Annotated in this window: 52 protein-coding genes, 2 tRNA genes and 1 other RNA gene (1 of these 55 running past the window's edge); 48 read left to right on the plus strand and 7 right to left on the minus strand. The window is 46.8% G+C overall.

What is annotated here, in order from left to right; genetic code table 11:
* Positions 1 to 68 precede the first annotated feature (68 nt).
* The 25 genes from HP548_RS03045 (at position 69) to HP548_RS03165 (ending at position 28498) form a co-directional block, all read left to right on the plus strand.
* Positions 69 to 141, plus strand: a tRNA-Lys gene (locus HP548_RS03045).
* A 163-nt stretch (positions 142 to 304) separates the two neighbouring features.
* A complete protein-coding gene (locus tag HP548_RS03050) occupies positions 305 to 1501 on the plus strand; it encodes a PucR family transcriptional regulator (protein ID WP_076292012.1) in 1197 nt (398 codons plus the stop codon).
* 103 nt (positions 1502 to 1604) lie between these two features.
* Entirely contained in the window at positions 1605 to 2729 is a 1125-nt protein-coding gene (locus HP548_RS03055; protein ID WP_076292011.1) for an ABC transporter ATP-binding protein, read from the plus strand.
* A gap of 288 nt (positions 2730 to 3017) precedes the next feature.
* A complete protein-coding gene (gene hprK / locus HP548_RS03060) occupies positions 3018 to 3956 on the plus strand; it encodes an HPr(Ser) kinase/phosphatase (protein ID WP_076292010.1) in 939 nt (312 codons plus the stop codon).
* A gap of 126 nt (positions 3957 to 4082) precedes the next feature.
* Positions 4083 to 5120 carry a prolipoprotein diacylglyceryl transferase gene (lgt, locus tag HP548_RS03065; RefSeq protein ID WP_175380869.1) on the plus strand — a complete coding sequence of 346 codons (1038 nt, stop codon included), beginning with the start codon at positions 4083 to 4085 and terminating at the stop codon, positions 5118 to 5120.
* A 6-nt stretch (positions 5121 to 5126) separates the two neighbouring features.
* The gene (gene ppaX, locus HP548_RS03070) at positions 5127 to 5777 is read left to right on the plus strand and encodes a pyrophosphatase PpaX (protein WP_099859253.1); all 651 of its coding nucleotides are present in this window, start codon (positions 5127 to 5129) and stop codon (positions 5775 to 5777) included.
* Entirely contained in the window at positions 5774 to 6295 is a 522-nt protein-coding gene (locus tag HP548_RS03075; protein ID WP_175380870.1) for an acyltransferase, read from the plus strand. Before ppaX ends, HP548_RS03075 begins: the two co-directional genes overlap by 4 nt.
* Before the next feature lie 493 nt (positions 6296 to 6788).
* Positions 6789 to 7982, plus strand: a complete 1194-nt coding sequence (locus HP548_RS03080) for an ATP phosphoribosyltransferase regulatory subunit (protein WP_175380871.1) — start codon at positions 6789 to 6791, stop codon at positions 7980 to 7982.
* A 1-nt stretch (position 7983) separates the two neighbouring features.
* A complete protein-coding gene (gene hisG, locus HP548_RS03085; RefSeq protein ID WP_064641175.1) occupies positions 7984 to 8643 on the plus strand; it encodes an ATP phosphoribosyltransferase in 660 nt (219 codons plus the stop codon).
* Positions 8644 to 8750: 107 nt separating this feature from the next.
* Positions 8751 to 10055, plus strand: a complete 1305-nt coding sequence (gene hisD, locus HP548_RS03090; RefSeq protein WP_175380872.1) for a histidinol dehydrogenase — start codon at positions 8751 to 8753, stop codon at positions 10053 to 10055.
* Positions 10048 to 10677 carry an imidazoleglycerol-phosphate dehydratase HisB gene (gene hisB, locus HP548_RS03095; protein ID WP_063566514.1) on the plus strand — a complete coding sequence of 210 codons (630 nt, stop codon included), beginning with the start codon at positions 10048 to 10050 and terminating at the stop codon, positions 10675 to 10677. The genes hisD and hisB overlap by 8 nt, the downstream gene beginning before the upstream one ends.
* Before the next feature lie 3 nt (positions 10678 to 10680).
* The gene (gene hisH / locus HP548_RS03100; RefSeq protein WP_175380873.1) at positions 10681 to 11304 is read left to right on the plus strand and encodes an imidazole glycerol phosphate synthase subunit HisH; all 624 of its coding nucleotides are present in this window, start codon (positions 10681 to 10683) and stop codon (positions 11302 to 11304) included.
* 308 nt (positions 11305 to 11612) lie between these two features.
* A complete protein-coding gene (gene hisA, locus HP548_RS03105; protein ID WP_024634114.1) occupies positions 11613 to 12347 on the plus strand; it encodes a 1-(5-phosphoribosyl)-5-[(5-phosphoribosylamino)methylideneamino]imidazole-4-carboxamide isomerase in 735 nt (244 codons plus the stop codon).
* 67 nt (positions 12348 to 12414) lie between these two features.
* A complete protein-coding gene (gene hisF, locus HP548_RS03110) occupies positions 12415 to 13176 on the plus strand; it encodes an imidazole glycerol phosphate synthase subunit HisF (protein WP_175380874.1) in 762 nt (253 codons plus the stop codon).
* Positions 13169 to 13897 carry a bifunctional phosphoribosyl-AMP cyclohydrolase/phosphoribosyl-ATP diphosphatase HisIE gene (gene hisIE, locus HP548_RS03115; protein ID WP_076292002.1) on the plus strand — a complete coding sequence of 243 codons (729 nt, stop codon included), beginning with the start codon at positions 13169 to 13171 and terminating at the stop codon, positions 13895 to 13897. Before hisF ends, hisIE begins: the two co-directional genes overlap by 8 nt.
* An 11-nt stretch (positions 13898 to 13908) precedes the next feature.
* Positions 13909 to 14733: a histidinol-phosphatase HisJ gene (gene hisJ / locus HP548_RS03120; protein ID WP_076292001.1), complete on the plus strand. Its 825-nt coding sequence runs from the start codon at positions 13909 to 13911 to the stop codon at positions 14731 to 14733.
* Positions 14734 to 15003: 270 nt separating this feature from the next.
* Complete coding sequence (locus HP548_RS03125; protein WP_076292000.1) at positions 15004 to 15951, plus strand: ribose-phosphate diphosphokinase; 948 nt, start codon at positions 15004 to 15006, stop codon at positions 15949 to 15951.
* A gap of 291 nt (positions 15952 to 16242) precedes the next feature.
* On the plus strand, positions 16243 to 18495 hold the full coding sequence (locus HP548_RS03130) for a helix-turn-helix domain-containing protein (RefSeq protein WP_175380875.1): 2253 nt from the start codon (positions 16243 to 16245) through the stop codon (positions 18493 to 18495).
* A 335-nt stretch (positions 18496 to 18830) separates the two neighbouring features.
* Positions 18831 to 20432, plus strand: coding sequence for an extracellular solute-binding protein (locus tag HP548_RS03135; RefSeq protein ID WP_099859259.1), 1602 nt, complete (start codon positions 18831 to 18833; stop codon positions 20430 to 20432).
* A gap of 136 nt (positions 20433 to 20568) precedes the next feature.
* Positions 20569 to 21465, plus strand: a complete 897-nt coding sequence (locus tag HP548_RS03140; protein ID WP_076291997.1) for an ABC transporter permease — start codon at positions 20569 to 20571, stop codon at positions 21463 to 21465.
* Positions 21466 to 21527: 62 nt separating this feature from the next.
* A complete protein-coding gene (locus HP548_RS03145) occupies positions 21528 to 22400 on the plus strand; it encodes a carbohydrate ABC transporter permease (protein ID WP_175380876.1) in 873 nt (290 codons plus the stop codon).
* Between the two features lie 95 nt (positions 22401 to 22495).
* Positions 22496 to 24250, plus strand: coding sequence for a hypothetical protein (locus HP548_RS03150; protein ID WP_175380916.1), 1755 nt, complete (start codon positions 22496 to 22498; stop codon positions 24248 to 24250).
* A 192-nt stretch (positions 24251 to 24442) separates the two neighbouring features.
* The gene (locus HP548_RS03155; protein WP_076291995.1) at positions 24443 to 26176 is read left to right on the plus strand and encodes a tetratricopeptide repeat protein; all 1734 of its coding nucleotides are present in this window, start codon (positions 24443 to 24445) and stop codon (positions 26174 to 26176) included.
* Positions 26177 to 26346: 170 nt separating this feature from the next.
* Positions 26347 to 27306: a thioredoxin-disulfide reductase gene (gene trxB / locus HP548_RS03160; RefSeq protein ID WP_063566502.1), complete on the plus strand. Its 960-nt coding sequence runs from the start codon at positions 26347 to 26349 to the stop codon at positions 27304 to 27306.
* Between the two features lie 160 nt (positions 27307 to 27466).
* Entirely contained in the window at positions 27467 to 28498 is a 1032-nt protein-coding gene (locus HP548_RS03165) for an AI-2E family transporter (protein ID WP_076292022.1), read from the plus strand.
* A 178-nt stretch (positions 28499 to 28676) separates the two neighbouring features.
* Here the strand turns inward: HP548_RS03165 and HP548_RS03170 are convergent, their stop codons facing one another.
* From HP548_RS03170 to HP548_RS03185, 4 genes are read right to left on the minus strand one after another with little or no spacing between them, the layout of a single operon-like run.
* Positions 28677 to 29279 (minus strand): response regulator transcription factor, encoded by a 603-nt coding sequence (locus tag HP548_RS03170; protein WP_175380877.1) that lies wholly within the window; start codon positions 29277 to 29279, stop codon positions 28677 to 28679.
* Positions 29276 to 30409 carry a sensor histidine kinase gene (locus HP548_RS03175; protein WP_099859265.1) on the minus strand — a complete coding sequence of 378 codons (1134 nt, stop codon included), beginning with the start codon at positions 30407 to 30409 and terminating at the stop codon, positions 29276 to 29278. Before HP548_RS03175 ends, HP548_RS03170 begins: the two co-directional genes overlap by 4 nt.
* Positions 30410 to 30418: 9 nt before the next feature.
* A complete protein-coding gene (locus HP548_RS03180; protein WP_099859266.1) occupies positions 30419 to 31156 on the minus strand; it encodes an ABC transporter permease in 738 nt (245 codons plus the stop codon).
* 1 nt (position 31157) lies between these two features.
* Complete coding sequence (locus HP548_RS03185; RefSeq protein WP_099859267.1) at positions 31158 to 32111, minus strand: ABC transporter ATP-binding protein; 954 nt, start codon at positions 32109 to 32111, stop codon at positions 31158 to 31160.
* 362 nt (positions 32112 to 32473) lie between these two features.
* On the opposite strand from HP548_RS03185, the gene HP548_RS03190 reads away from it, so the two are divergent.
* The 7 genes from HP548_RS03190 to HP548_RS03220 all read left to right on the plus strand — a co-directional run bounded on the left by HP548_RS03190 (position 32474) and on the right by HP548_RS03220 (position 39209).
* Positions 32474 to 33424 (plus strand): ROK family glucokinase, encoded by a 951-nt coding sequence (locus HP548_RS03190; protein WP_063566497.1) that lies wholly within the window; start codon positions 32474 to 32476, stop codon positions 33422 to 33424.
* Between the two features lie 51 nt (positions 33425 to 33475).
* A complete protein-coding gene (rapZ, locus tag HP548_RS03195) occupies positions 33476 to 34375 on the plus strand; it encodes an RNase adapter RapZ (RefSeq protein ID WP_175380878.1) in 900 nt (299 codons plus the stop codon).
* A 13-nt stretch (positions 34376 to 34388) separates the two neighbouring features.
* Positions 34389 to 35375, plus strand: coding sequence for a gluconeogenesis factor YvcK family protein (locus HP548_RS03200; protein ID WP_053782950.1), 987 nt, complete (start codon positions 34389 to 34391; stop codon positions 35373 to 35375).
* Positions 35376 to 35381: 6 nt separating this feature from the next.
* The gene (gene whiA, locus HP548_RS03205; protein ID WP_076291990.1) at positions 35382 to 36320 is read left to right on the plus strand and encodes a DNA-binding protein WhiA; all 939 of its coding nucleotides are present in this window, start codon (positions 35382 to 35384) and stop codon (positions 36318 to 36320) included.
* Positions 36321 to 36574: 254 nt separating this feature from the next.
* Positions 36575 to 36844 carry an HPr family phosphocarrier protein gene (locus HP548_RS03210; RefSeq protein ID WP_017691248.1) on the plus strand — a complete coding sequence of 90 codons (270 nt, stop codon included), beginning with the start codon at positions 36575 to 36577 and terminating at the stop codon, positions 36842 to 36844.
* 147 nt (positions 36845 to 36991) lie between these two features.
* Positions 36992 to 37747 (plus strand): SIMPL domain-containing protein, encoded by a 756-nt coding sequence (locus HP548_RS03215; RefSeq protein ID WP_175380879.1) that lies wholly within the window; start codon positions 36992 to 36994, stop codon positions 37745 to 37747.
* A gap of 364 nt (positions 37748 to 38111) precedes the next feature.
* Positions 38112 to 39209 carry a PdaC/SigV domain-containing protein gene (locus HP548_RS03220; protein WP_175380880.1) on the plus strand — a complete coding sequence of 366 codons (1098 nt, stop codon included), beginning with the start codon at positions 38112 to 38114 and terminating at the stop codon, positions 39207 to 39209.
* A 191-nt stretch (positions 39210 to 39400) separates the two neighbouring features.
* Here the strand turns inward: HP548_RS03220 and clpP are convergent, their stop codons facing one another.
* Both clpP and HP548_RS03230 read right to left on the minus strand, forming a co-directional pair.
* Positions 39401 to 39997, minus strand: coding sequence for an ATP-dependent Clp endopeptidase proteolytic subunit ClpP (gene clpP / locus HP548_RS03225; RefSeq protein ID WP_072735760.1), 597 nt, complete (start codon positions 39995 to 39997; stop codon positions 39401 to 39403).
* Positions 39998 to 40176: 179 nt separating this feature from the next.
* Positions 40177 to 40251: transfer RNA gene (locus tag HP548_RS03230), tRNA-Arg, on the minus strand.
* Between the two features lie 483 nt (positions 40252 to 40734).
* On the opposite strand from HP548_RS03230, the gene HP548_RS03235 reads away from it, so the two are divergent.
* From HP548_RS03235 to HP548_RS03310, 15 genes are all read left to right on the plus strand, one after another.
* Positions 40735 to 41760 carry a sugar-binding transcriptional regulator gene (locus HP548_RS03235; RefSeq protein ID WP_076291987.1) on the plus strand — a complete coding sequence of 342 codons (1026 nt, stop codon included), beginning with the start codon at positions 40735 to 40737 and terminating at the stop codon, positions 41758 to 41760.
* A gap of 104 nt (positions 41761 to 41864) precedes the next feature.
* Positions 41865 to 42872, plus strand: coding sequence for a type I glyceraldehyde-3-phosphate dehydrogenase (gap, locus tag HP548_RS03240; RefSeq protein ID WP_056695277.1), 1008 nt, complete (start codon positions 41865 to 41867; stop codon positions 42870 to 42872).
* 149 nt (positions 42873 to 43021) lie between these two features.
* Entirely contained in the window at positions 43022 to 44203 is a 1182-nt protein-coding gene (locus HP548_RS03245; RefSeq protein ID WP_076291986.1) for a phosphoglycerate kinase, read from the plus strand.
* Positions 44204 to 44236: 33 nt separating this feature from the next.
* Positions 44237 to 44989, plus strand: a complete 753-nt coding sequence (gene tpiA / locus HP548_RS03250; RefSeq protein WP_017691241.1) for a triose-phosphate isomerase — start codon at positions 44237 to 44239, stop codon at positions 44987 to 44989.
* Complete coding sequence (gpmI, locus tag HP548_RS03255; protein WP_076291984.1) at positions 44989 to 46533, plus strand: 2,3-bisphosphoglycerate-independent phosphoglycerate mutase; 1545 nt, start codon at positions 44989 to 44991, stop codon at positions 46531 to 46533. The genes tpiA and gpmI overlap by 1 nt, the downstream gene beginning before the upstream one ends.
* Positions 46534 to 46773: 240 nt before the next feature.
* Positions 46774 to 48060, plus strand: a complete 1287-nt coding sequence (gene eno / locus HP548_RS03260) for a phosphopyruvate hydratase (protein ID WP_076291983.1) — start codon at positions 46774 to 46776, stop codon at positions 48058 to 48060.
* A gap of 217 nt (positions 48061 to 48277) precedes the next feature.
* Entirely contained in the window at positions 48278 to 48511 is a 234-nt protein-coding gene (gene secG, locus HP548_RS03265) for a preprotein translocase subunit SecG (protein ID WP_024629498.1), read from the plus strand.
* Positions 48512 to 48962: 451 nt separating this feature from the next.
* Entirely contained in the window at positions 48963 to 51737 is a 2775-nt protein-coding gene (rnr, locus tag HP548_RS03270) for a ribonuclease R (protein ID WP_175380881.1), read from the plus strand.
* 180 nt (positions 51738 to 51917) lie between these two features.
* Entirely contained in the window at positions 51918 to 52400 is a 483-nt protein-coding gene (gene smpB / locus HP548_RS03275) for an SsrA-binding protein SmpB (protein ID WP_024629496.1), read from the plus strand.
* A 663-nt stretch (positions 52401 to 53063) separates the two neighbouring features.
* Positions 53064 to 53428: a transfer-messenger RNA gene (gene ssrA, locus HP548_RS03280) on the plus strand.
* 89 nt (positions 53429 to 53517) lie between these two features.
* Positions 53518 to 53715, plus strand: coding sequence for a hypothetical protein (locus tag HP548_RS03285; protein WP_091001435.1), 198 nt, complete (start codon positions 53518 to 53520; stop codon positions 53713 to 53715).
* Positions 53708 to 54280, plus strand: a complete 573-nt coding sequence (locus HP548_RS03290) for a zeta toxin family protein (RefSeq protein ID WP_175380882.1) — start codon at positions 53708 to 53710, stop codon at positions 54278 to 54280. The genes HP548_RS03285 and HP548_RS03290 overlap by 8 nt, the downstream gene beginning before the upstream one ends.
* A 194-nt stretch (positions 54281 to 54474) precedes the next feature.
* On the plus strand, positions 54475 to 54741 hold the full coding sequence (locus HP548_RS03295; protein ID WP_175380883.1) for a uracil-DNA glycosylase family protein: 267 nt from the start codon (positions 54475 to 54477) through the stop codon (positions 54739 to 54741).
* Positions 54742 to 55206: 465 nt separating this feature from the next.
* Positions 55207 to 55569, plus strand: a complete 363-nt coding sequence (locus HP548_RS03300) for a hypothetical protein (RefSeq protein WP_076291980.1) — start codon at positions 55207 to 55209, stop codon at positions 55567 to 55569.
* A gap of 440 nt (positions 55570 to 56009) precedes the next feature.
* A complete protein-coding gene (locus tag HP548_RS03310; protein WP_175380884.1) occupies positions 56010 to 56630 on the plus strand; it encodes a polysaccharide deacetylase family protein in 621 nt (206 codons plus the stop codon).
* An 88-nt stretch (positions 56631 to 56718) separates the two neighbouring features.
* On the opposite strand, the gene HP548_RS03315 is transcribed toward HP548_RS03310, so the two are convergent.
* Entirely contained in the window at positions 56719 to 57441 is a 723-nt protein-coding gene (locus tag HP548_RS03315; RefSeq protein ID WP_175380885.1) for a hypothetical protein, read from the minus strand.
* 199 nt (positions 57442 to 57640) lie between these two features.
* Here HP548_RS03315 and HP548_RS03320 point away from each other — a divergent pair, with 199 nt between their 5' ends.
* Positions 57641 to 57671, plus strand: the 5' end (the start) of a protein-coding gene (locus HP548_RS03320; protein WP_076291977.1) for a mechanosensitive ion channel family protein. Its footprint extends 1223 nt past the window's final position; only the first 31 of its 1254 coding nucleotides appear in the window; its start codon is at positions 57641 to 57643; its stop codon lies beyond the right edge, outside the window.

Below are 57671 nucleotides of genomic sequence, written 5' to 3' on the forward strand. Positions count from 1 at the left end.
CATCAGACTGTAAATCTGCTCCCGTACGGGTTCGGTGGTTCGAATCCATCATCCTCCACCAGTTTTTCGAGTCATTAGCTCAGTTGGTAGAGCACCTGACTTTTAATCAGGGTGTCGAAGGTTCGAGCCCTTCATGACTCATCTTTTAAAAAAGAGTGATTGATCATTAATTTGATTAATCACTCTTTTTTGTTGTAGATAAATAAATTAATAATGTGGAAACTCTAATAAAGACTGAAAAAGGCGATGCTGCGCAAGATATGATAAAATAATAGAAAAAAAGCAGAGTGGTGGCGTTCATTATATGAAGCTCATACCTGATCTAAAACAACAAATCGAAGCAATTATAGGTACTACATTGGACGAATCCGTGATAACTATAGAAGAATGGAATCAATATGGATTAAGCTCAGCTTATCGAAGAACTGTTCCAGTGGCTCATAATACTCTTACAAAAGAGGCCGAAGGTTTCATAGGTGATGATGAGAAGATGGTTGGTTTGGCTAAGGATGTAAGCAGTTGGCGTACACAAGACCTTATATATTTTAAAGTCGGGATGAACGAGGAAGAAGGTACTCTTTTATATTGGGCATGTTCTGTTGATGCCGTTACGCTGGAAGTTCAGCGTTTAATTGAACTTCTCATTAGTAGTCATAAGGAATCTTTAGATGAAGAACAGCCTGTGATATATGAAAATGATAGAGAACAACAGCTTGCTGAATTGGGACAATGGCTTCGCAAACAGATTGAGCAAACAGTCCAGCAGGAGCCTATTCCAGATCGTTTTTCACTGGATGGAGAATTGAATACAGAGAAAATCCCATTTCTACTTCAATGTGAGACACCTGATGCCCATCGCATACGTTCGAAGGAATTGAATAAGTTGCTCGAAAGTTATTTCGGTGAAGAGATTATACTGATTCCTGTGGGAGCGCAGGAGTGGGTGTTTCTAGGTGATGAACAGATTGTCACTGGCGAAGCTGAAGAGGATACGACGGAAGCCAGAAAGGATTTACTGAATGCCTTTTGTCAGGGGCTCTATGAATTGGTGGCCAGTGAATGGGCGGGCGTATTTCATTTGTCTGCATCCTTACCATGTACCCCTGCAAAGCAGCTATCTCCTGTCACGGCACTTCTTCAAGAGAGTGTGCACTTGGGCAGGGCTTTCCATGTCGCACAACACATCCATCTCCCTTGGGATCTGCAACTCGAACGTTTGGTAGATAGCATTCCTGTGCAACAACGTCTTCGTTTTATACAGGAAACGGGCAAAGGTACTGTGTTATTTAGTGATAGTGAGACACTGGCTACGCTGGAGACCTTCTTCAATCTCGATTGTAATGTGAGTGAGACGGCAAAGCGACTCTTTATTCATCGTAATACTTTGGTATATCGTTTGGATAAGATCAAACAGGAGATCGGATATGATGTCAGAAACTTCGAAAGTGCTGTTCTGGTAAGGCTTTTACTGCTTATGTACAAAGTGACGAAAAAGCTTTGATATTTTTGTGCAGTTTGCGAATAGTCAAACATCATGCAAATGGGTTAATATAAAACTACAAAATGTATTCGATTACAAAATGATCTCTGAGGAGGCAACAATCATGGCTGGTGTACGTTTAGAGCATATTTTCAAAAAATACCCGGGTTCTGATAAAGCAACAGTAGTTGATATTAACCTGGACATTAAAGATAAAGAGTTTCTGGTACTGGTAGGTCCGTCCGGTTGTGGTAAATCAACAACACTGCGTATGATCGCAGGCCTTGAGGAAATTTCTGAAGGTAAACTCTATATCGGTGACCGTGTCGTTAATGACGTTGCTCCTAAAGACCGCGATATCGCGATGGTATTCCAATCCTATGCCTTGTATCCGCATATGAGCGTATACCAAAACATGGCGTTTGGTCTGAAATTGCGTAAAGTGAAAAAAGATGAGATCGACAAACGTGTACGTGAAGCAGCTAAAATCCTGGATATCGAGCATTTGCTTGAGCGTAAACCTAAGGCATTGTCCGGTGGTCAACGTCAGCGTGTCGCTTTGGGACGTGCGATCGTCCGTGATCCACAAGTGTTCTTGATGGATGAGCCTCTCTCCAACTTGGATGCTAAACTTCGTGGTCAAATGCGTGCTGAGATCACTAAACTTGCGAAACGTTTGGAAACAACCGTTATCTACGTAACGCATGACCAAATCGAAGCAATGACAATGGGTGATCGGATCGTTGTTATGAAGGATGGTATCATCCAACAAGCAGCTTCTCCAGAAGAGCTTTACAACCACCCTGCTAACCTGTTCGTAGCTGGTTTCATCGGTTCCCCGACAATGAACTTTATCTCGGGTAAATTGGCTGAGCAAGGTGCTAGCCTGCATTTCGTAGCTCCTGGTGTGGACGTTGAAATCCCACAAGGTAAAGCACAAGTGCTGAAATCAAGAGGATACATTGGTAAAGAAGTCATTCTGGGTGTTCGTCCAGAAGACATTCACGAAGAGCCAGTATTCCTGGAAGCATCCCCGAACTCTGTATTCTCTACACACGTAGACGTAACAGAGAACTTGGGTCACGAAATGCTCCTCTACTTGAGCGGTGTAGGTAACGACACTACAATCGCACGTGTAGACGGACGTTCTAACACTCGTGATGGTTCCACAGTTAAAATGGCAATTGACATGAACAAAGTTCATATCTTTGACAAAGAGACTGAAGCAAACGTTCTTCTTCAAGACTAATAGTACTGAGATTCATCGGTAACGATGGAATCTATCAGTTAACGCAATTATACATTGTAATCTGAGCCCCTTCCGTTATTGCTGGAAGGGGCTTTTTTGATTAATGAGCGGCCATGGTTCACGATTGCATTCAACACTGAATTCATTTAAGATTATTTGAAGGCTGGTTTTGTTTTGTAAAATCTGTAACCTGAAACAAACAAAATGAATGCGCTAATAATGGAATGGAATTGACGCAAAAATGCTGATGTACATAGAGAGGCAGCGAATGCTGAAAGGAAGAGACAAATGGCGAAAAAAGTGAAAGTATCTGAATTGGTACAGCAGTTCCAGCTTGAGGTCGTTTCCGGAGCTCAAGGTTTGAAGAGAGTCATTACTGTAGACGACTTAAACCGTCCTGGCCTCGAAATGGCCGGTTATTTTGAATACCATCCACAAGAACGGGTACAGCTGCTTGGGAGAACAGAGCTGGCCTTTTTTTCCATGTTGCCTGAGGCCGAGCGTCGTGATCGGATGCAGCGCCTATGCACGGAAGAAACACCTTGTATCTTGGTGACTCGTGGACTGGAAGTACCACAGGAACTGATCGAAATCAGTGAGGAGCAGAATCTGGCCGTGCTTCGCAGCAACATGGCTACAACCATTTTATCGAGCCGTATTACCGGATTCCTGGAGCGTAAGCTTGCGCCAACGGCAACGATTCATGGCGTACTGTGTGATGTGAATGGAGTCGGTATGCTAATTACGGGCAGTAGTGGTATTGGTAAGAGTGAAACGGCACTTGAATTGGTGAAGCGTGGACACCGTTTGATTGCGGATGATGCAGTTGAAATCCGGCAAACATCAGACTTCCAGCTGCACGGAACAGCACCAGAGCTCATCCGTCACCTACTTGAGATTCGGGGAGTTGGGATTATCAACGTGATGACATTATTTGGTGCAGGGGCTGTGCGTAATAATAAACGGATCACCCTGGTAGTGCGTCTAGAGGCTTGGCAGCAGGATAAGCAGTATGATCGCCTCGGTCTGGATGAGGAGACAACACGTATCATCGATACAGATGTACCTCTGGTAACCATTCCTGTTCGTCCGGGACGGAACTTGGCTGTAATTATTGAAGTTGCGGCGATGAACTATCGTCTTAAGCAAATGGGACTTAACGCTGCGCTGCAATTTACGAACAAGCTGACAGCAACGATCTCTGAAGATATGGAAGACATGGACTAAGAAGAGAAGGCTCTATTATATCATTAAAGGCCAATTGTTGATGTGTTCTACTCCTGTATAGCGTGTTGGAGACATGCAGCAGTTGGTCCTGCTTGTGAATGAGTCAATTTATAGGAGTGTGAATGAATGGATACATTATTACTGTTGAACCCCATTGCGTTCTCCATCGGAGCGTTAAAGGTTCACTGGTACGGGCTTATTCTCGGTACAGCGGCACTTGTAGGTTTGCTGCTCGTCATCCGGGAAGGCAAACGGTATAACATTCCGCAGGAAGTGTTTATGGACATGGTCCTGCTTGGTGTGCCTTCTGCCATTATCGGTGCCCGCATATACTACGTGGCATTTCGATGGGACGATTATAAGGATAATTTCTGGGATGTCTTTAAAATATGGAATGGTGGAATCGCGATATATGGCGCACTGATTGGTGCGATCATATGTGCAGTCATTTTCTTCCGTCGTAAAGGGTATAACTTCTGGCGTATGGCCGACATCTGTGCGCCTGGACTGATCGTTGGACAAATGATCGGACGCTGGGGTAACTTTGTAAACCAAGAGGCTTATGGTGGTCCAGTAGAAGAATCATTTTTGAGAGACAAGCTTCATTTGCCAGACTTTATCGTTAATCAGATGAATGTGGAAGGTGTATTCCATCATCCTGCATTTTTGTATGAATCGATGTGGAGTCTTGTTGGTCTGGTCATCTTGCTGGTGCTTCGTCGTCAGAAGTTCCTGCGTGCTGGTGAGCTGTTTATGTCCTATTTTATCTGGTACTCGATCGGTCGTTTCTTTATCGAAGCGCTTCGTACCGACAGTCTGGGATTCCAGGCTCCGCAATGGGTTGCCTCCATGGTTAATGGGTTATGGTCACCGATGACAGCTATGGGATTCGAGCAAGGATATCTTGATCCGGCCTACGGTAACGTAAGAATTTCGCAGTTGCTGGCTATTGGGATCATTATTGTTGCGATAGTCTTCATCGTTGTGAGAAGAATGACAGGCAAGGCAGATGTAAGGTATAGCGATCCAATTGTATCTTCCAAAGTTCCTTCAGAATCATCGGATGATATGGTGCACACAGGCCCGGTTGCAGGCAAAGAGGACACGGTAACTCCAGTCTCGGCCAAAGAGGATCTGAAGCAAGCTGAAGAGAAAAAGGAGTAATGCAACATGATTGACACGGTTTTGTTTGATCTGGATGGAACGATTATTGATACGAATGAACTAATTATCAACTCTTTCCTTCATGTGATGAAGGATTTGCAGTTATCTACCCCTTGGACACGCGAACAGATCATTCCTCATATGGGGGGGACACTGGAGAATCAGATGCGTACGTTCTCTGGGAAAGAGGATGTTGCGGAGTATGTCAAAGGATATCGGGCGTATAACGACGTTCATCATGAGGCGATGGTTCAGCCGTTTCCTCACGTGATTGAGGTCGTTGAAGCTCTTCATGAGGCAGGAATCGTGATGGGTGTTGTCACAACGAAGATTCGTCCATCTACTCTTAAGGTGCTGGAGCGTTTCGACCTGTTGAAGTATATGAAATCGATTGTGACAGTTACGGATGTAACCAATCCCAAACCGCATGCTGAACCAGTCCTGAAGGCGATCGAAGAGTTGGGTGCAGATCCTTCCAAAACATTGATGGTGGGTGACAGCCCGGTCGATATTCAATCGGCACAGAACGCGGGTGCGCTTTCGGCAGGCGTAGCCTGGTCCCTTAAGGGAGAGGCCGTATTGAGCGGCTATAACCCGGATTACATTTTGCACGACATGAAGGACTTGCTTAAGCTGATTGAAACGGAACGTTCATGAGAAAAGTAACCCGCTATCCCGTAGAAGGCCATAACGCACTTTGGCATATCTATAAGACTGTGAGTCCGTGGAAAGGCGTGCGCAATTTTATCTGGATTCAGTTGTCACGGTACTGCCCGAATCTATCGGTCAAGAACTGGATCTATCGTCGCATGCTCGGCATGAAGGTGGGTAAACATACGGCTTTTGGATTGATGGTGATGGTTGATGTTTTCTTTCCGGAGAAAATTACGGTAGGCGAAAATTCCGTGATTGGCTACAATACCACGATCCTGGCTCACGAGTATCTTATTAAAGAGTACAGACTCGGTGAGGTTATTATCGGGGAAAATGTACTGATCGGTGCAAATTCAACCATCCTGCCAGGTGTGACCATCGGAGACGGTGCGGTTGTAGCTGCAGGAGCAGTTGTTCATAAGGATGTAGCTCCGGGAGCTTTTGTTGGAGGGAATCCACTTCGTGATCTGTCTCGCTCGAATGCATCAGCGGAGGAGATTGTCATAAAGGCTGATGAGTAATGATTTTGGTTGACGGCCGAGACGGCCCACGGATATATCTGTAAAAGATCATCACAAAGAATACACGGACGAAAATTAACCTGAATGGGTTCAGTCAAGGGAAGTGCAATAAGTCGAATTGACTGGAGTAAGGAAGCTGCTGATGGCAGCTTTTTTCGTATACAAATAGTTAGACTCATGTTCAGCAATGGGATCAAAATGGAGGATATAGTACAAGCCCCCAAAGGGGCTGTATTGTTGACGATGGATAGTCATTCATGTTATCATATCCCATATCCTTTAGTTTGTTAGCACTTTACCATGTTAAAGAAAAAAGATAGAAGTAAGTATAATTAAGAATAAGTGAACACGTACTAAACATTTTCTGAAGGCTGCCTGGCAGCAACAATAAAAATTCAGGTTACAAGATAGAATGGGGATTTACATTACATAAATCCTGTTGAAATAGAACGTCTACCAATCTTAAATTACTGACTCGGGGTGAAGAATACCAATGTCCAAACCAAAAGGCTTTGAAAAACCGACAGGTTTTCGTGACTATACACCACATGTGGTGACCAAGCTGCGAACCATTGAGCGGAATGTATTAGAATGCATGGAACGCTGGGGTTACCGTCAAATCATTACGCCAACGATTGAATACTACGATACCGTAGGTGTAGCGAGTTCCACATCGGATCGCAAGTTGTTTAAATTATTGAACAGCCGCGGGACTACGCTCGTACTAAGATCAGATCTGACAGCTCCGATTGCACGGGTGGTCTCTTCTCTATTAAAGGATGAGGAGCTTCCTCTGCGTTTGTCCTATCATGCGAATGTGTTTCGTTCCATTGAAGAGGAAGCGGGGCGTGAGGCGGAATTTTTTCAAACAGGTGTAGAGCTTGTCGGTGATGATTCGCCAGAGGCAGATGCAGAAGTTGTAGCACTTGCGATCGCTTCTTTGCAGGCAGCGGGTGTGTCTTCCTTTAAAATTGCGATGGGTCATATGGGATTTCTGAACGGGTTACTGGAAGAAGTCATTCCAGGTCAAACGGTACAACAGGAGCAGTTGAAAGAAGGATTGCTGGGACGTGATTATGTCGGTTATCGCCAATCCATTGAAGCATTGAATCTGGAACCGAAACTGAAGGAGCAGCTTGAAGCCATTTTGCGTCTGCGTGGCGGTAAAGAAGTATGTACACACGCAGCAGAGCTGAGTTCAAGTACTGAAGCAGCACAGTCCATTGCACATCTCTGTGCAGTATTCGAAGTGTTGGAAGCGTACGGTGTTTCTGAGCATGTGCTGATTGATCTGACGATGATTGGTGATTTCTCCTATTATACAGGCATGACGTTTGAAGGGTATGCGGCAGAGCTCGGATCCCCGGTATGCAGTGGCGGACGATATGATAATCTGTTACAACAGTTTGGCCGTTCATTACCGGCTACAGGATTTGCACTCAAAACAAACCGTATTATCGATGGTGTTCATGGAATTACGATGGAAGAGAAGAAGCCTGTACTTATTCAATATACTTCGGAACACCGAGCTGAGGCTCTAACAGAGGCGGCGAGACTACGCAGCATTGGTCAGAATGTAGTAACATACCTCCTTCCTAAAGATGGGGCAGAGGCTCTAACAGGAAACAAATCAATTCAGGCTGAGCAGGTTATCACGTACGGATCTGAAAATGGAGGGGGACGCTAAGATGTCGGATATTTTGAAGGTAGCTATGCCGAAGGGCCGAATCTATAAGAAAGCCTCCAAACTGTTCCGTGAAGCAGGGCTTGATATTCCGGTAGACGTGGACGATACGCGCAAGCTGGTCATCGAAGTGCCGGAAGCGGGGATGGAGTTCATCATGGCGAAGCCCGTAGACGTGCCAACGTATGTGGAGTATGGAGTAGCGGATATAGGGATTGTGGGTAAAGACGTTCTGCTTGAGGAAAATCGGGACGTGTACGAATTGTTGAACCTGGGAATCGCCCAGTGCCGCATGTCTGTTATTGGACTACCGGACTGGACACCTGGCATTCAGCAGCGTGTGGCAACAAAGTACCCGAGAATCGCTTCCCAGTATTTCCGCGAGCAAGGACAGCAGGTGGAAGTTATCAAACTGAATGGTTCGATCGAACTGGCGCCGCTGATCGGGCTGGCCGACCGAATCGTCGATCTGGTAGAGACGGGACAGACGCTGCGTGAGAACGGACTCGTGGAGATGACGGGCATTCTGGATATCACAAGCCGCCTTATTGCCAATCGGGTCAGCTATCGGATGAAGAACGCACGAATTCAGGCATTATGCGATGCTCTCCAACAGGTCATTCCAGCCTCGAATGAGGTGTCGGCGGGGATTTTTCGAGGATAAATCAAGCATGTAAGATGGAACAGAAGTAACTAATCAATGATTGATTATATAGCATAAACGGGTATTGGACGCATCACAGGCACTACAGGGATAGGGAGGATGTACGCATGAAAATTGTACCTGCACGGGAATTTGATCTGAAGCGGGAAGTGGAATACGGTACACCGGAGCAAAATGAAACGGTACGGCGCATTGTCAGCGACATTCGCCGGGAAGGAGATGCGGCACTGCTGCGTTACACAGAGCAGTTGGACCGCACGAAGCTGACGGCCGCGGAGCTGCGCGTGCCGCAGGAAGAGCTGCAGGCAGCTTATGCAGCCGTAGAGCCTTCCTTCGTGACGGCGATCCGTCAGGCCGCCGCGAACATTCGTGCTTTTCATGAGAAGCAGAAGCGCAACTCATGGATGGATTGGCAGCCAGACGGCAGTCTGCTGGGCCAGGTGATCCGACCGCTGAAGCGGGTCGGCGTGTATGTACCTGGCGGCAAAGCAGCGTACCCTTCGTCGGTGCTGATGAATGTAATTCCGGCACAGGTGGCTGGCGTGCCGGAGATTGTTCTGGTGACGCCGCCGTCAACGAACGGCGGCGAAGGCATTAACCCGTACATTCTCGTGGCTGCTGCGGAAGCAGGCGTGAGCGAGATGTATCGGGTTGGCGGCGCTCAGGCGATCGCCGCCCTCGCTTACGGCACGGAGAGCATTGCCCCGGTCGACAAGATCTGTGGACCGGGCAATATATACGTGGCGCTCGCGAAGCGCGAAGTGTACGGCGCAGTCGATATCGATAGTATTGCCGGGCCGAGTGAGATTGTAGTGCTAGCCGATGATACGGCGAATCCGGTATATGTCGCCGCCGACCTGTTGTCGCAGGCGGAGCATGACGAGATGGCATCGGCCATTCTCGTCACAACCTCGGCTGTGCTGGCGGAAGCCGTGCAGGCCGAAGTGCGGCAGCAGCTAGAAGCGCTGCCGCGGCGTGATATCGCTGCTGCTTCTGTGGAGCAGTATGGCGCAATTATTGTGGTCGATTCCCTCGATGAGGGAATCGATGTGGTGAACCGGCTCGCACCGGAGCATCTGGAGATCATGGTGCAGGAGCCCATGGCTTACGCTGGCCGAATCGAGAATGCCGGAGCGATCTTCCTCGGCCCGTATAGCTCGGAGCCGGTAGGGGATTATTTTGCGGGACCGAATCACATTATTCCGACAAATGGAACAGCCCGATTCAGTTCACCTGTGGACGTGGATGATTTTATCAAAAAATCGAGTTTGATCTATTACAGCAAGGAAGCATTACTCCAAAATGGAGCGGCTATTATAGAGCTGGCCCGGCATGAAGGGCTCGAAGGACACGCCCGTGCGATCTCTGTACGGTTAGAACAGGAAGGAAAGGCGGAATCGGATAATGGATAAGCAGAATAATGGTTTGGACCTTCAGAACAAGGGTGCTGTACGTCAGGCAGAGGTAGACCGCAAAACAAATGAAACGAACATTCAGCTTTCTTTTGCCGTAGATGGAACCGGGCAATCCGAGATTGAAACGGACGTACCTTTCTTGAATCATATGCTCGATCTGTTCACAAAGCATGGACAATTCGATCTGAACGTACAGGCACGCGGCGATGTTGATATTGATGACCACCACACGGTGGAGGATATCGGGATCTGTCTGGGACAGACTCTTCGTGAAGCATTGGGTGACAAGCGGGGCATCAAACGTTATGCGAGTGTATTTGTACCGATGGATGAGGCTCTCGCTCAGGTAGTCATCGATGTCAGCAACCGCCCTCACTTTGAGTACCGCGCACAATACCCGTCTCAGCAAGTGGGCAGCTTCTCAACCGAGCTGGTACATGAGTTCCTGTGGAAACTGGCGCTGGAAGCGCGCATTACATTGCACGTTATCGTGCACTACGGACAAAATACGCACCACATGATCGAAGCGATCTTCAAAGCACTGGGCCGTGCACTGGATGAGGCGACAACGATTGATCCACGTGTAACGGGTGTGCCTTCCACGAAGGGAGTGCTGTAGACGATGGCGATTGCAATTGTCGATTACGGTATGGGGAACCTGCACAGCGTCGGCAAAGCGGTCGAACGTCTTGGCTACGAAGCGCTGGTGACAGGTGATCGGGATGCGATTCTAGGTGCAGATGGTGTGATTTTGCCAGGTGTAGGTGCGTTTGGCGATGCCATGGTTCACTTGAGAGAGAGTGGCTTGGACGCAGTGGTGAAGGAAGCGGCAGCTGGACCAACACCGCTACTCGGCATCTGTCTGGGCATGCAGCTGTTGTTCAGCTCAAGCGAGGAGCATGGCGAGCATGAAGGATTGAATATTTTGCCGGGTAAAGTTGTGCGATTCGCACCGGGAGAATTAAAGGTTCCGCATATGGGCTGGAATCGATTGCAGTTCCTGCACCCGGAAAATCCGCTATTCGCGGGGCTTGAGGCAAGTCATGTCTATTTTGTCCATTCATATCATGCACGTACGGACGTAGAGAGCGATCTATTGGCAGTAACGGATTACGGACATCCGGTTACGGCGATTGTTGGCAGAGGCTCCAATTTCGGCATGCAGTTCCACCCTGAGAAGAGCGGAGAGCTTGGTATGAAGCTGCTTGGAAACTTCCTGGCGTTGACTGGACGACCTAATGCGTAACCATAATTCGCGATCCTATGATTTTTTAATTTCATCCTTATAAAATAATACGTAGCTAAACTTATATAAAATCTAATCTATATAAATTGAACTAATCATTTACACGATAACGGAGAGGACAGAAATAACCTGAAGAAGCGAGGCGTTCGCCTTTATCCCCGGATTTTCCCCTTTAAATAAGGGATTCAAAAAAAATCTGGAGATAACAGCGATCGGAAGGTTGTTCTGTCATCGGAGTGGCAAGTGTAAATATTCTCTAGTTTCAATTTATATAGAGCACAAATATGAATATATTCAGGAGGCCTTGTATGTCATCTTTTATCATATATCCGGCAATTGATATCCGGGACGGCAAATGTGTAAGACTGGTGCAGGGAGATTACAATCAGGAAACGGTATATAACGATGACCCGGTTCAAGTTGCTCTTTCCTGGGAGAAGCAAGGTGGTACATACGTTCATCTGGTGGATCTGGACGGTGCAAAAGCAGGTCATCCCGTGAATGATGAGCTGATCGGGCGTATTGCTTCGGCCGTAAACGTGCCTGTTCAGGTCGGTGGAGGCCTTCGTACAGTGGCTGATGTAGAACGCCTGCTGGGTCTCGGCGTGAGTCGCCTTATTATCGGAACAGCTGCGATTGAGGATCGTGCTTTTACAGAAGAAGTACTGGGACGATATGGAGACAAAGTAGCTATTGGTATCGATGCACGCAATGGCTATGTGGCGACACGTGGATGGCTGGAGACATCGGAGGTCCAGGCTGAGGTACTGGCAAAGGAGTTGGCGGCATTCGGTGCCGAAACCTTCATCTTCACAGACATCTCTCGTGATGGTATGATGCAGGGCCCTAACGTGGAAGCGATCGTATCTCTTGCGAAGGCAAGTGGCCGTACGGTGATTGCTTCCGGTGGAGTCAGTGTTATGGATGATCTGCTTCGTTTAAGCAAACATGCGGAAGATGGTGTCGGAGGAGCAATCGTAGGAAAAGCGCTGTATACTGGCAGTATTGATCTGTCTGAAGCGGTACGTGCGGTAAATAAATAATAGCGATACTATATAGGCTCAAATAACATTTGCACGATAACGATCATCAGGAGAGAGGAAGAGGAGCATGCTGGCAAAAAGAATCATTCCTTGTCTGGACGTGAAGGACGGCCGGGTTGTCAAAGGCGTTAACTTCGTCAATCTCCGCGATGCGGGTGATCCGGTGGAGCTGGCGGCGCTATATGACCGCGAGGGTGCGGACGAACTGGTGTTTCTCGATATCTCCGCTTCGGTGGAAGGCCGCGAAACGATGGAAGTAGTGGTGCGGCAAACCGCAGGCGAGATCGCCATTCCTTTTACCGTAGGCGGAGGGATCTCCAAGGTGGAAGACATGAAGCGCATTCTGCGTGCAGGAGCGGACAAGATTGCGATAAATACGGCAGCTGTGCTTAATCCTCAGCTGATTGCAGACGGAGCACGCCGCTTTGGTTCCCAGTGTATCGTCGTTGCAATAGACGCCAAGTATAATGAGGCTTGGGGCGAATGGGAAGTGTACACGCATGGTGGACGTAAACCTTCAGGAATTAAGGCGCTGGACTGGGTTAAACACGCGGAGACCTTAGGCGCTGGCGAAATTCTGCTGACAAGCATGGACGCGGACGGAACGAAGGACGGATTCGATCTGAAGCTGACTGCAGCGGTATCCGAATCGGTACGTATTCCGGTCATCGCTTCAGGCGGTGCAGGCAAGGAATCCCATTTCTATGATGTGTTTACGACAGGCAAAGCGGATGCAGGTCTAGCAGCAACGATATTCCATTACAAAGAAATCGCCGTTCCGGCGTTAAAACAACATTTGAGAGAGCAAGGGGTGGAGATCCGTGACTAATGTAAGCAATGAGATTAAGGAGCAGTTATCCTTGGAGCAGGTTGTGGAACACATTCGTTGGAGCGATGGTTTGGTACCTGCCATTGTGCAGGATGCAGAGACACGCCAAGTTCTGATGATGGCTTATATGAATCGTGAATCCCTGAAATTGTCGCTTGAATCCGGTGAAACGTGGTTCTGGTCACGCTCGCGTCAAGAGCTGTGGCACAAGGGCGCAACTTCAGGCAACGTACAGACGATTACTTCTTTGAAATACGATTGTGATGGTGACACCTTGCTAGTTGAAGTAAAACCGAATGGACCTGCTTGCCACACCGGAGCGGTGACGTGTTTCCATAATGAAATCGTGGGCTTGCCAGAGCAATCAGCAGACCAGGCTTCAGGCGATTTTAGTGCAACTACTGCAAGTGCTAGCTCCGGAAGTCGTTTTGAAGTACTGGCTGAACTGGAATCGGTCATTGCAGAGCGTGAACGTGAGCGTCCGGAAGGTGCATATACGACGTACCTGTTCGATAAAGGCGTTGATAAAATTCTGAAAAAAATCGGTGAAGAAGCGTCCGAGACGATCATTGCCGCCAAAAATAAAGACAATGACGAGCTTCGTCTTGAGGTCAGTGACCTGATGTACCACTTGCTCGTTCTGTTGCAAGAGCGCAAGCTGCCGCTGGATGACATCATGTCAGAGCTGAGCCGTCGCCACGAGCGGCCACGCCGCGATTAGGAGGCGAGCCTGTGCGTATAGACTATCATACACACCATGAGCGGTGTGGTCATGCGGTTGGCAAGCTGGAGGCTTATGTACAGCGTGGGGTGGAGATTGGGCTGTCGCAGATCGGGCTGTCGGATCACATGCCTTTGCTGCATGTAGACCCCGCTCACTATTATCCTGAGATGGCAATGCCCATGGATGAGCTGCCGCGTTACGTGGAAGAGTGTTTTTCTCTGAAAGAGCGGTACCGTGGTCAGATCGATGTGCGTGTCGGCCTGGAAGGCGACTATATTGAAGGCTGGGAGACCGAAATCCGGGCCATTATTGAACGCTACCCATGGGACTACGTGATTGGATCGGTTCATTTTCTCGGGGAATGGGACATTACGGATTTTCGCCAGACCCATCATTGGGAAGGCAAAGACGTACTAGGAGTCTATCGTCAATACTATGATGCTGTGAGCAAAGCGGCAGCGACGGGAATGTACGATATTATGGGTCATACAGATGTGATCAAGCGCTTTGGCTTCACTCCGGCACCAGAGCAGACTGAAGAGCGTATAGCCCTTGAAAACGCAGCACTGCAAGCTATCGCAAAAAGTGGCTGTGCTATGGAGCTCAATGCATCAGGATTATCGAAGCCCTGCGCAGAGATGTTCCCTGGTCGCCGGATGTTAACGGAGGCCATTCGATTGGGAATTCCGCTGACCCTTGGCTCCGATGCACATGATCCGCTGAAGCTAGGGGATTATCTACCTGAGGCCGAGGCGCTCTTGCATGAGCTGGGCTGTACGGAGGTAGCCGTTTTTGAAGGCCGACAGCGCTCGTTCCTTTCTTTAAATGTATAAGGCAGTGGAGTATAATGAGGGTAGGAAATAACCTTTTTAGAGGTAGTTCAAAAAAGTCCGCTTTTGATTACGAAGGATGCCTAATGGCATCATCAGCATCGAAGCTGGAATTCAGCCGAAATGTTCGTTGCTCACGTAGTTTTGCCTACGAACCGCTACTCCATTTCTAGCTTTATCCCATCTTCTCGGTACTGAAAACCGGCCTTTTTGAACATTCACTTTTAGACTGATAAAGGATTATATTGGGACTTCAACCCTCGGGAGGGCATTATGCAGCATTCGTTACGTATTTTTTCCGGTTCATCGAACCCTAAGCTGGCAGAACAGGTATGCGACAAGCTGGGTGTACAACTAGGCAAGATCAAACTGTCCCGGTTCAAGAGCGGAGAAATATACGTTCACTACGAAGAAACGATCCGCAACTGTGATGTGTTTCTAGTTCAATCATTATCTCATCCGATCAATGAGTTGTTCGTAGAACTGCTCGTCATGATTGATGCAGCTAAAAGGGCTTCTGCCCGTACGGTAAATATTATTGTTCCTTATTACGGATATGCCCGTCAGGAACGCAAGTCTGCTCCGCGTGAGCCGATCTCTGCCAAGATGGTTGCGGATGTGTTAACTACTGCTGGGGCAAACCGGGTAGTTACCATTGATCTGCATGCAGCGGCAATTCAAGGATTTTTCAATATTCCTGTGGATCACATGACATCATTGGATCTCATCAGTGATTATTTGCTGAGTAAAGGGATTGAAAATCCGGTGGTTGTTTCCCCTGATGCGGGACGAGCCTCGATGGCAGAGAAACTGGCGAATCGTCTGGATTCACCTTTTGCCATTATGATTAAGAAGCGTCCAAGCCACAATGAATCGATTATTACGCACGTTATTGGGGATGTTGAAGGTCGAACTCCAATTATTATTGAGGATCTGATCGATACCGGAACGACAATTCTCAATGTTGTTGAAGGGTTGAAGGAGCGAGGCTCCAAAAACGTATATGTATGCGCAACACATGGTCTGTTCTCGGACGGAGCACTAAGTAAGCTCAATCACCCGTCTATAGCCGAGGTGGTAGTCACAGACTCCATCGCACTGCCGGATGACCATCCCGAATGCTTCAAAGTGTTGCCCGTAGCTCCAATGCTTGCGCGTGCTGTTCGCATTATTGTGGATGGTGGCTCCATGGCGACATTGTTTAAAGATTCAGGGATTTAATCATGACCACAGATTTGTGCGAATTCAGGTGTATTGTACCGTGTTTGAGTAGTTTGCTGCTCAGCACGGTTTTTATTTTTTATGATGGATTAGGATAGAGATGCGGATGAGTCAAGGAGAAAGAGGGAATCGATTACTCATTTGCTGCCTAGGGGCTTGTGCTATAATAACTTAAAATTGATTTTATGGCTGCGTATATAGGGAATTCAATCCCAGAGATGTAACTGATGTGATGAACAGTAGAACCACGGCTATTTTACAACGGTGTCGTGGAGTGAGGAGTGGGGTTTATTGTCCCGGACTTGGTATTATCGTTTACTGTTTTCTTATTTTCCTATTTTCTTTCTTACCATGACCGTACTCATTTTTATCGCTTTTGTTTTCATTAATGACATCTCCAGGGAAGAAACAAGGAAAGCAGACCGTATCTCCTCCAGCTATTTGGTGGACAGTCTGGATCGGACGATCCGGGATATTGAGTTGTCGGTTATGGAAGCGGTGCAGAGTGAGCAGGCCTATAAGTACTATTTTAATAGCCAGAACCAGGTGGGCGAAGAGACCGTGTATAGCATTGCTCAAAGCTTGCGTGAGCTGACGAGTTCCAACCCTTGGATCCAATCCATTTATTTGTATGACAAGAAAAATGAAAGCGTTTTAACCTCAAGCGGATCTAAGGATGTAGACAGCTTTTCAGACAAGGCGTGGATCGACCGGATCGACTCTGGTTCTCTTACTTCAGGCTGGCAGCCTGTCAGGGAATTTGATGCAGGAGTTAATCAGCGTACGCCTATTCGGGTGTTGACGGTGAATAAGGATATGCCCTTGCCATTTGGCTCCGATGGGGCGCTTGTCATTAATATCAAGATGAGCAGCATCGAGCAGAGCATTGATAGTATGGTTAATGGGCAGCTTTCATTCATGAGCATTCTTGACCGTGACGGTCAGATTGTTTACGATGCGCATTCAGATCGTGAAGGTGCTGTAGAAGGCCAAGAGCTGAACACCCTTTCGCTGGAAAGATTGGGTTGGACGATCTCCAGTGGGATCAAGGAGGGGAACTTATATGGTTGGGTCTCGGTGGTTTCCTATGTATGGGTGATTATTGCGGTTGTTACCGTCATTTGTGCGATCGTTTATATTATCTATATCACTCGTCGCAACTATAAACCCATCCAGATTATTATGAATCGGATTGAGGCGCATCAGATTCGGGTGCTAGAGCAATCGGGCTCACGGACCGATGAGATGAAATTGATTGATGGCGTGTTGGAAAACCTAATAAACCATATGATGGATTCGGACAAAAAGAGCAGAGAAAACGTGCTGCTGCAGCGCAGCAAACTATTTAACGATCTGCTGAATGGGGAGAATCTGGATCATGCGGTAGAGCGATTAAAGGATCTTTCCCCGTTAACTGGCGTGGATACTTCGTCATGCTTCGCTGTTGTGGTTGGCGAAATCAACCGATATGAGAAGGGCTTTCAGGAACGGTTTACGAGAGGTGAGCAGAATACACTCAAATTTGCGTTAATGAATGTGCTGCAGGAGCTCTCACGCAATGCGGGTATGCAATGCTGGACAGAATGGGTCAGCTCGGATCAGATTGCGATCCTTTTCCTTTCCACAGACGGTAACCTGGATATGACGGAGCAAATTCGCTTAGTTGCGGAGGAATGCCGATCCTGGGTTGAGCAGAATCTGCGTATATCATTGAGTTTCGGTATCGGACCGATCGCGGAGGGCATCAAGGCTATTCGTGAATCATACGTGGCGGCTGAGACTGTGATGCACCGCAGATTGCTGAGAGACGGTGATGTTGCTCTGGCTGGATATGGAGAAACCCAGCAGCAGCTGCTTGATACCTATACCTATTTGCAGATGATTGCTGATTTTGTTAAACGGTTTCGGATGTCGAGTAGTCAGTGGCGTGATCAACTGGAGGAGATCTTTGCGGCTTATGAACGTGATAAGCTGCCAGATGATGAGATTCACTCCTTGATTCAGGCGATGCTACAGATGCTCAGCCGGGAAGTAGCGGTCATGTCCGAACAGCTGCAGGAAAAATTATCGGAGGAAAACATAAACAAGTGGTTGATGCTGATGAAAGAAGCGGAGACACTTGAAGGTGTGAAAGACATTCTGTTTGATGACCTGACGGACTTGTTCAGAACTTATGTGTCGGTAACCGAAACCAAGAGCTACAAAGCGATGGTCAATGAAATGAAAAACTATATCGAGGAACAGTTTGCGAATCCTGATCTTTCGCTGAAACATCTCAGCGATCGATTCCAGATCACCGGCAAACATGCAAGTTATTTGTTCAAGACAGAGTTCAATATGAAGTTTGTAGACTTCCTTACAGAATTGCGGATGAAGGAAACGGAGCGTCTTCTGCGGAGTACGGATCTTTCCCTACAGGATATTGCGTTGAAGGTGGGGTATGCCAATGGAATAACCTTGGGACGTGTATTCAAACGGGTTGAGGGTATTACACCGGGAGACTATCGCCGTATGAAACGTGGACAACACGATCCCGAATCGTAATTCAAAGGCTCATGCTACGCATTATACCGTGCTAAGCACAGGGTGGAATTCATGCAGGTTTTTCTCAGGAGAAGCCATGTAGGAGTCCGCCTTTTTTTGCTGCTAGTGTATGCCTGTATTCCGTCTTGGAAGCTTGCGCTTATGCAAGGAACCCTTGATTTACGCCAGTTTTCGGGTCCTTTACGAATATAGTCAGTCTGCGAAAATCGTCGCTCGGGATAAACCATTATCCTTATGTAAGCGTTTCCGAAACAGGTTTATTGCCAGAGCACGGAAAGATGTGGAATACTCTGGGCAAGCTTTAAACATTCACGCAATGCTAAGGAGATGACAAAATGACAGGAAAAGCAACCAAAGGGAGTCTAAAGAAATGGATGGGATTGGCGCTTACTATGGTAATGGGAGTTTCCTTGCTAGCCGGCTGTTCATCTGCATCGAATCAGGAATCAGAAGGTAGTGCATCAGGTAGCGGCGAGCGTGTCACTTTAAAAGTGGAGGTGTTTGACCGCGGGAATAGTCCTTCGCCTTATACCATTACGAATAACTATTTGTCCAAGCTGATCCAGGAACGGTTCGGCGACCCGAATAACATTGATATACAATTCGTACCGATTCAGCGCTCGGAGGAAGTAACCAAGCTGAATGTCCTAATGGCGAGTAATACGGATGTTCCGGATATTGTATTTGTTTATGACTCAAGTGTATTTTATCGTTACGCCGAACAAGGTGGTCTGACTGATGTGGGAGAGTTGATTGATCAATACGGACCGAACCTGAAAAAATTCCTTGGCGAGGACACCCTTAAGTTTGGTCAATTAGAGGGCCAGCAGTTCGCAGTTCCTGGCAAACGTGCCATCACAGGCAGATATAGCTCTTATATTCGTCAGGATTGGCTCGATAAACTGGGATTGCCAGTACCGAAGACGACGGATGAATTGTATACCACTTTGAAAGCATTTAAAGAGAAGGACCCTGGTGGACTTGGTAGCAAAAACATTCCAATGGGAATGGCACTGGCGCCAGCTCAGTTCGAAACATTAATTTACTCATTCATTAAGCCGATCAGCGGGGATCTGACTTATGCCCAACGTTATGAATTGCCTCTCCATGAAGGCTTCAAGGATGCGATGAAGTTCATGAACAAGCTATACAATGAAGGTTTGATCAGCAAGGACTTCAGTTTGGATGAAGATAAGGCTCAACTGGTGAAGGATGTACAGAACGGTAACATTGGCTATTGGTCTGAGGATGTCGACGCCATTTTCTATGCGGATGGCACTCTGGATAACTTGCTTAAAAATACGCAGGGCAGTAAGGTGCTTCCGGTCGATGCGTACACCAACGCAAACGTAGACAACAAACATATCAAATCCCGTTACGGTTCAAACGGCATGTACATCATGATTCCGAAGAGCAGCAAACGTTCAGTGGAAGCAATCAAATATTTGGATTGGATGGCATCAGAAAATAACCTGATTGATATTTACAGCGGCGTGGAAGGAGAGAACTACGATCTGGTAGACGGAATTCCGGTTGTCAAAGAAGATGCTTCACAGGAAGCGAAAGATCGTCTGTTCAACGCAGGGGATACAGCTATTATTTCAAACGGTAAAAATATCGGTGATCAGGCTACCAACGAAAAAGCGTGGGTCATGGGCTTCCCGCAAAACAATCAGGAAATGCTCAAACAGTCGATTGATATTGCTAACACCGACACGGTAGGACCCATCATTTTTGACAAACCGATTCAGGCAGAGATGAAGTACAGTACAGCGCTCAAAGATAAGCTTAATGTCATTATCGTAAAAACAGCAATGGCTAAACCCGAAGAATTCGACGCAGTGTATGAACGGGAAATGAATGATTTCATGTCCCTGGGCGGCACAGAACTGAAAAAGGAACTGGATCAAGCGGTTCAGGAGCTTGCTGCGAAATAATAGTTGGAGATATGAATCTATGAACGTACGAATCCAAAGAACACAAGCTTGAAATTTCATCATTCATGAAGGGACTTGTGCCGTCGGATGAGGTTAAGGCGGCACAGTGTTTCTTCGTTGTTAGGAGGAGACCGACTTGACCGCATACTTGAAGAGGTATTGGCAATTATACGCGTTGATTTCACTGCCCCTCATCTATTTCGTGGTGTTTCGCTACGGACCGATGTATGGCGTTCAGATCGCATTTAAGGATTTTAATCTGTTTCAAGGTATTAACGGCAGTGAGTGGATCGGTTTTGATGCCTTTCGTGAGGTATTCGGGATGCGAGATTTCTACACCACGTTGCGCAACACCTTTATGCTGAATTTTCTTGATCTGATTGTTTCGTTTCCTGCTCCCATTATATTAGCCATCATGCTCTATGAAATCCGGTTTAAATGGTTTCAAAAAATATCGCAGACGATTCTGTATATCCCTCACTTTATTTCGTGGGTCATTATTGGGGGCATTGTGTACCAGTTATTCGGTAACCAATCCGGTATGGTAAACGGTGTACTTGAAAGTATCGGCTTAAATCCGATTCCATTTTTGACGGAGAAAAATCCATGGCTCGTGACTTACCTGTTCACAGGTGTCTGGCAAAGTGCAGGTTGGGGAACCATTCTGTATCTGGCTGCGCTGACGGGTGTTAATAAGGAATTGTTCGAAGCGGCAGAGATTGATGGAGCGACACGGCTGAAGAAAATCTGGCATATAACCCTGCCAAGCATCAAGCCTACCATCGTAACACTGCTCATTCTTAATTTGGGTCATATGGTCAGCATCGGCTTTGATCGTCCTTATATTATCGGGAACACGGCAGTACGTGAATACTCCGATGTGCTCAGTACCTTTGTATACCGGGTCGGGCTGGAATCGGGACAATATACGCTGGCAACCGTCGTTGGGCTGTTCCAGGCAGTCGTTGGACTTATATTTGTACTCGGCTCGAACTATATATCGAAAAAGACAACAGGTGAAGGAATTCTTTAAAAGAACAGAAGGTACGCTAAGCTGCTTTATATGTATACCATCAGTAAAGGAGTTGTGCGCATATGAGTGAACGCACCTCAAACCGGATTTTTGATACCGTTATCATCCTGTTTATTAGCTTGTTCGTCGTGTTCTGTCTCGCTCCGTTTCTGCACACGATTGCCATATCATTAAGCTCCAATCGTGCCATTACATCGGGTGAAGTCACCATTTTTCCTAAGGAGTTCAATTGGGATGCGTATGTTAAGGTGTTCTCCGATCATTCGATGCTGTATTCCTTGGGATTTACGACCCTGTTAACGATTGTGACAACGGTGCTATGCATGGTATTCACAATCGCAGCTGCATACCCCTTGACCAAGAAAAAAATGAAGGGCCGCAAGCTTTTCATGTACGTGATCATCATTACGATGTTCTTTAGCGGGGGGATCATTCCCGAGTACTTGCTCATTCGTGACCTGCACTTGCTTAATTCGCCGTGGGCGCTAATTCTGCCAAGTCTGGTCAGTCCGTTTAACCTGATTATCCTGATCTCATTTTTCAATGGTATACCAGAAAGTCTGGAGGAGTCCGCTGAAATTGACGGCAGTTCACATCTGCATACACTGTTGAAAATCATATTACCGCTGTCAATGCCGGTCATGGCAACTTTGGCGTTGTTCTATGCTGTTGGCCGCTGGAATGGCTTTCAGGATTCCCTGATGTACATTAATGATCCTAAGCTGTATCCACTTCAGCTCAAACTGTTCCAAATGGTGCAAAACAACATGGTGAGTGAGCTCACACAGATGGAAGGGGCCAATCGCGCTCCATTAACCCCGGAAAGTCTCAAGGCGGCCACCGTTATTTTTGCAACCGTACCGATTCTGCTCGTCTATCCATGGCTGCAAAAATATTTTGTTAGCGGTGCCATGCTTGGAGCAGTTAAGGGCTGATCATAGGTTTTCTTAAGCCAATCGTGATTAACCAGATGACAAGAATTATTGCGCCGAATATTCCGTTCATCGGCATTTGTTTGGAGGGAATGGACATGTACAGACAACTGGTGGAAAGCAATGACAGAGCAGTGCAAAAAGGGATATCGCGGCAAGTGCTTGATCCGGACAGCCGCTATTATGGAGGAACGATTGACCCCTCTACAGGTATCGCCTGGGTCAACCATACGACCGGAACACCTACGGACATGTGTTACTGGGGAGCTGCACTTGCAAATCCGGATTCGATCTATTATCGGGATGAAGATCTGTTAAATCGTCTTCAGCTTGCATCGGAGTACGTACTCCGGAATCAGCATGCAGACGGCTCCATCTCTCCTGGTTGGACCAATTCCCATTCTCCACCGGATACCGCATTTCTTGTCGTGGGATATGCCCAGTTATATCAACTTCTTCAGCAGCAGGACTGGGAGCCATTGCAACCTGTACTGGACAATATGCGCCTGTTTCTGGAACGAACTGTTCCAGTCTTGCTGACTGGAGGCTGTCATACGCCGAATCATCGCTGGGTGCTATGCGCGGCGCTCGGTTTCCTGCATCAATTGTTTGACCTGGAGGAAGCTGTGCAGCGTGCAGAGCAGTGGCTGGCTGAAGGTATGGATATTACGCCTGATGGGGAGTGGACTGAACGAAGCAACGGAATCTACAGCGCGGTTAGCGACATCATGCTGATTCATGCGGCACGCCTGTTGAACCGCCCTGAATTGCTGGACCCGGTGAGACTCAATCTTCGCATGATGGTGTATTTAGTACATCCAACAGGTGAGGTTGTTACGGATTACTCAGGGCGCCAGGATCTGGGGAGCGTGCAGGATTTATCACCGTATTACTTGCCGTATGCCATTATGGCCCGGTTGGACGGTGATCCGATCTTTGCCGGCATGGCGGATTGGGCTGGAGAAATGTTAACAGATCCCGGCGTCTGCTCGGTCAATGCGCTCGTCCGGCTGCTGCTGGAGCCTGAGCTTCAGCAGCAGGCAGGTAAGACACGCGAACAGCTGCCTGAGCTGTACGAGATCATACTGAACGAACGATTTGTGCGGGAGGAATATTTACAGCGAATGGATTCGGCAGGTCATCATGGACACATCTCACACAGCCGGTTGCATACGGACTTCGGCGCACCTGTAGCACGTATTCGTTCCGGTAATACAAGTGCGACTGTAATGACGGAGGTGCCTTCATTCTTTGCCCTTCGTCATGGTGCCGTACGTCTACTGGCCGTTCAGTTGGCCTCCTATTTTAATCCAGGATATGTGCCGATGCAGCACATGTCTCGATTGCCAGCAGGTTACCTTCTAACGGGCGAACAGAAGAAAGGCTACTATGGTCCGATCCCGGATAGTCAACTGCCTGAGACGGCGGGAACAGCTATCAGTCCGTGGTATTTGTTGCCCCATCAGAGTCGAGATCTCACCCATGAGCAGACGTTCCTTGTACAGACGGAAGTGTTACGAACGGAAAATGGCTGGACCCTGAAACTGGCGGGAGAGCAGCCGGAGTCGCTTATGGTGCAGCTTTCTTTCGTGTTCGGAAGCGAGGGCGAGCTTTCCCATGGGGAATTGCTTGAGACAAGTGAAGGCCATTATCTGTGGAAGAGCGGCACGTTGCGTTATTCCTGTGGAGATGACTGGATTGAGCTGATCGGAGGCGAGGTAGGGCATTTGGCAGCAACCGTACGTGAGGCAAAGCTGCCTAATAAGTGTAAGGTTGTACTGGTTAACTTTATGACTCCTTTCCACAAGACGGTTCATATCTCTCTTTCGCCATCCATGGCGTTAAAGCTGTAATTCTGATGAATCTCTCCATAAGGAAGAGTACATGAAGCAAAAAGATGACATTTCATTCGAAAGGGATGAGAAGTGTCATCTTTTTTGCGCATTTTTGGCATAAACGACATGAAACTACATATTGAGAAGTGGGCCTTAAGATGTGGTATACTGGAGAGTATGAATGAAAGCAAAGAGGAGGTGCCTTGGAAGATGAAGGGCAAGCTACTGCGGGCTGAGGGACACCTTGCCAATGTAATACCGATTCACTTGGATGCTTCTTTCTTTTTTGAGAGAGCTGTCCGCTCGCTGGACCGTAATCACGTCGACAAGGCATTAAAATATTTTCGTAAAGCTGTTGAATATGAGCCGGAAAATCCGGTGAATCATTGTAATATGGCGGGTATATTATCAGAGAAGGGGGATTACGAGGCTTCCAATGCCGTTCTTGCGCATGTGCTCGACGTGGTAGATCCGTCCATGACGGAATGTTATTTCTACATGGCGAACAATTATGCGAATATGGATCGGTTTGAAGAAGCTGAGCAAGCGCTTGTTACGTATTTGGAGGAGGATACCCAAGGTCAGTTTATGACGGAAGCCGAAGAGATGATGGAGCTTCTGTACTACGAGCTGGATCGACCAGCCAAACTGAACCGGATCAAATCACGTAAGGGTGTCGTTGAACACGATCAGGCGCGGGAATTGTTGGAACAAGGGAAGTTTGCACAGGCGGCTGAGCTGCTGGAAGGCATGTCACCCGAGTATCCTGATTATTTGGCTGCTCGCAACAACTTGGCGCTTGCCTATTATTATATGGGGCTGTTTCCCAAGGCGAAAGAGACGATTGCCGAGGTACTGGAGCAGGAGCCTGGTAATTTGCATGCACTGTGTAATCTGGCGATCTTTCATCAGAACGAGAATCGAGCAGACCAAGTGCTGCTTCTGATCAAAAAATTGCGTGTCATCGTGCCTTTCCAGCACGAACAGGTCTACAAGCTGGCTACCACGATGGGTATCCTAGGTCAACATGATACGGCTTATGTACATTTCCGTCGGCTGTTGAAGGATGAAGAAACCGCTGCGGATCCGGCTCTCGCACATTATGCAGCAGTCGCAGCTTATAATACCGAACGTTACGATTCCGCTGAACGTCTGTGGCGTCATGTGGGCAAGCTGGATCCGGGTTCGGAAGTATCCCGGTACTATCTGTCGGGTCTTGAGGCAGTGAAACAGGGAGAAAAAGATCCGGAGAAACTAAGTTATCACTATCATCTGCCATTTGACGAGCAATTCAGACAATGGGAGAACTATGGCAATGGCATACCTGAAGAGATGAAAAATGATCCATTGATCCGTTCCTCTTTCTTCTGGGCGTTGCGACATGGGGATCGGGCTACCAAGCTCCAGGTCATTCATGCTCTTGGCATGATTGGTGATTATGAGGTGCAGCAGGCACTGCAATCCTTTATCGAGGAACCTGGTGAAGATCAGGAATTGGTGGAAGCCGCTCGTTCCGTGTTAAACGGTCTTGGTTCAGAAGGAGCTGAGCAGGATGATTCTCCTGTTCTGCGACCGTTAACTGCATTGAGCCAACGAACCATTCCGAAGATGGAATCTTTGACGGAACAAACGGAGGCGAAAGCTTCTTCGCATTGGCAGGCGGTCGTGGACCGTGCATTACAGATGTCTGAAGCCAAAGCCGAATTGCAGCAAGAAATGGAGCGGCTGTGGAAAGACTATGTATCTCGCGTGCACCCGGAAGTACCTGGCACGAAGCAAATTGAAGGTTTGGCAGCGGGATTGGAATATCTGGCTGCTAAGATTCATAGTCGTCCAGTGACCTACCAAAGCATAGCCGACCGGTACGGCATATCAGCTGCCACCGTCAGCAAATATGCACGGCAAATCAATAAAGTGTGCAATTCCAACCCACCGGTCCAGTAAATGTTCCTTGAAAATCTCGCTTTGGGATAGACTTCATTGCGTGAAGGATACATAAGCCTGGAAAACGGGTAAACTTAACGAATAGGTCTCGACATGCCTGTAGGATATCATCATAGCAAGTTAATCGCCACTCAACACACTCTCAACCTTATTAAGGAGGCTGTATCTATATGTCTAAATACAGAACGATTGTGATCGGAACCGGACCTGCGGGTCTGACAGCAGCGATATATCTGGCTCGTGCTAATCTAAACCCACTGGTTATCGAAGGTCTTCAGCCGGGTGGTCAATTGACGACGACAACGGAAGTTGAGAATTTCCCTGGTTTTCCGCAAGGCATTATGGGTCCGGAACTGATGGACAATATGCGCAAGCAAGCGGAGCGTTTTGGAGCTGAGTTCAAAAATGGTTGGGTGGAAGAAGTGGATTTCAGCAAACCGCCCTTCAAGGTTAAAGTTGGAGGCATCGGTGAACTGGAAGCCGAATCGATCATTATCTCTACCGGCGCTTCGGCCCGTTATCTCGGCATTCCCGGAGAGCAGGAGAATGTGGGACGTGGGGTAAGTACATGTGCCACCTGTGACGGATTCTTTTTCCGTGGTAAAAAGATCGTCGTTGTTGGCGGTGGAGACTCCGCAATGGAGGAAGCCAGCTTCCTGACCCGTTTTGCAACAGACGTTACCTTGGTTCACCGCAGGGACGAATTACGTGCCTCGAAAATTATGCAGGATCGGGCTCGCAGCAATGAGAAGGTGAAATGGGCTTTGAACCGTACACCGCTCGAAGTTGTGCCTGAGGCTCTTGGTGTTAAAGGGCTTAAGGTACGCAATAACGAGACTGGACAGGAAGAATTGCTTGAAGCGGATGGCGTATTCATTGCCATTGGACATACACCAAATACGGGGTTCCTGAGCAACCAAATTACTTTGGATGAACACGGCTATGTTGTCGTTAAACCGGGTACAACCGAGACCAACATTCCGGGTGTGTTCGCCTGCGGTGATGTTCAGGATACGAAGTATCGTCAAGCCATTACAGCAGCAGGTTCAGGATGTATGGCTGCAATGGACTGCGAGAAATTCCTCGAAGGAAGCATTGTACATGACTGGAGCGAAACACTGGATAAGTAAGCATGAAAAGGGCATGGTTTGGCATAAATTAAGTAGAAGAGACAACGGGAAGTCTCATGATGTGAGAAGCCGGAAGGCTTCTCTTTTTTTGAAACCAAAGTGGGCATGAGATCGTATACATAATGGGCATATTAGCTGTGAGGTGAAGACTTTGGGGGAAATGATAAAAGATTGGTTACAAAATGCAACAGTGCGGCGTTTTCTCATTCTGCTGTTGTTTTGTTTGGTTCTATTCAGCATGGGGAGTATGCTGCACATGATTTTGCTGTTATTCCTGGTGACGTATGTCATGAACAGGTTGCAGCATTTTATCACAGAGAAGTTGAATCGTTTATTTCCGGTTAACTATAAAGTTGTAGTCATCCTGCTCTATCTTATCGTTATTGCAGCCATTGTACTGGGCATCTCCAGGTATTCACCACGGATTGTGGATCAGGTCGTTCAGTTGACGAATGAGATCATGAAGTTTCTTGATACTGCTGACGGAGATAATTTTGCTTCCAAAATTGCAGGTTATCTTCAATCGTTCGATATCAAAAACTATACCAACGATGCTTTAAAGTATATTTTTGCGTTAAGCAAATGGTTGGAGTTCATTCTGCTGGTCATCATTCTGAGTCTGTTCTTCTTGTTGCAGAAGCGGGAGATTTCCAAGTTCACCGCCAAGTTCAAAACAAGCAAGATCGGATGGTTCTATAATGAAGTGGCTTATCTTGGAGATAAGTTTGTATCTTCTTTTGGTAAAGTGATCGAGGCACAATTGTTGATTGCGGTCTTTAATACAGCTTTGACGATTCTGGGATTATGGATACTCGGTTTCCCATATTTGTTCGCTCTGACCATTCTGGTATTCATGCTGAGTCTGGTACCCGTTGCGGGGGTTATCATCTCACTGATTCCGCTGTGTCTAATCGGTTATCAACTGGGTGGGTTACAGCTCAGTGTGATCGTGATCATTATGATCGTCATCATTCATGCGTTGGAGACGTACTTCCTGAATCCGAAGCTGATGGCGCACAAAACCAAATTGCCGATGTTCTACACGTTTATCGTACTGATTCTGTCTCAACATTTTCTGGGGATCTGGGGGCTTATCATCGGTATTCCGATCTTTGTCTTCCTGCTCGATATTCTGGACGTCAACAAGATGGAAAAAACGGAAGAGCCTGTACGTGTGGAAACGAAGTTGTGACCAGTAGCTGAATAGCTGCTGAAGGATAGGTTTAGGTACAGGTAACGTTCATAAAAGTAGAGAAAAACGCCTCCCGTTCCCGGAAGGCGTTTTTCTCTGCCCATATTCACTGGAAGATGTATGTAAGTGGATGTATTTAGTACATTTGTTGGTACTTATGAACCGAGCGCGCTATTCTCTACAACCATCCTTTCTGCTCTGCAATGCTGACGGCTTCCATACGGTTCTTGGCATCAAGCTTGTTAAAAGCTTCAGACAGGTAGTTGCGCACAGTACCATAGGAAAGATGAAGCGAGGCAGCGATATGATTGGCATTCATACCCGTGGCTGCGAGCTTAAGCACTTCTTTTTCACGTTCAGTTAACGGATTCGTTTCTTTGGCGGCACCAAAAACGAGCTCTGGGGAAACCTCTCGTCCACCATTCATGACCCGACGAATAGCTCCTGCCAAACGATCGCTCGGCTCGTCCTTAAGCAAATATCCTTGTACTCCAGCCTGGATGGCACGCTCCAGGAATCCCGGACGGGCAAAGGTAGTGAGGATAATAATACGACAGGGCAGTCCGAGTTGTTGTATGCGTTCCGCTACGTCCAGGCCGCTCATCACAGGCATCTCAATATCCATAAGACATATATCCGGATGGAGGGAACCAATCTGCTTCAGAGCTTCGTCTCCATTACCTGCTTCACCGATGACCTCAAAATCATCTTCAAGGTCTAACAGTGAGGCAAGTGCACCTCTCAGCATGCGTTGATCTTCAGCAATCAAAATACGAATCATGCTCGAATTCCTCCTTGGTGTTCAGTGGCGATCAAGGGAAAAGAAAAGACAAGAACAGTTCCTCCAGAGTCCGAGGAAATATGGAGGGAGCCGTCGATAAGGTTCAGTCGTTCAGACATGCCTTTTAGGCCATTGCCTTGATGTTCACCAGGACTAATGCCATTACCGTTATCTTTAACCCGTATGCTTATGCCATCATGCGTTCGTTCCAGCTTAATTACACAGCAAGTGGCTTTGCTATGTTTTACAATATTCGTTACGGCTTCAAGCAGACAGAGGCTCGCCATGTTCTGGGTTAGATCGGGAACATCATGAAATAGGCCCTGTTCTCCTATTAATTGAAGCTCGATATCAGCACTCTTCAACATTTCTTTGGCATCGGCAAGTGCTTCAACCATGCTGATTGCCCGCATGTCAGAGACAAGCTGGCGTACTTCCCGCAATGCCGCGCGGGAGGTGCGCTCAATCTCCCGTGCTTCCTGTAAGGCACGTTCGGGATTTTTGACAATGAGTTTGGCAACCAGCTCACTCTTCAGTGTGATCAGCGAGAGCGTATGTCCCATGGTATCATGCAGATCCCTGGCAATTCGCATTCGCTCTTCACGTTTGATTAATTCCTTGATATGCTGCTGAGCTTCATCCAGCTGGGCCTCCAGCTTTTGTCGATCCAGCATGGAACGGATCCCGAAGGGTGAAGCAAGCATAATAAGGTAAAATGGTGCAAAAAACATGAGTTGATAAGCGCTAAGGTATTGAATTTTTAAAGCAATTGGAATGGTCTGGACAATGGCGAATATGACCAAAAACATTCGGAACTGACGTTTTTCCGTGTACCATCCGATAAAATTGGCTGTGAAAAATCCGAGGAAAAACATATTGGGATCGATCACCAGGCTTAGTACCAGAACGCAAAGCATCTGTAGGCTAAGCCAATAGGAAAAGAGTGAGGTACCTGATGTCATGTAGAGTTGCCGATAAGTCAGGATAAATACGATGAAGGAGGTTACGCCGATGTACCACTCATGTCCCTGTGCGTTCCACAAATAATAGATTGGCATAGCCAGATAGATCATCCATATATACGGGTAAAAGCCATATCGCTTTGGGAAAAGCTCGAAATGCTGAAGCATATTTGAAGATTACGCCTCCCTTTGTTTATTACGGATATATGTGGATAGTAACATAAAACCCACCAGATATGCTGCCAAAAGTAGGATATCGCGCAGGGCAGGCACGCCTCCGGCTATAATAACCCACGCTCCATTGCCAAAGCTATGGGAGGGCAGCCAGTTGCCGATCTGTCGTAGCCAGCTCGGCATAATGTCAAGAGGCATCCACATCCCACCCAGCAAGGCCAGAGATAGATAGAGAGCGTTGCTCAATCCACTGGCGGTGTCCACCCGTCGGAATGTTCCTATACAGGTGCCAAGTGCAAGAAAGGGGAGAGAACCAGCCAGAATCCAAAGGGCGGAGCCGATCCATTGAGCAGGAGGAAGTGATACACCATTAATCAGGAATCCAGCTGTAAAGATGACGAAGATGGAAAACAGGTGCATTATCGTTTGTCCCACCATTTTGCCTCCAAAATAAATCGAGTTGGGTAACGGAGTCACTTGCAAGTAAGCGACCCAACCCTGTGCTCTTTCTTGGACAAGTCGGATACCGAGTGTCATGATCGAGGATCCCATGATGCTGAAGCAGGTCATAGACATCAAGTAGTGGGCATTCCATTGTTCTGAATCTGTTGTTCCTGTAGTGAAGATGCGCGTATAAAGAAAATAGAAGGCGACGGGCATCATCAAGGACCAGAAAATAAAGTAGACATTGCGGGACATGCGGAGCATTTCAACACGAGATTGAGCGAGAAGCATCAACATATCAAATTTCCTCCTTCATGCTTTCCATCAGGTTTGCATAGGCATCGTCCAGCTGTCCGGTTTCAATTCGGATGTCACTAACGGGAATCCCGCGTTCAATGAGGTGACGGAGCAGCACATCTGTATTTTTGGTGTGAAGAATGTAACGATCTTTGTGATATTCGATCCCGTCTACATCGGGCAGCTCTTCGATTTGTGCACGGACATCGACTACGGATGCCATCTCCGTGTTGGACACATCATCATTGGTGAACATGCTATGCGTAGTTGAAAAGGAAATCGTTCGTATGGTGATTCCGGCCTTGATATTCCCTGGTGTTCCGTCTGCAACAATGGTACCTCGGTTAAAGAGAATGATTCGATCCGCTATTTCATCTGCTTCATGGAGGTAGTGCGTTGTGAAGATTACGGTTTTACCCTCCTGTGCCAGCTGGCGGATTCGTTCCCAGAAATGTCTCCTTGTTTCCGAATCCAGTCCGACTGTAGGTTCATCAAAGAATAGAATTTCGGGATTACCTGCCATGGCGAGGGCAAAATTTAGGCTGCGCTTTTGTCCGCCGGACAGCTTCTCTGCTCTTTTATTTAAGTCGGCTGGAGGGAGTCCCGTCAGTTCTTCGATATGGTCTGCATGAAGCGGTGCGGGATAATAGCTGCGTACCATGCTTATAATCTCTCGAACGGTAAGCCCATCCATTACACTCACATCCTGCAGCATGACACCAATCTTCTGTCGAACCTGTGTGTGATTCGGTTTTTGGCCAAGCACAGTCACAAGTCCTGATGTAGCAGTGGACAAGCCGAGCATCATTTTCATGGTTGTTGTTTTGCCGGCGCCATTAGGGCCAAGGATCGCAACAACCGAACCACGGCTGATCTCTAAGGAGATATTGTTGACAACTTCTTTGTTGCCGTACCTTTTGCTTACCTGTTCAAGCTTTATAACGGGTGAGCTCATCTTGAATCACGTCCTTGTTCTGTTCTACAAGATATTTCCATCTTATCGAACTGCCTGAGACGTGATTAGTAAGGATTGTCATGAGATTCAGATGACAATTGTCATCTTTTACGCATGGAACGAGTGGATATGCAATATCATGAGTTGAGGCCTCCTCCTCTATGGAGGAAGGGATAAAGCCTGCGTTTTTAATAGAGACAAATGAGGTTGTATACGTATTCAAAGATAGCCTGTGATGTTGTTCACAATAGCGAGGAAGCTAATCACAGCAAAGGTCTTATCGTCTTGACCCAGGCGTATCCTTCAATTATAGTTGGTACGTAGGATTAAACTATTATAGATAGATAAAGGTGGCTTGTAGCATGTCTGAGAAAATCTACGTTGGGGTCGATCTCGGCGGAACAGCAATCAAGGTCGGTATATGTGATGAACACGGTCAGCTTATGCATACGTATGAAGGACCGACTGAAGTGGATAAGGGCGTTGACACGGTCATTGCCAACATCGAAAAGTATGTCCGTCATATCGTTGCCGAATCGCCTTACAGCTGGGAACAGCTTGAAGGTGTAGGAGCAGGAGTGGCTGGGTTCACCAATGTACGCGAGGGAATTATCGTTCTTGCCCCTAACATTGGATTTCGGAATGTAGCCATTCGTTCGATTTTGGAAGAACGTCTGGGCAAGCCAGTCAAAATAGATAACGATGCAAACGTGGCTGCACTGGGTGAAGCTTGGGCAGGTGCTGGCAAGGGCGTGGACAACTGTGTATGCTATACGCTTGGTACAGGCGTTGGTGGTGGACTGATCTTGAACGGCAAGATCTATCAAGGTTTCTCCGGTATGGCTGGTGAGCTTGGTCATGTCAGTGTTGTTCCTGATCTGGAAGCAATTCAATGCGGATGCGGCAAAATGGGATGCGTGGAAACTGTATCTTCAGCAACTGGAATTATTCGTATGGCCAAAGACGCTGTAGAGCGTGGAGACCATACATCACTGGCACTCGTGGATAAGATTGCAGCTAAAGAAGTATTTGATGCTGCTAAAGCGGGCGATGAAGTTGCTCTTCGTATCGTCAATCGTGCAGCATTCTATCTGGGCAAATCGATGGCGGCTGTAGCGGCTGTGATTAACCCTGAGATGTTCATTATCGGTGGCGGTGTATCCAAAGCGGGTAATATTTTGTTTGATGAAGTACGGACTGTGTTTGCGAAACTGACACCTGAACCGCTGCAAGAAGGGGTTAAAATTCTTGAAGCAACGCTTGGCAACAATGCAGGTATTGTTGGCGCGGCGGGTCTTCTCTTGCGTTCCTAGTAACCTCGTAACAGTATAATCCGACAGCAATATGATAAGGAGGGGACATTTATGCTTGAAGGTGAAGTTTCACCGGGCACAGGCGCCACGCTCATTATCATTACGGGCATGTCCGGAGCAGGCAAGACGATTGCAGTACAAAGCCTGGAGGATCTTGGTTTCTTCTGTGTGGATAATCTTCCGCCGGTATTGATTCCGAAATTCGCGGAGTTGATTGAGCAATCGAACGGCAAAATTGGCAAGGTCGCACTGGTTATCGACCTTCGCGGTCGTGAGTTCTTTACGGCTTTGTCCGAGTCACTGAACTATATTAAAGATCATTTTACCATTCATTGTGAAATACTATTCCTGGACGCGACAGACTCTGTATTGGTCCAGCGCTATAAGGAGAGCAGGCGCAGACATCCACTGGCTCCTGATGGCATGCCGCTTGATGGCATCCGGCTGGAACGTAAGATGCTGGAGGAACTCAAAAATTCCGCCACTCAGGTACTGAATACCAGTACGATGAAGCCTGCTCAACTGAAAGAGCGCATCATATCCCGCTTTTCTCATCTGGAAAGCCATATGCTGTCGGTAAATATTACATCGTTTGGGTTCAAATACGGTATTCCGATCGATGCGGATCTGGTGTTTGACGTTCGTTTCTTGCCAAATCCGCATTATATTGAACATTTACGTCCGAATACGGGACAGAATAGTGATGTATACGAATATGTTATGAAATGGCCGGAGACGCAGGCGTTTCTGACCAAGCTGCTGGATATGCTGCATTTTCTGATTCCGCAATACCGGAAGGAAGGCAAAAGCCAGGTTATTATTGGAATCGGCTGTACCGGAGGCAAGCATCGTTCGGTAGCAATATCGGAATATTTGGGCAAAATGTTGGGAAGCAGCGAAACTGAGGCTGTTACCGTGAGCCATCGCGACGCCGACCGGGACCGTCATTGAAGAGGGTGAAGGGATGAAAGAAGCCGGACCACGAAGAGAACGTCCGAGAATTGTAGTCATGGGCGGCGGAACCGGATTATCCGTGATGCTGCGCGGTTTGAAGGAAAAGCCGCTGGACATCACGGCCATCGTGACGGTGGCGGATGACGGAGGAAGTTCGGGCATCCTGCGTAATGAGTTGCAAATGCCGCCTCCGGGCGACATTCGTAACGTACTTACAGCGCTGGCTGATGTAGAACCATTGTTGTCGGATATGCTGAATTATCGCTTCAATACAGGCGCGGGGCTTGCAGGCCACAGCCTGGGTAACTTGATTTTGGCTGCAATGACGGATATATCGGGCGACTTCGTGACCGCTGTGCGGGAACTTAGCCGCGTGTTTGCCGTTCGGGGTGAGGTATTGCCGGCAGCCGGGCAGGCCGTTATACTGCATGCAGAGATGGAGGATGGCTCAATTGTTACGGGCGAGTCCAAAATCCCTGAAGCTGGCTTACGGATCAAACGCGTTTTCCTTGAACCGGATCACGTGGAGCCGTTGCCAGAGGCTGTTGAGGCTATTCGTCAGGCAGACGCCATCCTGATTGGGCCAGGTAGTCTCTACACGAGCATTCTGCCCAATCTGCTTGTACCTAAGCTGGCTGAAGCTGTCGTTGAGGCTGACGCAGTAAAAATGTTTATTTGTAATGTGATGACACAGCCGGGAGAAACGGATAATTACACGGTGAGTGACCACCTCAAGGCGGTACATGAACATGTAGGACACCAAATTTTCGACTATGTCATTGTAAATAATGGTGATATTCCGCTGCAGGTGCAGAATAAGTATGCGGAAAAAGGAGCTAAACCGGTTGTGCTGGATATGAATGTGCTGAAGAGTGCCGGCTATCAAGTCGTTGCGGATACGTTGGTCCTATTCCGAACTTATCTGCGCCATGATGCCGACAAGCTGAGCCATCACATCTATCAACTTGTACAAAATTGGATGTTACGGAAGAGGTGAAGTCCCATGTCGTTTGCAGCACAGACAAAAAAAGAACTAACGATGATCGAAAGCGAACCGTGCTGCGAAAAGGCGGAACTTTCAGCCCTCATCCGTATGCTTGGTGCGGTGCAGTTATCGAATAAAAAAGTCATCTTGGATATTTCGACGGAGAATGCCGCCATTGCAAGACGGGCATACTCTCTGCTTAAAAAGCATTTTCAAGTGCATACGGAATTGCTTGTCCGCAAAAAAATGCGGCTGAAAAAGAACAATGTATATATTGTTCGGATTCCAACCATGGTACAGGAGATTCTAAAAGATCTGTACATTGTTTCCGAAGGATTTCTGTTTACTCCCGGGATCAGTGGAGAACTGTTCAATAATAACTGCTGTAAACGTGCTTATCTTCGAGGCGCATTTATGGCAGGAGGCTCAGTCAACAATCCCGAAGGTTCATCCTACCACCTGGAGATTGCGTCCATGTATGAGGAGCACTGTCAGGCCCTAGTGGACCTGGCGAATGAATTTCATCTCAATGCCCGGTGTATAGAACGCAAAAAAGGATTCATCCTATACATTAAGGAAGGCGAGAAAATCATTGAGCTGCTCAGTATCATTGGTGCACATCAGGCCCTTTTCAAGTTCGAGGATGTGCGTATTATGCGAGATATGCGTAATTCCGTCAACCGAATCGTCAATTGTGAGACAGCGAACCTGAATAAAACGATTGGAGCAGCCGTCAGACAGATCGATAACATCAGACTGTTGCAAAAGGAAGTTGGTCTGGAGTCGTTGCCCGAAAAGCTTCGTGAAGTGGCTGAAGTCAGACTCGCCCATCCGGATATCAACTTGAAGGAAGTAGGCGAACTGCTTAAAGGTACAGTCAGCAAGTCTGGAGTGAATCATCGGCTCCGCAAAATTGATGAGCTGGCAGAAAAGGTTCGTACCGAGCGTTACGGTTAAATTAAGATTAAGGTAGTCTGGGAATTGATTGTTTTGGTTTTCGCCAAAAGGTCAGTATAAAGTCAGCCCATAAGTATCAGGAGAGCTGCTCAGGTGTAATGAGGTGATGTAAAAAGGCTAAAATGGGTCATAATAATGACATCCCAATCACCCTGAGTTTTTTCTTCTAGTGTCCTGCTCTGGTTATATGGTATAATGTTATAAATATAATTGTGTATTTAATGTCCAGATTTCATAATAGGGGGTAAGTTTCCATGACAAAGCACCCGGTAGTTGTCCGTTTGAAAACGGGTCTCCATGCCAGACCTGCGGCACTGTTCGTTCAAGAAGCGAATAAGTACTCATCTGAAGTGTTCGTCGAGAAGGACGACAAAAAAGTAAATGCAAAAAGTATCATGGGGATCATGAGCCTTGCAATCAGTACTGGTACGGAAATCCAGATTAGTGCAGAAGGCGCGGACGCCGAACAGGCTGTAAACGCTTTAGTTAGTCTGGTAAGCAAGGAAGAGCTTGAGAACCAATAAGATATGATTTGAACCCAATGAAGAAGTCCCGAAAGGGGCTTTTTTGCGTTTTAAGGCTGTCAAGTGCAACATTATGGAATTAAGCCCGTCTGTTAGGTATCAAATCGATTTGAGTTTGAGATGTTAAAACTTAAGGAGGCTAACGTAATGGGTAAATTATGGTTGAAACCGCTGGGCGCGGTGATGGTTGCAGGTACATTGCTTGTAGGAGGTACTGCGTGGGTAGCACCTAGTAATTATGCGTATGCTGCTGAGGTACAGGGGGTACAGCAAAACGTGATCAACGTTGTGGGTACAGGTGAGATTCAAGTGAAGCCGGACATCGCTTATCTTTCCATTGGAGTGAACAGTACAGCAGATACTGCAGCCTCCGCTCAAAAAGCGAATGCAGCGAAAATTCAAAAAGTTAGCAATCTGCTGAAAAGTACGTGGAAAATCAGTGCGGATGATATTCAAACCAGCCAGTTCTACGTACAGCCTAACTACACGTATAGTGAAAAAGACGGACAGAAGATCAAAGGGTACACAGCTCATCATACATTGACTGTAACGTACCGGGAGATGGACAAGATTGGTGAACTCCTGGATGCTTCATCCCAAGCTGGTGCCAATAATATTGAGAATGTGCGTTTTACGGTAGAAAAACCGGAGAGCTTTGAAGCTCAAGTGATTGAAAAAGCTGTTGCCAATGCTGATGTGAAAGCTGGAGCTATTGCAAAAGCAGTTAAACGTCAACTGGGTGCTGTTCTCTCCGTGAGCCAAGGTGACGCTAATGTACCTGTGTTCTATGCAAGTGAGGCTCTGATGTCCAAAGCAACAGCTGATTCTGCTGGTAGCACAGAAATTGAAACAGGACAGGTTAAAGTAAGCACAACGCTGAATATTACGTATGAAATGAAATAAGTAAAGTAAATGAAGGCTGGATGTCCGTTAAAGTTATGCTTGAGCGGGCGAAAGGCAATAATGACAAAGACGTTGTCCATCGGACAGCGTCTTTTTTGTTATAAAGGCGGACTTTGATGAAGTTTGGAAAGAAGAGGTGAAATATGACGAAATGAATTGCTGGTTTTTGGTATCTTTTTTGTCCATTTGTTCGTAACAAAACCTTCATTATAGGCATCTGGATCGAACAACATTGTAACTGGAGCTGTAAACCTTTCCGGAATTGGGTTAATTATAATAAAGAGGTGAGCGTATGAGGCATACGATCAAATCAGGATACATACGCAATGACACTCAATTTGAATTCGAGAGAGGAGTTTTATATATGACATCATGGAAAAAATGGACAAGTGCACTACTGGCGGCAGGAATTATTGTGGGGAGCGGGACTGTATGGCAGGAAAGTTCAGTACAGGCAGCTTCAGTATCGACGAAAGTGACAACACCTACTGAGGTAACTCTGAAATCGGGAGGAAAAACGCTTACTCAAAAAGGACTGCTTCAAGGTGGCTCCACTTGGGTTTCGCTTACCGCAGTGAAAGATGTTGCAGGTGGAAGTTTGAAATATGATGCTAAGACTAAAGAATACTCCTTAACGGCAGCTAATAATACGATGACCATCAGCCTGATTGATGGGGCACCGAGTGTTAGAATTAATAACTACTATCCGCAAGTGGAAGCGAAGCTGATCAATGGCCGATTGTATATTCCGTTTTCTGCAATGAGAGATTATTTGGGTGTTCAGGGCAGCTGGGATGGAAAAGCCAAGACACTGACGCTGAGTAAATTGAAGCAAAATAGCGTGACAGTCAAAGCGGCAACAGTGAAGGTCAGCATCAAGAACGCTGAAGTCGATATTCAATATCCTCAGGTGAGCGGACTGGCTAACGATAAAGCAGAAGCAGCTATCAACAAGGTGCTAAAAGATGAAGTCGATGCTTTCGTAGCGGATTTTAAAAAACAAACCAAGGAATTTGGTGACGCAGCAGCGAACCGTCCATACGCATTTGAGAGTTCTTATGTGGTGACGTATAACGAAAATGGTGTGCTTGGGCTCATTACGCAAAGTTATCAAGATTATGCGGGCGCACATGGCATGACGTTCCGTACAGGTCACACCTTTGCTCTGGATTCCGGTAAAGAATTGAGTCTGGATGATGTGATCCAAAATAATAAAACCGTACGTGAGACAGTAAGTAAAAAAGTGGGAGATCAGCTTAAAGCAAGTGGTGGTTACCTTGAAGGCTATAAAGGTCTGAATAAAGATCAGGATTTCTATGTAACACCAACAGGTGTAGTTGTATTCTTCCAGTTGTATGAATACACAGCTTATGCGGAAGGCTTCCCGGAATTCCCGTTCACATACAAAGAGCTGCTTCCTAAAGGCACAGAGCCGTTCAGTGGCTTAACAGCAGACAAGTAAAGTATTAGATTTTCTATGAAAGTTAAGTGAATCGATTGAATTTGTATCATGCACTCTTAAATTATCATCAAAAAAAGGACGCCCTCGTCATATTGACGAGAGCGTCCTTTTTTCATATAGCCAACTCAACTGAGCGTTGCCGTTTGAGTTGGCTATATGGCATATTCATTTAATTGGCAATTCGCCTTGGCTTAGATGCCCTGGGAACCTACGTTTTCGATAACTTTATCGATGATACCGTAATCAGCAGCTTCAGCAGCACTCATAAAGTAGTCACGATCTGTATCTTTCTCGATACGCTCCAGCGGTTGGCCTGAGCGCTCAGCGATGATGCGGTTCAACGTATCACGCATTTTCAGGATGCGGCGGGCACGAATTTCGATGTCCGAAGCTTGACCTTGCGCACCACCAAGTGGTTGGTGAATCATGATTTCGCTGTTAGGCAATGCAAAACGTTTACCTTTGGCACCTGCGTTCAAAAGGAATGCACCCATCGAAGCCGCCATACCTACACAGATGGTAGATACATCCGGTTTGATGAATTGCATTGTATCGTAAATTGCCATACCGGCTGTAATGGATCCGCCTGGGCTATTGATGTATAAGTGAATGTCTTTCTCCGGATCTTCCGCAGCTAGGAACAACATCTGTGCCATGATGGCATTCGCCACAACGTCATTTACATCACTGCCAAGGAAGATGATACGATCCTTCAGCAATCTGGAATAGATGTCATAGGCGCGCTCACCGCGGTTGCTCTGTTCAACGACCATTGGAATATAACTCACGTGAAAAACCTCCTCGGAAATGTAAATGTTAAATTGGTGTTTATATATAAACTGTTACCGTATTACCCACATCATAAACAATTTCAAACAAAAAGTCAAAGAAAGTCAAACTAAGTTTTAAAAAAAAGAAACCTATTCGGTTTCATTGGTTAAGAGTGTTATGAGCTACTAATTAAGAATGGCGCGCCCGCCAAGAATCGAACTTGGATCTCAGGCTTCGGAGGCCTACGTCATATCCATTGGACCACGGGCGCACATTGATTATTGCTGCGAGCATAGTTGCTTAAAAGCAGTTTTGAAATAAAAGCTTCAAATATGTGACAGCAATAATGATTATAGCTCATGAACAATTGAATTGCAAGCAGATGTTCGCTGTTTTGGTTTGGAATACCCTGAAAATGATCATGATGAAGATAAGTGGATAAAGAGCGCAAATAGGTAAATGCTAAAAGAGGTTTTGGACATGCCATATGAAAGACAATAGCAAGCAATATGTAGATGAGAATTTTACTTTGCTTCTATATATGGTATCGAACAGGTTGTTCTCGATCATGGGAGATTGATATTGTGAAAATAGGCGCGTACAAATGCCTGAAACGTGTCGAAATAACGCTTCGAAACACTTGCATGTCGCGTCAGTTTTAGGTAGAATAGACGTGGGACTTAAAAAGTTAACCCGGGACGTTTTAGGGCCATGAAAGAGAGCTTGGAACGAGAAGCTTGCGGGAGTGGAAAGCATGCGAACGATTTTAGAAGTGCAAAAGCAGCTTCTGCCTGATCTCATGGATGTCTTGAAGAAGAGGTATACGATTCTGCGCCAGATCATGTTATCGGATGTGATCGGACGAAGAACGTTAGCTAATTCCATGCAGATGACCGAGCGGGTTCTGAGGGCTGAGACCGATTTGTTAAAGGCTCAGGGACTTATTGAAATTGACAGTGCAGGGATGAAGATCAGTGAGGCAGGGCATGAATTGCTGCAGCAGTTGGAACCCGTCGCCAAAGAGCTGTTCGGATTATCCGAACTGGAAGAACGCATCAAGCAAGCCTACGGTCTGCAAAAGGTAGTTGTGGTTCCCGGCGATTCGGACATTTCTCCATTTGCCAAACGGGAGCTGGGCAGAGCCGGAGCGAAGGCTCTGGGTAATATTATGAGTGATAACGATGTTGTCGCCGTTACAGGCGGTTCAACAACGGCTGAAGTCGCTGAGCAATTGACTCCGCCAACATCGCTGAAAGGTGTCTGGTTTGTACCGGCACGCGGCGGGCTGGGAGAAAGCCTCGAAATTCAGGCCAACACGATAGCATCCACGATGGCAAAACGGGTAGGAGCCCAATACAAACTCTTGCATGTACCGGATTTGCTTAGTGATCATGCCTACGAATCACTAATCCAGGACCCGAGTGTTCAGGAGATTCTGCAGCTGATCCGAAAATCGCGGATTGTCATTCATGGAATCGGTGATGCCGTAGAGATGGCACGGCGCCGCAAACTTGCGACAGAGATCATAGATGAACTCCAGGAGCAAGGGGCCGTATCGGAATCCTTCGGTTATTACTTTAATGATCAGGGTGAGGTGGTACATACCATGCTTACGCTGGGCATGCGACTCCAGGATATTGAACGAACCGATGTTGTGATTGGGATTGCAGGTGGCAAGAGCAAGGCTGCTGCCATACATTCTGTTCTTCGATTTGGTCAGGAAGATATTCTGATTATTGATGAGGCTGCTGCTGAAGTCATCGTCGCTGAAATGGAATAAGGTTTATTTGCACCACAACCATTGTTGTCTTGACGGACTTCACCGTCTGTCTTGAATATATAAGCTTCATAAAAAATTAATCAAAACTTGGGAGGAACTTACTCATGATTAAAGTAGGTATTAACGGTTTTGGACGTATTGGTCGTTTGGCATTCCGCCGTATTCAAAATGTAGAGGGCATTGAAGTTGTAGCAATCAACGACTTGACTGATGCTAAAATGCTGGCTCATTTGCTTAAATATGATACAACTCAAGGTCGCTTCGATGGCGATGTTGAAGTACACGATGGCTTCTTCAAAGTGAACGGCAAAGAAGTTAAAGTATTGGCTAACCGTAACCCAGAAGAACTTCCTTGGGGCGACCTGGGCGTAGATATCGTTCTGGAATGTACTGGTTTCTTCACAACTAAAGAAGCAGCTGAGAAACACTTGAAAGGTGGAGCTAAGAAAGTTGTTATCTCCGCACCAGCTACTGGCGACATGAAAACCATCGTTTACAACGTAAACCATGAAATCCTCGACGGTACTGAAACTGTAATCTCCGGCGCATCTTGCACAACTAACTGCCTGGCACCTATGGCAAAAACACTGCAAGACAAATTCGGAATCGTTCAAGGTTTGATGACTACAATTCACGCTTACACTGGCGACCAAAACACATTGGATGCTCCACACCCTAAAGGTGACTTCCGTCGTGCTCGCGCAGCAGCTGAAAACATCATCCCTAACACAACTGGTGCTGCTAAAGCAATCGGTTTGGTTATTCCAGAACTGCAAGGCAAACTCGACGGTGCAGCTCAACGTGTACCAGTAGCTACTGGTTCCCTGACTGAGCTCGTGACTGTATTGGGTAAAAAAGTTACTGCTGAAGAAGTTAACGCAGTAATGAAAGAAGCTTCCGATCCACAAACTTTCGGATACACAGAAGACGAAATCGTATCTTCCGATATCCAAGGTATCACTTTCGGTTCCCTGTTTGATGCAACTCAAACTAAAGTTCTGACTGTTGGCGACCAACAATTGGTTAAAACTGTAGCTTGGTATGACAATGAAATGTCCTACACTGCTCAACTGGTTCGCACTTTGGAGCACTTTGCAAAAATGATCAAGTAATATCTGCAATAACATAGAGCGGAAACAGATGCTATTGTTTCCGCTCTTTATATATCAACATTTTGCAAATTTCTCAAAAACACCAGGATTGACAAGGGATTTGGGCCCTTGATTGATCCACCAAATACATGGGTGCGGAGGAAATACAGATGAACAAAAAAAGTGTACGTGATATCGAATTGACAGGAAAACGGGCTTTTGTCCGTGTAGATTTTAATGTGCCGCTCGAAGATGGTAAAATTACAGATGACAAACGTATTCGTGCCACGCTTCCTACGATTAACTACTTGATCGAAAAAGGCGCTAAAGTTATTTTGGCAAGCCACATGGGTCGTCCAAAAGGCGAAGTGGTTGAATCCATGCGTTTGACTCCTGCTGCTGAGCGTTTGTCCGAATTGCTCGGCAAAAAAGTCGTTAAAGCGGATGATTCCGTTGGCGAAACAGTAAAAGCACAAATCGCTGAACTGAACAACGGCGACGTATTGTTGCTTGAGAACGTTCGTTTCCACGCAGGCGAAGAGAAAAACGATCCGGAACTCGCTAAACAATTTGCAGAACTGGCTGACGTATTCGTTAACGATGCATTCGGCGCAGCTCACAGAGCACACGCTTCGACAGAAGGTATCGCTCACCTGTTGCCAGCAGTATCCGGTCTGTTGATGGAGAAAGAACTTGAAGTGTTGGGCAAAGCAATCTCCAACCCTGAGCGTCCTTTCACAGCAATTATCGGTGGTTCCAAAGTTAAAGACAAAATCGATGTGATCGACAACCTGTTGAACATTGCAGACAACGTAATCATCGGTGGCGGTCTTTCCTACACATTCATGAAGGCTCAAGGTTATGAAGTAGGTCAATCCCTGCTGGATGAGTCCAAACTGGATGTAGCTCTGGGCTTTATTGAAAAAGCGAAAAAACTGGGTAAAAACTTCTATCTGCCAGTTGATATCGTTATCTCCGACGACTTCAGTGCGAACGCAAACACGAAGATTGTTGAAGTTGGCGACATTCCTGCAGATTGGGAAGGTATCGACATCGGTCCTAAAACACGTGAGATCTATGCTGACGTTGTTAAAAACTCCAAACTCGTTGTATGGAACGGACCAATGGGCGTATTCGAAATCGAGCCTTTCTCCCACGGTACTCGTGCAGTAGCGGAAGCTTGTGCTGAGACATCGGCATACACCATCATTGGTGGCGGTGACTCCGCAGCAGCAGCTGAGAAGTTCAAATTGGCTGACAAAATGGACCACATCTCTACAGGTGGCGGTGCATCGCTCGAGTTCATGGAAGGCAAAGTGCTTCCTGGCGTAGTTGCATTGAACGACAAGTAAGCTTTAAGCTATAGCATGAAGGAGTTGAAAACCATGAGAACACCGATTATCGCAGGTAACTGGAAAATGTTCAAAACGGTTTCCGAATCCAATGACTTCATTCAGGAAGTTAAAGGAAAAGCGGAAGTTGAAGGCGTAGAGACTGTTATCTGCGCACCGTTTACGAATCTGCCATCTCTGGTAGAAGCCGTTAAAGGCACAAACATCAAAATTGGTGCACAAAATCTTCATTTTGAAGACAACGGTGCATTCACAGGTGAAATCAGCGGCGTTATGCTGAAAGACCTGGGTGTGGATTATGTCATTATTGGTCACTCGGAGCGCCGTCAATATTTTGCGGAAACCGATGAGACTGTCAATAAAAAATTGCATGCAGCATTCCGTCACGGATTGACTCCAATCTTCTGTCTTGGTGAGACGCTTGAAGAGCGCGAAGCGAACCAAACAAAAGACGTATGTAAAGTGCAAACAGAAGCTGCTTTGGCAGGTCTGTCTGCAGAGCAAGCGGCACAAGTGGTTATCGCTTATGAGCCAATCTGGGCGATTGGTACAGGCAAATCCTCCACTTCCCAAGATGCGAATGAAGTTATTGCTTACATCCGTACACTGGTGAAGGATCTGTACAACGAGACGGTTGCGAGTGCAGTTCGTATTCAATACGGCGGCAGTGTTAAACCTGAGAACGTAACAGAATACCTCGGACAAAGCGACATCGACGGCGCGCTTGTTGGCGGTGCCAGCTTGCAGCCGGCTTCGTTCATCGCGCTTGTTGAGGGGGCGAAGTAATGACAGCTCCAAAACCTGTAGCACTGATCATTATGGACGGCTTTGGTCTTCGTAACACGGAGGAAGGCAACGCGGTAGCGCAAGCCAAGAAACCGAACTATGACCGTTTTATGAGCCAATTCCCACATACAACTCTCACTGCTTGCGGTGAAGCTGTAGGTTTGCCGGAAGGGCAAATGGGGAACTCCGAGGTAGGTCACCTGAACATTGGTGCCGGCCGGATCGTATACCAGGATTTGACTCGTATTTCCAAATCGATTCGTGACGGTGAATTTTACGATAATGAGACACTCGTTAAAGCTGTTCGCGAAGCGAAACAAAACGGTAAAAAGCTTCACTTGTATGGTTTGTTGTCCGATGGCGGCGTACATAGTCACATCGACCACTTGTTCGCTATGCTGGATCTCGCCAAAAAAGAAGAAATGAATGACGTATACATTCATGCCTTTATGGATGGCCGTGATGTTATGCCAGATAGCGGTAAAGAGTTCATGCAGAAGCTGATTGCCAAAATCGAGGAAGTCGGTGTAGGACAAATCGCAACGGTTCAAGGTCGCTACTATGCGATGGACCGTGACAAACGTTGGGAACGTGTTGAGAAATCATATCGTGCCATCGTTTATGGTGATGGACCGAAATACACTGATCCACTCAAAGCGGTTGAAGAATCGTATGAAAAATCCGTATTTGACGAATTCGTTGAACCAACGGTTATCGTTAAAGCAGATGGCCAGCCGGTAGGTTTGGTGGAGAGCGGCGATTCCGTCATTTTCCTCAACTTCCGTCCTGACCGTGCGATCCAACTGTCGCAAGTATTCACGAACCAGGATTTCCGTGGTTTCGACCGTGGTCCGAAGTTCCCTGTGGGCTTGCACTTCGTGTGCCTGACCTTGTTCAGTGAGACCGTTGAAGGCTATGTGGCGTACTCGCCTAAAAACCTCGACAACACGCTGGGTGAAGTTCTGGTACAGAATAACAAGAAACAATTGCGTATTGCAGAAACCGAGAAATACCCGCACGTAACCTTCTTCTTCAGCGGCGGCCGTGATGTTGAGCTTCCGGGCGAAACACGCGTGCTGATCAACTCACCAAAAGTTGCAACGTACGACTTGCAACCGGAGATGAGCGCGTATGAAGTAGCTGACGCATGTGTTCGCGAGATTGAAGCAGACAAACATGATGCCATCATTCTGAACTTTGCTAACCCTGATATGGTTGGACACTCCGGCATGCTGGAGCCTACGATTAAGGCAGTAGAAGTAACAGATGAATGTATGGGCCGTGTTGTAGATGCAGTACTCGCTAAAGGCGGCGTTGTGTTGATTACTGCGGATCATGGTAACGCGGATATGGTGTTCGATGAGCAAGGACGTCCGTTCACGGCTCACACAACGAACCCAGTTCCATTCATCGTTACAGATGCTAACGTTACCCTGCGTGAAGGCGGAATCCTCGCAGATATCGCTCCAACGATTCTTGACTTGATGCAATTGCCTAAACCGGAAGAAATGACAGGTACATCCGTCATCGCTACCCGTAAATAATATAATTTTAATAGGTTATTGAATAAGACCTAAGTTGTACCTTAACGAAGCGGGCAGAACCGATCTGTAGAAGCGAAGCGTTCGCCTTTATCACATGATTTCAACTTATAAAAATAAGTTCAAAGAAATCAGGGGATAACAGCGATCGGAAGACGGTACTGCATGCGGAGTGGCCTGGTGCAACTCAACTATTCTGAACGTATTAAAATAAAATTCCACATTTAAAGGAGATTATCACTCATGACTATTATTTCTGACGTGTACGCTCGCGAAGTCCTCGACTCCCGCGGTAACCCTACAGTTGAAGTTGAAGTATACCTGGAGTCCGGCGCAATCGGACGCGCTATCGTTCCATCCGGTGCATCTACTGGTGCCCACGAAGCTGTTGAGCTTCGCGATGGCGACAAATCCCGTTACCTGGGTAAAGGCGTTCTGCAAGCTGTTAAAAACGTAAACGAAACAATCGCTCCAGAAGTAATCGGTATGGATGCATTGGATCAACTGGGTATCGACAAATTGATGATCACTTTGGATGGTACGCCAAACAAAGGTAAACTGGGTGCTAACGCAATCTTGGCTGTATCCATGGCAGTAGCTCGCGCAGCTGCTGACGCTCTGGACCTGCCATTGTACGTTTACCTGGGCGGATTTAACGCTAAAGCACTGCCAGTACCAATGATGAACATCATCAACGGTGGTGAGCATGCTGACAACAACATCGACGTTCAAGAGTTCATGGTTCTTCCAGTTGGAGCTCCAAGCTTTAAAGAGGCTCTTCGCGTAGGCGCGGAAATCTTCCACAACCTGAAATCCGTACTGAGCTCCAAAGGTTTGAACACAGCTGTAGGTGACGAAGGTGGTTTCGCACCGAACCTTGGTTCTAACGAAGAAGCAATCACTACAATCATCGAAGCTATTGAAAAAGCTGGTTACAAACCAGGCGTTGACGTATTCCTGGGTATGGACGTTGCTTCCACTGAGTTCTACAAAGATGGTAAGTACACACTTGCTGGCGAAGGTAAATCTTACACTTCTGCTGAGTATGTTGACCTTCTGGCTTCATGGGTTGAGAAATACCCAATCATCACAATCGAAGACGGTATGTCCGAAGATGACTGGGATGGTTGGAAATTGCTCACTGAGAAATTGGGAGACAAAGTACAACTCGTTGGTGATGACCTGTTCGTAACGAACACAGAGCGTCTGGGTAGAGGTATCGAAGAAGGTATCGGTAACTCCATCCTGATCAAAGTTAACCAAATCGGTACATTGACTGAAACATTCGATGCAATCGAAATGGCTAAACGTGCAGGATACACTGCTGTAATCTCCCACCGTTCCGGTGAGTCCGAAGACAGCACAATCGCTGACATCGCTGTTGCAACTAACGCAGGTCAAATCAAAACGGGTGCTCCTTCCCGTACAGACCGTATCGCGAAGTACAACCAATTGCTCCGCATTGAGGATCAACTGGGTGAACTGGCTCAATACAATGGTCTCAAAGGTTTCTACAACCTCAAAAAATAAGTTGTCTTACGACAACTCACGGGCAAGCCGGGTAACCGGCTTGTCTTTTTTATTAATTTTATTTTAATTACTTAAAGATTAAATGCTTGAAAATGTTTGCTGTATCTCAGTAACTGAGGAAATGCCACTACTTGTATCACGTTAATAGCTGTGTTACAATTAAAGTAACTGTTTTTATGGTGAGATGTTATGCCCACATGGGTAGGAGGTGGAAAGAATGGATATTGCTTTGAAATTGCTGCTCGTGGTGTTTTCGATCGGTCTAATCACTGTAGTATTGCTGCAGCACGGGAAAAGCGCTGGTTTGGCGGGTGCCATCTCCGGTGGTGCGGAACATCTTTTCGGTAAAACGAAAGCGCGCGGACTGGATCTTTTCCTGCAACGTGCAACAGTTGTACTGGGTGCAGGATTCTTCATTTTGTCTATCATCGTTACGGTTGTCTCCAAGTAAGAGCTGGAGTGCCTGATGTAACGCGATAGTTTCGAGCAGGAACGCTTGAATGATTAACCTTCGTTTCGAGAAGAAACGGAGGTTTTTTAATAAATTCATCCATGACCAGTCTTTTCCAATGAACCACATGATTCTGATCTTCGATATCTTCTCACTTCCGTTCGGTTACCTTCCTACATATTCGCCCTGTTCTGGGCCGATTCTTTTCTGTCTTTTCGAGAGCAAAACACATGTAGCATAAATGCTGTTATGATGCATGAAAGCGCGGTTATGCAAGGGGCCATGAATGCTTGGTTTATTTTGCAGGGTACGGATGCGCCGGATTGAATTCGTGTATACTAGGGTATGAGATAGTGAGGCCTGTGTTAAATGGCTTTTCTATTTGTAAGGTTTCCGATACATAGAGAGATGAGACAAGATTACACTTTTATGTTTCCCGAGGTGAATATTAATGATAACAGAACAACAATTGCTCGACTTCATGCGGGAAACCGCTTATAAACCGATGACTTATCAGGAACTGGAACAGCACTTCGAGATTGAAGATGCGGCTGATTTCAAAGCCTTTTTAATTATGCTTAATACGCTGGAGGAATCCGGCAAAGTTTTGCTGACCCGCAATAACCGCTACGGTATGCCAGAACGTATGGATTTGGTGCGCGGACGTTTGCAGGCTCATGCAAAGGGGTTTGCTTTCCTCATCCCTGAGGATCGGGAACACCCGGATGTGTACATCCACGCTAACGATATGAAAAGCGCGATGAACGGCGATACGGTATTTGTTAAGGTTACTTCTCAAGGGCCTTCTGGTGGGCGTTTGGAGGGTGAGATTGTCCGTATTGTTACCCGTGCGGTCACGCAAGTGGTCGGTGTATTCCAAAGCCACGAGGTTTATGGCTTCGTCATTCCGGACGACAAGCGGATTAACCGGGATATCTTCATCCCGCGTACGAACTTTAATGGAGCTGTTGATGGGCAAAAAGTTGTTGCAAAAATCGTCAGCTATCCAGAGGGCCGGGCAGCAGCAGAAGGTGAAGTGATCGAGATTCTCGGTCATAAGGATGAGCCGGGTATTGATATTTTGTCCGTAATCCGTAAACATCAGCTGCCTGAAGCCTTCCCGGATGAAGTGGTGGAAGAAGCGGAAAAAGCACCGGATGCCATTACGGAAGAAGAAATTATCCAGCAAGGTCGCCGTGATCTGCGTGGACTTAATATCGTTACGATTGATGGCGAAGACGCGAAGGATCTCGATGACGCTGTCAATGTGGAGAAACTGCCTAACGGTAACTACCGTCTGGGCGTTCATATTGCCGATGTAGGCTATTATGTGCAGGAAAACTCCAAGTTGGACCAGGAAGCTTACAACCGAGGATGCAGCGTGTATCTGGTGGACCGTGTTATTCCGATGCTTCCGCAACGGTTGTCCAACGGGATCTGTAGTTTGAACCCACAAGTAGATCGCTTGACCCTTTCTTGTGAGATGGAATTCAACGACCAGATGAAGGTTGTGAAACACGACATTTTCACAAGTGTGATCAAGACCAAAGAACGGATGACGTATTCCAATGTTCGTAAAATTCTTGAAGGTGAAGAGCCTGAATTGTTGGAGCGTTACAAGGACCTGGTGGATGATTTCCACTTGATGAAAGAGATTGCCTTGAAGCTTCGTGCGATGCGTATGCGCCGCGGTGCGGTTGACTTTGATTTTGAAGAATCCAAAATCATCGTGGATGAAGAATGCAAACCAGTGGATATCGTGAAACGGGAGCGTTCGATTGCGGAGCAAATTATTGAGGAATTCATGCTGGCAGCCAATGAAACAGTAGCGGAGCATTTCCACTGGTTGAAGGTTCCGTTCATCTATCGTGTGCATGAAGATCCAGATCAGGAAAAACTGCAAAATTTTCTCGCCTTTGCGGCGAATTTCGGACACCACGTCAAGGGACGTGGCAACGCGATTCATCCACGGGCGCTTCAATCCCTTCTTGAGGATATTAAAGAAACGAAAGAACAGACGGTTATCAGTACAATGATGCTGCGTTCCATGAAACAGGCGAAGTATGATTCTGAAATGTCAGGTCACTTTGGCCTCGCGGCAGAATTCTATAGTCACTTCACATCACCGATCCGTCGTTATCCCGATCTCGTCATTCACCGTGTTATTCGGGAAGTAATTGAGAACAATGGGGCCTTGCCTGAGAACCGTCAGGAGTATTTGGCTGGGCGTATGGCCGATATTGCGCAACAGTCTTCGGAACGTGAGCGTGTGGCGGTTGAAGCTGAGCGGGATACAGAGAAAATGAAGAAAGCCGAGTACATGCTCGATAAAGTCGGCGAAGAGTTCGAAGGCATGATCAGCAGTGTTACCAGCTTCGGTATGTTCATTGAACTGGAGAATACGGTAGAAGGTCTGATTCGCCTGAGTGCGCTCACAGACGACTATTACCATTTTGATGATCAACATATGGCTCTGATTGGCGAACGCACCTCCAAGGTCTTCCGCATCGGTGATGAGGTGAAGATTCGTGTGGCGCGTGTGAGCATGGAAGAGTACACGATTGACTTTGAAATGGTCGACATGAAACCTCGCGGCGAACGTCCTGGTGGCTTCACTGGTGGACGTGGAGGTAAAGGTGGACGTCCTGCTGGTGGAGGACGCGGTGGCGCGAAGAGTGGTTCCGGTGGATTCAGTGGCTCACGTGGTGGTAAAGGTGCCCCAACTGGTACTGGAGGCAGCCGTGGTGGCAGATCTGCCGATGAAAGCAGCAAAGGCGGCCGTGGCGGTCGTAGCGGAGCTTCGAACACAGCCGGAAGCGCGGGTGGCAAAGGTGGCGGCAAACCGAGAGGAGAGCGTCGTGCTGGAGATACTGGCGGATCAGCTGGCCGGAGCAAGGGAGCGGTAAGCTTTGGTTTTGGATCTGGCAAAGGTGGTTATAGCTCTACCGCAGGTGGTCAGGAAGGCACTTCAGCTAGTGGACAAGGGAATGCTCTGAACAGCGGCAGCAGTCGTGGTGAAGGAAGCTTCAAATCCGGTAAAGGCGGAGGTAAAGGTGGCAAAGGCGGTAGTGGACGCAAAAACACCTCACCTAGCGGTGTGTTTATTGGAGAAGGAGCTACACCAGGCGGTGTTCAGGAAGGTGGAGCACCACGCCGTAAGCGCAAAAAGAATAAAGGTGCACCTGCCAACGGAACGGCGGCTTTTGTACGGAAGAAGAAAAAGTAAACGCGTTTCGCTGAACATGAAATGAGTGTAATGAGAAGGGGCGGCGCAGACCGCCCCTTTCTTGATTTTAACAGCGGTCCTTGCTACAATTAAGGTCTGGCATGTGGTACCTGAGGAAATGTGTGGTGCGCTGCTGTAGAGCATAGGTACCGGCTTATTTTACGGAGAAGGAGTGAGGACATGGGCAAGAATGATGGACAGAGTAAAGTGCTTGCACAGAATAAAAAGGCTTCCCATGACTACTTCATTGAAGATACGTATGAAGCGGGCATGGTGCTTACCGGAACGGAGATTAAATCTCTTCGTAACGGCCGTGCGAATATTGGTGATGCATTTGCCACGATTCGAAACGGTGAGATTCATATTCACAATATGCATATTAGTCCTTTTGAACAAGGGAACCGTCATAATCCAATTGATCCAACCCGTACGCGCAAGTTGTTGATGCATAAAGTGCAAATTCACAAACTGCTAGGGTTGTCGAAGCAGGACGGATACAGTATAGTGCCGCTGAAGATCTATATTCGTAACGGGTATGCAAAGCTCTTACTTGGACTGGGTAAAGGTAAGAAGCAGTATGATAAGCGGGAGTCTGCCGCAAAACGCGATGCACAACGTGATATTCAACGGGTACTGCGCGAGAAGCAGAAGGTTGCTCGTTAATTGGAATTGATATGCGTGAATTGTGCATGGCAAGTTAGTTAGTGATAAGTGCATTATGTTAGAAATTAGGATCTCAGGTTTTACCCGTAGTTGGGTGGAGCTTGGGATTTTTTTGATCTGATTAGAGGTTCCTTGTTAAGGGGAAGCGATGTAATGAGTTTGGCGCAACACGCTCATTTGCCGTGCGCCAGTCAGATTATGTGCCGGTTATGATATGAGATACACAAATTGTTGCCACGTATCCTGTCTAATAAGATGGTTAGTGTGAGTACAGATAGAGCTGTATGATTTATTGGAAAGGTTGATGGAGTTAGTTTGCAGATGGCTGCGTAGTTTGTTCGGATCGTGGGTAAGATAGTTAAGTGGAACTCTTTGTGAATCGTTGGCATTTGGTACTCAACTTTACTTCCCTTGAGGGACGCGGTATAATATGTAGACGCTTGAGCATCATATGTGTGTTGGTTAAACTTGCACAGTTGCTCAGCATGCTGGAACGTCTTCCAGCAATCAGTACTATATCGGTGATTGTTCCTATGTTATGATGTTCTTGTAGCAAACAGGAATGCCGAGTTTGAAAGAAGCATCTTTTTACCTTGGAGGAAAAAGATGTGCAGCACCTTTGCTCCGTATTCACGGATTAATCCTGGAGCCCTTCTTATATGAGGGGGCGTTTATGGATTCGACGGGGATAGTTCGAGCATGGGTAGCGGGTAGTGGGGACGCGTCCACTTCATCAACGCTAAAGCCTATTAAACGGCAAACAACAAACAAACTACGCTTTCGCAGCCTAAGAAACTGTGTGCGTGCTTCTAACCTGCATCGCCCATGTGACAGGATTAGGGGCTAACAAGTAGTGGGATACGCTGTCACATCTCCGCCTGGGGTGTGCTGAAGAAGACAATCAGGCTGACCCAACGTATAGCCGGTTACGGGGCGATACTCGGGTGACATCAAAACTGTGACTACACCCGTAGAAGCTTATGTGTCGTTATCTTCGGACAGGGGTTCGACTCCCCTCGCCTCCATTAGAGTGAGCAAAAACCATCAATCAGCGTTCTGATTGGTGGTTTTTCAGTTTATGATATAATAAACATGAATTTAGATTGGGGGACTCAAGATGTTTGAAAATCGTGAACAGCTCCAAGAAATTTTAAAAAAGGCGAATCAACATGCACGGAAACAAGCTAAAGAATCAGGTGCCTCTATTTATTATATAAAGAATAACAAACGCGTTCGTGAGGATGCTGAAGGCAATAAATTCGAAATTATATTTGATGCTACTGGGAAACGCCGGGAGTTTGAGTATCATGAGTGAAATCAGACCAGTCATGACTGTGTTTGCTGGAACCAATGGAGCGGGGAAAAGTACACTCAGCATGCAAATGAGAGAGTGGCTTGGTGAACTGGTTGATCCGGATCAAATTGCAAGAGAGTTGAAGCCAGAAAATCCGCGTAGTGCTGACCTGTCTGCTGGCAGGGAAGCTGTGAAAAGAATCCGATCTCTCATTAAAAGTGGTATAAACTTTGCTATTGAAACGACATTGTCCGGATCATTTGTTTTAAAACATATGGAAATTGCAAAAGAAAACAATTACGAAATTGTCGTATACTACATCGGCCTTGAGGATGTTCAAATGCATATAGATCGTGTTGCATCTCGTGTTGAACAAGGTGGACATTGGATTGCAGAAGAAGACATTCGTTATCGATATGGTCAGTCATTGAAGAATCTTAAACCGGGTTTAGCCATCGCAGATCAGGTTATCATCATTGATAATACATACGAGCCTTTAATTGTTGCGGAAATCAGACAGAGTAATTTGATCTATTGTGTTGAGTCCATACCTGTGTGGGCTAATCCTGTTATTGTGGGTTACTGATAATTGAGTGACATTAAAACTTTGACTACACCGTTATCTTCAGACAGGGGTTCGACTCCCCACGCCTCCATTAGAGTCAAAAACCACCAACCAGAACACTGGTTGGTGGTTTTTCAGTTTATGATATAATCTTTGTGAAATAAGCTGATGCAAGCCCGATATACTCTGTAATCTCCCAAAGGAGGCAAAAAAGCATGAACCAAACGCAGCAACAGATCTGCGAGTTTGTTGCAGGGATACAAGCATATGTCTCGCCAGTAAATGTGATTAATCCTTGGAGAGATTATGTGACGGGCTATGATATCAGCCCCGAAGCGGTGGGCTATCAAGGGGCGAGGTTCTCCGGCGTACCTTTGACGTTCGAGTGGATGGTTACCGGGAATCACTCGCTGGTGAACCAGATGATTTTTTCAGGTGAGGCCGGGCATCCGAACAAGCCTGCCCAGTATCGTCAAACCTAACCGGAGTCAGGAACTGTATGGATTCGCAGAACCGGCAGTATCCATCATATGGTGCGAAGTGTTATCCAGTCTAAGGTGGAAACCAACGGACTTTATTTTTTGGAACATCTATCCCTTTCATCCTTATCAATCTTCTGAAAACAGGATGACGAATCGAACGCCGACTTTGGCAGAGTTGGAGGATGGTGTTTAATTCGCCAGACAGCGTATGCAACTCAATCCTGATGCTCAGATCGTGGCTATTGGCAGAAAGTCAGCAGACACGTTAAGCTCCCATCTCATTAAACATCACCAAGTTCCTCATCCTGCAAATGGAAGGGCAGTACAATTCCAAAAAGCAGTAAGGTCAATTATCTAGCCCATTTTGAACTGGAGGAATGTAAGGCTAACATATGCACCTTATCGTCCAAGTGCTGTACACATAAGGTAATGCCCTATCATATAAAGATTGGTTGGTGAAGCTGAATGAGTGAAAAATACTGGCTTGTGGTGCAATATCCGCTGAAGAGTGCGCAGGGCAGCAAACGAGATTATTGGTTGAAGGAAAAGGTGATGGAATATCTGGAAACCGTTCTAACTCAGGCGGATTTGGGAGAGGTGGATGGATGTGATCTGGGTAGCCGTGTGGCTGATCCAAAGGAATATGTAATGAACATTTTTTGTGTGGTAACGGACGAGGATCGGAGCATAGCGCTAATTAAAAAAGTGCTGAGAGAGAGTCGGCTGGATTACACCCGTATCCAAATCGCTACGATGCCATACGGCATAGAAGGAAGCTACACACTGAAATATGCCTCCAAAAAAGGCGTTACCGAATTCTCGCTTTGATCACGATTCGCTGTTTCTTACCATAACGTACTGTCAGTAGCAAGAATTATGCTCGTACATATCGTAATTTTGCTCAAAAGTATGCACATATCGAGGTAGATGTTTATCAGCGTCTTTTGTGTATTAAGAACCTCCGCGTCCCGCGCATCACTCTCCATCCGGCACAAACCACAACTTATTTTCTGTACCTCCAAAATTTTATAAATCAGTACTCCTTGCGGGGCATAATTGGTGCGGAACTGATGATTACGACGGTGCCAACGGTAGTCATCTATCTGCTGTTGAACAAACAGGTGCAGAAGAGCATGATCGCAGGTGCGATCAAAGGTTAGATTAGAAGAGCAGGTAAAGGTGTGATCTCTGAACTAGACCGGAGTATATAATCATGGAATAATAAGGGAGAATGTAGACAGGCAGTTGCAGAGAGGGGGCATTGCTTTATGGTTAATATCGCGTTGGTAGAGCAGGAATCTGTTCGGGAAAAGGTTTTGGCGTTCACGTTTGATGATGGTCCTCATCCGATATATACACGTCAAGTGCTCGAGATATTCCGCAGTGCGAGTGGGCGGGCGACGTTTTTCATGATTGGCAAAGAGATGGAGGCTCACCCGGAGATTGCGTCGGAGGTGCACCGTGAAGGGCATGAGATCGGAAACCATACGTACACGCATCCGGACCTGACAAAGCTGACGCTGAAAGCAGCCGGAGAGGAACTACAACGTGCAGAAAGTCTTGTTCAAGAAATTACGGGGCAACCTACCCGCTGCTTCCGCCCGCCTTATTTTGGCGTAAACGATGACATTCTGTCTCTCGCGGCGGAGCGCGGATATCAAACGATTGGTGCGGTAAACGGTGATGCGAAGGATTGGGACAATCCCGGCGTTGAGCACATTCTAGAGCATACCCGGTCTGCGGTGAAACCCGGGAGTGTGTTAATATTCCATGACGGGTATGGGGATCGCTCCGAGACAGTGGAGGCGGTTCGAGTGCTGGTGAATGAACTTGTCGCGGAAGGGTACCGATTGGTCACGGTAAGTGAATTGTTGAGATTTCCTAAGTAATCGATAAACAGAGTATTGAAGATTGAGCCCATCATTCATTGGAATGATAGGGTCCTCTTTCTTGTTCAGTATCAACCAACCCCAGAGTTTAGTTATTGAACAATGGCTCCGTGCGAAGCAAATAGTTCCCTCGTACCTCCGCCGTCCAATTAGCAAAGACCTCTCTCCATTGAACACTGTTAAAGAAATCGTCTACGGATTGGTTATCGGAATCCCAGTCTACAAATATGTTGAGCGGTGTGATTCCTCCAGCCCAAATCCCATTACTGACGTCCGTTCCCTTCTCCCTCACTAATAAGATTGGAATGCCGAATTGAAAGGCCATGGCAGGCTCAATTTGAGAAAAAGTCGATCCTTCCCAGAACGGAGTGGTCGTTGGGGGTTCCCCTATATTGGATTCAAGAATTTGAACAAAAAATCTTCGGAAGTTGATCGCGAGCAGACCATAGCTTGAAAAAACCAGGCGTCGTATATTCGTTAGAATGTTTTCCGGGTATTGTTCACTAACGGGCAATGTGCGGGGGAAGAGCAGTGCATCTTCGATTTCCCTAATCAGACGGTTCAAAAATTGCTCTTGCGGGCCATTTACCGTGTTGGTTGTACTCAAAAATATAGGAATACGAAAAGCACGGTCTACACATGCATCGATAGCGGATGTTGTGTCCTTTTCATTATGAATGGCCTTATTTGGATTTGAGGAAGATGTTCTTAAATTACCGCGTACGGGTGGAAGCTCCGTTACCATGCTTACGGGGGAAAGCTTTTTCATGGCAATAGGCTGAGTCTTAGCTTTATTTTTTGGATTACTCAAGGTTCACATCTCCAATGCAAGAGTCTGGTTTATATTTAGCCCAGTCTATGCACATTAGCCCATTTATGTGACGTGATACTCATGAGAGGAGCGTAGCCTTTACCCCATCAACCGATTACTGTAATTTTTTGAAATTTTACTTCGTACTAGAATGTAATTTATAATAATAAGTTAATATAAACCGCGTCAGGAGGATACAATGGACTTTATCAAAAATCAACTAGACGGAA

It is taken from the genome of Paenibacillus taichungensis, from assembly GCF_013359905.1.
In the GTDB taxonomy this organism is placed as follows: Bacteria; Bacillota; Bacilli; order Paenibacillales; family Paenibacillaceae; genus Paenibacillus; species Paenibacillus taichungensis.

Bases quoted from the DNA above. Each gene is read 5' to 3' on its own strand.
- HP548_RS03290 (WP_175380882.1), top strand. From the start codon at position 53,708: ATGAGTGAAATCAGACCAGTCATGACTGTGTTTGCTGGAACCAATGGA.
- ppaX (WP_099859253.1), top strand. From the start codon at position 5,127: ATGATTGACACGGTTTTGTTTGATCTGGATGGAACGATTATTGATACG.
- whiA (WP_076291990.1), top strand. From the start codon at position 35,382: ATGTCGTTTGCAGCACAGACAAAAAAAGAACTAACGATGATCGAAAGC.
- HP548_RS03200 (WP_053782950.1), top strand. From the start codon at position 34,389: ATGAAAGAAGCCGGACCACGAAGAGAACGTCCGAGAATTGTAGTCATG.
- eno (WP_076291983.1), top strand. From the start codon at position 46,774: ATGACTATTATTTCTGACGTGTACGCTCGCGAAGTCCTCGACTCCCGC.
- secG (WP_024629498.1), top strand. From the start codon at position 48,278: ATGGATATTGCTTTGAAATTGCTGCTCGTGGTGTTTTCGATCGGTCTA.
- HP548_RS03220 (WP_175380880.1), top strand. From the start codon at position 38,112: ATGACATCATGGAAAAAATGGACAAGTGCACTACTGGCGGCAGGAATT.
- hprK (WP_076292010.1), top strand. From the start codon at position 3,018: ATGGCGAAAAAAGTGAAAGTATCTGAATTGGTACAGCAGTTCCAGCTT.
- lgt (WP_175380869.1), top strand. From the start codon at position 4,083: ATGGATACATTATTACTGTTGAACCCCATTGCGTTCTCCATCGGAGCG.
- HP548_RS03295 (WP_175380883.1), top strand. From the start codon at position 54,475: ATGAACCAAACGCAGCAACAGATCTGCGAGTTTGTTGCAGGGATACAA.
- rapZ (WP_175380878.1), top strand. From the start codon at position 33,476: ATGCTTGAAGGTGAAGTTTCACCGGGCACAGGCGCCACGCTCATTATC.
- HP548_RS03080 (WP_175380871.1), top strand. From the start codon at position 6,789: ATGTCCAAACCAAAAGGCTTTGAAAAACCGACAGGTTTTCGTGACTAT.
- HP548_RS03235 (WP_076291987.1), top strand. From the start codon at position 40,735: ATGCGAACGATTTTAGAAGTGCAAAAGCAGCTTCTGCCTGATCTCATG.
- HP548_RS03285 (WP_091001435.1), top strand. From the start codon at position 53,518: ATGTTTGAAAATCGTGAACAGCTCCAAGAAATTTTAAAAAAGGCGAAT.
- HP548_RS03165 (WP_076292022.1), top strand. From the start codon at position 27,467: ATGATAAAAGATTGGTTACAAAATGCAACAGTGCGGCGTTTTCTCATT.
- gpmI (WP_076291984.1), top strand. From the start codon at position 44,989: ATGACAGCTCCAAAACCTGTAGCACTGATCATTATGGACGGCTTTGGT.
- HP548_RS03210 (WP_017691248.1), top strand. From the start codon at position 36,575: ATGACAAAGCACCCGGTAGTTGTCCGTTTGAAAACGGGTCTCCATGCC.
- HP548_RS03310 (WP_175380884.1), top strand. From the start codon at position 56,010: ATGGTTAATATCGCGTTGGTAGAGCAGGAATCTGTTCGGGAAAAGGTT.
- HP548_RS03300 (WP_076291980.1), top strand. From the start codon at position 55,207: ATGAGTGAAAAATACTGGCTTGTGGTGCAATATCCGCTGAAGAGTGCG.
- HP548_RS03150 (WP_175380916.1), top strand. From the start codon at position 22,496: ATGTACAGACAACTGGTGGAAAGCAATGACAGAGCAGTGCAAAAAGGG.
- HP548_RS03190 (WP_063566497.1), top strand. From the start codon at position 32,474: ATGTCTGAGAAAATCTACGTTGGGGTCGATCTCGGCGGAACAGCAATC.
- HP548_RS03145 (WP_175380876.1), top strand. From the start codon at position 21,528: ATGAGTGAACGCACCTCAAACCGGATTTTTGATACCGTTATCATCCTG.
- smpB (WP_024629496.1), top strand. From the start codon at position 51,918: ATGGGCAAGAATGATGGACAGAGTAAAGTGCTTGCACAGAATAAAAAG.
- HP548_RS03125 (WP_076292000.1), top strand. From the start codon at position 15,004: ATGCAGCATTCGTTACGTATTTTTTCCGGTTCATCGAACCCTAAGCTG.
- HP548_RS03075 (WP_175380870.1), top strand. From the start codon at position 5,774: ATGAGAAAAGTAACCCGCTATCCCGTAGAAGGCCATAACGCACTTTGG.
- hisG (WP_064641175.1), top strand. From the start codon at position 7,984: ATGTCGGATATTTTGAAGGTAGCTATGCCGAAGGGCCGAATCTATAAG.
- HP548_RS03245 (WP_076291986.1), top strand. From the start codon at position 43,022: ATGAACAAAAAAAGTGTACGTGATATCGAATTGACAGGAAAACGGGCT.
- HP548_RS03180 (WP_099859266.1), bottom strand. From the start codon at position 31,156: ATGTTGATGCTTCTCGCTCAATCTCGTGTTGAAATGCTCCGCATGTCC.
- hisF (WP_175380874.1), top strand. From the start codon at position 12,415: ATGCTGGCAAAAAGAATCATTCCTTGTCTGGACGTGAAGGACGGCCGG.
- HP548_RS03055 (WP_076292011.1), top strand. From the start codon at position 1,605: ATGGCTGGTGTACGTTTAGAGCATATTTTCAAAAAATACCCGGGTTCT.
- HP548_RS03050 (WP_076292012.1), top strand. From the start codon at position 305: ATGAAGCTCATACCTGATCTAAAACAACAAATCGAAGCAATTATAGGT.
- hisH (WP_175380873.1), top strand. From the start codon at position 10,681: ATGGCGATTGCAATTGTCGATTACGGTATGGGGAACCTGCACAGCGTC.
- HP548_RS03170 (WP_175380877.1), bottom strand. From the start codon at position 29,279: ATGATTCGTATTTTGATTGCTGAAGATCAACGCATGCTGAGAGGTGCA.
- hisB (WP_063566514.1), top strand. From the start codon at position 10,048: ATGGATAAGCAGAATAATGGTTTGGACCTTCAGAACAAGGGTGCTGTA.
- HP548_RS03185 (WP_099859267.1), bottom strand. From the start codon at position 32,111: ATGAGCTCACCCGTTATAAAGCTTGAACAGGTAAGCAAAAGGTACGGC.
- HP548_RS03215 (WP_175380879.1), top strand. From the start codon at position 36,992: ATGGGTAAATTATGGTTGAAACCGCTGGGCGCGGTGATGGTTGCAGGT.
- rnr (WP_175380881.1), top strand. From the start codon at position 48,963: ATGATAACAGAACAACAATTGCTCGACTTCATGCGGGAAACCGCTTAT.
- tpiA (WP_017691241.1), top strand. From the start codon at position 44,237: ATGAGAACACCGATTATCGCAGGTAACTGGAAAATGTTCAAAACGGTT.
- HP548_RS03155 (WP_076291995.1), top strand. From the start codon at position 24,443: ATGAAGGGCAAGCTACTGCGGGCTGAGGGACACCTTGCCAATGTAATA.
- HP548_RS03135 (WP_099859259.1), top strand. From the start codon at position 18,831: ATGACAGGAAAAGCAACCAAAGGGAGTCTAAAGAAATGGATGGGATTG.
- gap (WP_056695277.1), top strand. From the start codon at position 41,865: ATGATTAAAGTAGGTATTAACGGTTTTGGACGTATTGGTCGTTTGGCA.
- trxB (WP_063566502.1), top strand. From the start codon at position 26,347: ATGTCTAAATACAGAACGATTGTGATCGGAACCGGACCTGCGGGTCTG.
- hisD (WP_175380872.1), top strand. From the start codon at position 8,751: ATGAAAATTGTACCTGCACGGGAATTTGATCTGAAGCGGGAAGTGGAA.
- hisA (WP_024634114.1), top strand. From the start codon at position 11,613: ATGTCATCTTTTATCATATATCCGGCAATTGATATCCGGGACGGCAAA.
- HP548_RS03175 (WP_099859265.1), bottom strand. From the start codon at position 30,409: ATGCTTCAGCATTTCGAGCTTTTCCCAAAGCGATATGGCTTTTACCCG.